45 protein-coding genes and 1 pseudogene (2 of these 46 running past the window's edge) are annotated in these 57,671 nt (G+C 56.4%); 16 read left to right on the forward strand and 30 right to left on the reverse strand.

All coding sequences use genetic code 11. The features are described from left to right. On the reverse strand, nucleotides 1–1,187 hold the 5' portion of the coding sequence (rlmKL, locus tag CSK29544_RS18200) for a bifunctional 23S rRNA (guanine(2069)-N(7))-methyltransferase RlmK/23S rRNA (guanine(2445)-N(2))-methyltransferase RlmL (RefSeq protein WP_007898082.1). It extends 931 nt beyond the left edge of the window; only the first 1,187 of its 2,118 coding nucleotides appear in the window; its start codon is at nucleotides 1,185–1,187; the stop codon falls past the left edge of the window. A gap of 102 nt (nucleotides 1,188–1,289) precedes the next feature. Here rlmKL and CSK29544_RS18205 point away from each other — a divergent pair, with 102 nt between their 5' ends. Further along, nucleotides 1,290–2,396 (forward strand): YcbX family protein, encoded by a 1,107-nt coding sequence (locus CSK29544_RS18205; RefSeq protein WP_007898085.1) that lies wholly within the window; start codon nucleotides 1,290–1,292, stop codon nucleotides 2,394–2,396. On the opposite strand, the gene CSK29544_RS18210 is transcribed toward CSK29544_RS18205, so the two are convergent. After that, complete coding sequence (locus tag CSK29544_RS18210) at nucleotides 2,393–2,938, reverse strand: cell division protein ZapC (protein WP_029038928.1); 546 nt, start codon at nucleotides 2,936–2,938, stop codon at nucleotides 2,393–2,395. The two genes, CSK29544_RS18205 and CSK29544_RS18210, sit on opposite strands and share 4 nt — an antisense overlap. Before the next feature lie 164 nt (nucleotides 2,939–3,102). Next, the gene (gene pyrD / locus CSK29544_RS18215) at nucleotides 3,103–4,113 is read right to left on the reverse strand and encodes a quinone-dependent dihydroorotate dehydrogenase (RefSeq protein ID WP_007898091.1); all 1,011 of its coding nucleotides are present in this window, start codon (nucleotides 4,111–4,113) and stop codon (nucleotides 3,103–3,105) included. Nucleotides 4,114–4,361: 248 nt separating this feature from the next. Here pyrD and ssuE point away from each other — a divergent pair, with 248 nt between their 5' ends. The 5 genes from ssuE to ssuB are packed head-to-tail and all read left to right on the forward strand — an operon-like array spanning nucleotide 4,362 to nucleotide 8,608. Continuing rightward, on the forward strand, nucleotides 4,362–4,937 hold the full coding sequence (ssuE, locus tag CSK29544_RS18220) for an NADPH-dependent FMN reductase (RefSeq protein WP_004388168.1): 576 nt from the start codon (nucleotides 4,362–4,364) through the stop codon (nucleotides 4,935–4,937). Further along, nucleotides 4,930–5,901 (forward strand): sulfonate ABC transporter substrate-binding protein, encoded by a 972-nt coding sequence (locus CSK29544_RS18225; protein WP_007898095.1) that lies wholly within the window; start codon nucleotides 4,930–4,932, stop codon nucleotides 5,899–5,901. The genes ssuE and CSK29544_RS18225 overlap by 8 nt, the downstream gene beginning before the upstream one ends. Further along, on the forward strand, nucleotides 5,898–7,043 hold the full coding sequence (gene ssuD, locus CSK29544_RS18230) for an FMNH2-dependent alkanesulfonate monooxygenase (protein WP_007898099.1): 1,146 nt from the start codon (nucleotides 5,898–5,900) through the stop codon (nucleotides 7,041–7,043). Before CSK29544_RS18225 ends, ssuD begins: the two co-directional genes overlap by 4 nt. Nucleotides 7,044–7,052: 9 nt before the next feature. After that, complete coding sequence (gene ssuC / locus CSK29544_RS18235) at nucleotides 7,053–7,844, forward strand: aliphatic sulfonate ABC transporter permease SsuC (protein ID WP_007898102.1); 792 nt, start codon at nucleotides 7,053–7,055, stop codon at nucleotides 7,842–7,844. Then, complete coding sequence (gene ssuB / locus CSK29544_RS18240; RefSeq protein ID WP_007898105.1) at nucleotides 7,841–8,608, forward strand: aliphatic sulfonates ABC transporter ATP-binding protein; 768 nt, start codon at nucleotides 7,841–7,843, stop codon at nucleotides 8,606–8,608. Before ssuC ends, ssuB begins: the two co-directional genes overlap by 4 nt. 195 nt (nucleotides 8,609–8,803) lie before the next feature. Here the strand turns inward: ssuB and pepN are convergent, their stop codons facing one another. Continuing rightward, nucleotides 8,804–11,416: an aminopeptidase N gene (gene pepN, locus CSK29544_RS18245; RefSeq protein ID WP_007898107.1), complete on the reverse strand. Its 2,613-nt coding sequence runs from the start codon at nucleotides 11,414–11,416 to the stop codon at nucleotides 8,804–8,806. A 266-nt stretch (nucleotides 11,417–11,682) separates the two neighbouring features. Here pepN and pncB point away from each other — a divergent pair, with 266 nt between their 5' ends. From pncB to CSK29544_RS18265, 4 genes are all read left to right on the forward strand, one after another. Further along, nucleotides 11,683–12,885 carry a nicotinate phosphoribosyltransferase gene (gene pncB, locus CSK29544_RS18250; RefSeq protein ID WP_029038927.1) on the forward strand — a complete coding sequence of 401 codons (1,203 nt, stop codon included), beginning with the start codon at nucleotides 11,683–11,685 and terminating at the stop codon, nucleotides 12,883–12,885. 166 nt (nucleotides 12,886–13,051) lie between these two features. Beyond that, on the forward strand, nucleotides 13,052–14,452 hold the full coding sequence (asnS, locus tag CSK29544_RS18255; protein ID WP_007898112.1) for an asparagine--tRNA ligase: 1,401 nt from the start codon (nucleotides 13,052–13,054) through the stop codon (nucleotides 14,450–14,452). A 534-nt stretch (nucleotides 14,453–14,986) separates the two neighbouring features. Next, nucleotides 14,987–16,081 carry a porin OmpF gene (ompF, locus tag CSK29544_RS18260; protein ID WP_007849025.1) on the forward strand — a complete coding sequence of 365 codons (1,095 nt, stop codon included), beginning with the start codon at nucleotides 14,987–14,989 and terminating at the stop codon, nucleotides 16,079–16,081. Nucleotides 16,082–16,266: 185 nt separating this feature from the next. Continuing rightward, nucleotides 16,267–17,457, forward strand: coding sequence for an amino acid aminotransferase (locus CSK29544_RS18265; RefSeq protein WP_007898114.1), 1,191 nt, complete (start codon nucleotides 16,267–16,269; stop codon nucleotides 17,455–17,457). A gap of 58 nt (nucleotides 17,458–17,515) precedes the next feature. Here CSK29544_RS18265 and CSK29544_RS18270 read toward each other — a convergent pair whose 3' ends face one another. From CSK29544_RS18270 to cmoM, 7 genes are all read right to left on the reverse strand, one after another. After that, complete coding sequence (locus CSK29544_RS18270) at nucleotides 17,516–18,163, reverse strand: MBL fold metallo-hydrolase (RefSeq protein WP_007898117.1); 648 nt, start codon at nucleotides 18,161–18,163, stop codon at nucleotides 17,516–17,518. Between the two features lie 38 nt (nucleotides 18,164–18,201). Beyond that, nucleotides 18,202–18,750, reverse strand: a complete 549-nt coding sequence (gene mepK / locus CSK29544_RS18275) for a peptidoglycan L,D-endopeptidase MepK (protein ID WP_004385484.1) — start codon at nucleotides 18,748–18,750, stop codon at nucleotides 18,202–18,204. Between the two features lie 179 nt (nucleotides 18,751–18,929). After that, nucleotides 18,930–20,738: a L,D-transpeptidase gene (ldtD, locus tag CSK29544_RS18280; protein WP_007898120.1), complete on the reverse strand. Its 1,809-nt coding sequence runs from the start codon at nucleotides 20,736–20,738 to the stop codon at nucleotides 18,930–18,932. 154 nt (nucleotides 20,739–20,892) lie between these two features. After that, entirely contained in the window at nucleotides 20,893–25,341 is a 4,449-nt protein-coding gene (gene mukB, locus CSK29544_RS18285; RefSeq protein WP_007898121.1) for a chromosome partition protein MukB, read from the reverse strand. Next, on the reverse strand, nucleotides 25,334–26,044 hold the full coding sequence (mukE, locus tag CSK29544_RS18290) for a chromosome partition protein MukE (RefSeq protein ID WP_004385487.1): 711 nt from the start codon (nucleotides 26,042–26,044) through the stop codon (nucleotides 25,334–25,336). Before mukE ends, mukB begins: the two co-directional genes overlap by 8 nt. After that, entirely contained in the window at nucleotides 26,025–27,347 is a 1,323-nt protein-coding gene (gene mukF, locus CSK29544_RS18295) for a chromosome partition protein MukF (protein ID WP_007898125.1), read from the reverse strand. Before mukF ends, mukE begins: the two co-directional genes overlap by 20 nt. A gap of 3 nt (nucleotides 27,348–27,350) precedes the next feature. Next, entirely contained in the window at nucleotides 27,351–28,130 is a 780-nt protein-coding gene (gene cmoM / locus CSK29544_RS18300; RefSeq protein ID WP_007898129.1) for a tRNA uridine 5-oxyacetic acid(34) methyltransferase CmoM, read from the reverse strand. A gap of 132 nt (nucleotides 28,131–28,262) precedes the next feature. On the opposite strand from cmoM, the gene elyC reads away from it, so the two are divergent. Further along, nucleotides 28,263–29,042 carry an envelope biogenesis factor ElyC gene (elyC, locus tag CSK29544_RS18305; RefSeq protein ID WP_007898132.1) on the forward strand — a complete coding sequence of 260 codons (780 nt, stop codon included), beginning with the start codon at nucleotides 28,263–28,265 and terminating at the stop codon, nucleotides 29,040–29,042. Here elyC and CSK29544_RS18310 read toward each other — a convergent pair. Next, nucleotides 29,019–29,912, reverse strand: coding sequence for a YcbJ family phosphotransferase (locus CSK29544_RS18310; RefSeq protein ID WP_007898135.1), 894 nt, complete (start codon nucleotides 29,910–29,912; stop codon nucleotides 29,019–29,021). The two genes, elyC and CSK29544_RS18310, sit on opposite strands and share 24 nt — an antisense overlap. 90 nt (nucleotides 29,913–30,002) lie before the next feature. After that, nucleotides 30,003–30,424, reverse strand: a pseudogene (locus CSK29544_RS18315) (DUF2000 domain-containing protein). A gap of 126 nt (nucleotides 30,425–30,550) precedes the next feature. On the opposite strand from CSK29544_RS18315, the gene CSK29544_RS18320 reads away from it, so the two are divergent. Next, nucleotides 30,551–31,030, forward strand: coding sequence for an Lrp/AsnC family transcriptional regulator (locus CSK29544_RS18320; protein ID WP_004385496.1), 480 nt, complete (start codon nucleotides 30,551–30,553; stop codon nucleotides 31,028–31,030). A gap of 34 nt (nucleotides 31,031–31,064) precedes the next feature. Here the strand turns inward: CSK29544_RS18320 and kdsB are convergent, their stop codons facing one another. The 12 genes from kdsB to CSK29544_RS18380 all read right to left on the reverse strand — a co-directional run bounded on the left by kdsB (nucleotide 31,065) and on the right by CSK29544_RS18380 (nucleotide 44,874). Beyond that, on the reverse strand, nucleotides 31,065–31,811 hold the full coding sequence (kdsB, locus tag CSK29544_RS18325) for a 3-deoxy-manno-octulosonate cytidylyltransferase (protein ID WP_007898148.1): 747 nt from the start codon (nucleotides 31,809–31,811) through the stop codon (nucleotides 31,065–31,067). Further along, complete coding sequence (gene ycaR, locus CSK29544_RS18330) at nucleotides 31,808–31,990, reverse strand: protein YcaR (protein WP_007898151.1); 183 nt, start codon at nucleotides 31,988–31,990, stop codon at nucleotides 31,808–31,810. The genes kdsB and ycaR overlap by 4 nt, the downstream gene beginning before the upstream one ends. Before the next feature lie 25 nt (nucleotides 31,991–32,015). Continuing rightward, nucleotides 32,016–33,275, reverse strand: coding sequence for a winged helix-turn-helix domain-containing protein (locus tag CSK29544_RS18335; protein WP_007898153.1), 1,260 nt, complete (start codon nucleotides 33,273–33,275; stop codon nucleotides 32,016–32,018). Nucleotides 33,276–33,309: 34 nt separating this feature from the next. Continuing rightward, entirely contained in the window at nucleotides 33,310–34,287 is a 978-nt protein-coding gene (lpxK, locus tag CSK29544_RS18340) for a tetraacyldisaccharide 4'-kinase (protein ID WP_007898156.1), read from the reverse strand. Next, nucleotides 34,284–36,032 (reverse strand): lipid A ABC transporter ATP-binding protein/permease MsbA, encoded by a 1,749-nt coding sequence (gene msbA / locus CSK29544_RS18345; protein ID WP_004387352.1) that lies wholly within the window; start codon nucleotides 36,030–36,032, stop codon nucleotides 34,284–34,286. The genes lpxK and msbA overlap by 4 nt, the downstream gene beginning before the upstream one ends. Nucleotides 36,033–36,068: 36 nt before the next feature. Continuing rightward, entirely contained in the window at nucleotides 36,069–38,327 is a 2,259-nt protein-coding gene (locus tag CSK29544_RS18350) for a ComEC family protein (protein ID WP_007898159.1), read from the reverse strand. 204 nt (nucleotides 38,328–38,531) lie between these two features. Beyond that, nucleotides 38,532–38,816, reverse strand: coding sequence for an integration host factor subunit beta (gene ihfB / locus CSK29544_RS18355; RefSeq protein WP_004387353.1), 285 nt, complete (start codon nucleotides 38,814–38,816; stop codon nucleotides 38,532–38,534). 114 nt (nucleotides 38,817–38,930) lie between these two features. Further along, nucleotides 38,931–40,604, reverse strand: a complete 1,674-nt coding sequence (gene rpsA / locus CSK29544_RS18360; protein ID WP_004387354.1) for a 30S ribosomal protein S1 — start codon at nucleotides 40,602–40,604, stop codon at nucleotides 38,931–38,933. Between the two features lie 111 nt (nucleotides 40,605–40,715). Further along, complete coding sequence (gene cmk, locus CSK29544_RS18365; protein WP_007866476.1) at nucleotides 40,716–41,402, reverse strand: (d)CMP kinase; 687 nt, start codon at nucleotides 41,400–41,402, stop codon at nucleotides 40,716–40,718. Nucleotides 41,403–41,578: 176 nt separating this feature from the next. Further along, nucleotides 41,579–42,865, reverse strand: coding sequence for a 3-phosphoshikimate 1-carboxyvinyltransferase (aroA, locus tag CSK29544_RS18370; RefSeq protein ID WP_007898166.1), 1,287 nt, complete (start codon nucleotides 42,863–42,865; stop codon nucleotides 41,579–41,581). A 68-nt stretch (nucleotides 42,866–42,933) separates the two neighbouring features. After that, nucleotides 42,934–44,019, reverse strand: coding sequence for a 3-phosphoserine/phosphohydroxythreonine transaminase (serC, locus tag CSK29544_RS18375; protein WP_004387356.1), 1,086 nt, complete (start codon nucleotides 44,017–44,019; stop codon nucleotides 42,934–42,936). 162 nt (nucleotides 44,020–44,181) lie between these two features. Next, complete coding sequence (locus CSK29544_RS18380) at nucleotides 44,182–44,874, reverse strand: DUF421 domain-containing protein (RefSeq protein ID WP_004387357.1); 693 nt, start codon at nucleotides 44,872–44,874, stop codon at nucleotides 44,182–44,184. A 141-nt stretch (nucleotides 44,875–45,015) separates the two neighbouring features. Between CSK29544_RS18380 and ycaO the strand changes: the two genes are divergently transcribed. From ycaO to pflA, 4 genes are all read left to right on the forward strand, one after another. Continuing rightward, the gene (gene ycaO / locus CSK29544_RS18385; protein ID WP_042389992.1) at nucleotides 45,016–46,779 is read left to right on the forward strand and encodes a 30S ribosomal protein S12 methylthiotransferase accessory factor YcaO; all 1,764 of its coding nucleotides are present in this window, start codon (nucleotides 45,016–45,018) and stop codon (nucleotides 46,777–46,779) included. Between the two features lie 403 nt (nucleotides 46,780–47,182). Further along, nucleotides 47,183–48,040, forward strand: coding sequence for a formate transporter FocA (gene focA, locus CSK29544_RS18390; RefSeq protein WP_004387359.1), 858 nt, complete (start codon nucleotides 47,183–47,185; stop codon nucleotides 48,038–48,040). A 51-nt stretch (nucleotides 48,041–48,091) separates the two neighbouring features. Continuing rightward, nucleotides 48,092–50,374 (forward strand): formate C-acetyltransferase, encoded by a 2,283-nt coding sequence (pflB, locus tag CSK29544_RS18395; protein WP_004387360.1) that lies wholly within the window; start codon nucleotides 48,092–48,094, stop codon nucleotides 50,372–50,374. A gap of 195 nt (nucleotides 50,375–50,569) precedes the next feature. Further along, complete coding sequence (gene pflA, locus CSK29544_RS18400) at nucleotides 50,570–51,310, forward strand: pyruvate formate lyase 1-activating protein (RefSeq protein WP_007782507.1); 741 nt, start codon at nucleotides 50,570–50,572, stop codon at nucleotides 51,308–51,310. Nucleotides 51,311–51,343: 33 nt separating this feature from the next. Here pflA and CSK29544_RS18405 read toward each other — a convergent pair whose 3' ends face one another. The 5 genes from CSK29544_RS18405 to ftsK all read right to left on the reverse strand — a co-directional run. Further along, nucleotides 51,344–52,492: an MFS transporter gene (locus CSK29544_RS18405; RefSeq protein ID WP_007898175.1), complete on the reverse strand. Its 1,149-nt coding sequence runs from the start codon at nucleotides 52,490–52,492 to the stop codon at nucleotides 51,344–51,346. Nucleotides 52,493–52,786: 294 nt separating this feature from the next. Next, the gene (gene serS, locus CSK29544_RS18410; RefSeq protein WP_007866459.1) at nucleotides 52,787–54,079 is read right to left on the reverse strand and encodes a serine--tRNA ligase; all 1,293 of its coding nucleotides are present in this window, start codon (nucleotides 54,077–54,079) and stop codon (nucleotides 52,787–52,789) included. Nucleotides 54,080–54,175: 96 nt separating this feature from the next. Continuing rightward, nucleotides 54,176–55,519, reverse strand: coding sequence for a replication-associated recombination protein RarA (gene rarA, locus CSK29544_RS18415; RefSeq protein WP_004387364.1), 1,344 nt, complete (start codon nucleotides 55,517–55,519; stop codon nucleotides 54,176–54,178). A 12-nt stretch (nucleotides 55,520–55,531) separates the two neighbouring features. Next, the gene (gene lolA / locus CSK29544_RS18420) at nucleotides 55,532–56,146 is read right to left on the reverse strand and encodes an outer membrane lipoprotein periplasmic chaperone LolA (protein ID WP_007898179.1); all 615 of its coding nucleotides are present in this window, start codon (nucleotides 56,144–56,146) and stop codon (nucleotides 55,532–55,534) included. Nucleotides 56,147–56,335: 189 nt separating this feature from the next. Next, nucleotides 56,336–57,671, reverse strand: partial view of a DNA translocase FtsK gene (gene ftsK / locus CSK29544_RS18425; RefSeq protein WP_029038925.1) — the end only. It continues 2,837 nt past the right edge of the window; 1,336 of the gene's 4,173 nt are visible here — the last part of the coding sequence; the start codon falls outside the window, past its right edge — the gene reads right to left on this strand; the stop codon is at nucleotides 56,336–56,338.

Below are 57,671 nucleotides of genomic sequence, written 5' to 3' on the forward strand. Positions count from 1 at the left end.
GCGTAATCCTCTGCCACCTGGGCCATTGCTGCGCCCGGCTGCGTCGGGGCCAGACGATAGTTTTTCTGTACGCAATCAAGTGGGCCGTTTTTCGCTTTGAACTGGCGGTCAGCACGCAGTTGCAGGCAGCTTAACAGCTCTGGCGAGGCGCTAAACAGCGACAGATTCCAGCCGCCGAACTGGTTTTTCATAATGCGGCCGAGCAGGCTGTGCAGCGCGATCAGCGCCGGTTCACTCTCCAGACGCTCGCCGTAAGGCGGGTTGCTGATAACGGTGCCGGTCGGGCCTTCCGGCAGCGGATTGGTCAGATTCGTCACATCCTGCGCGGCGAAGGTAATGATGTCGGCAAGACCGGCGCGACGGGCGTTGGTGCGGGCGCGCTCAATGACGCGCGCATCGTTATCGGAGCCGTAAAAACGCGAGGCATATTCGCTAAGACCGCGACGGGCGCGCACCTGCGCTTCAGTTTTCACCTCTTTCCAGAGGCTTTCGTCATGCTGCGCCCAGCCGTTAAAGCCCCAGTGGGTACGATGCAGGCCCGGTGCGCGATCGGTGGCGATCATCGCCGCCTCAATCAGCAGCGTGCCGGAGCCGCACATCGGGTCAAGCAGCGGCGTGCCCGGCTGCCAGCCGGAGCGCATGACAATCGCTGCCGCCAGGTTCTCTTTGATGGGGGCCTGGCCGGTACGATCGCGGTAGCCACGCTGGTGCAGGCCTTCGCCACTAAGATCGATGGCGATGCTGGCGGTATCTTTATTGAGCCAGACGTTAATGCGCAGATCCGGCAGCTCGCGATCCACGCTCGGACGCGGCAGATTTTTGCGGGTGAAAGCGTCGACAATCGCGTCTTTCACCTTCATGGCGCCATACTGGCTGTTGCGGATGGTGTCGTTAAGACCGCTGAAATGAACGGCAAACGTGGCGTCGGGCGCGAAAATGCTCGTCCAGTCGATGGCCTGAACGCCCAGATAGAGGTCCAGATCGCTGTACACCGCACACTCGCCAAGCGGCAGCAGAATACGCGACGCAAGACGGCTCCACATCAGGCTTTGATAAACCAGAGCCGCATCGCCCTGAAAATGCACGCCTCCCTGAACCACCTGGCACTCCTGCGCGCCCAGGTTTTCCAGTTCAGTTTTTAACAGCTCTTCGAGCCCACGCGCCGTACTGGCAAACAAAGCTTTCATATCGTCACTTCAGTAAAAAGAAAATTGTGGCGCATTATAGCCAATCCCGCACGCATGTCATAAAGTTGCCCTTCTATTTCTTATGCCGGGAGGGCGTACGCCATGGTTTTATCGCAGCTTTTTATTCATCCGGTGAAATCGATGCGTGGGTTGCAGGTCTCTCACGCGCTGGCGGACGTCAGCGGCCTGACATTTGACCGCGCGTTTATGGTGACGGAAACCGATGGCACCTTTATTACCGCGCGCCAGTTTCCGCAAATGGTGCTCTTCACGCCCGCGCTGCTGCCAGACGGACTGCACCTCACCGCACCGGACGGCAGCAGCGCCGCGATTCGCTTCGCTGATTTCGCAGCAGCCCCCGCGCCGACGGAAGTCTGGGGCAATCACTTCACCGCGCTTATCGCGCCCGAAAGCGTTAACCAGTGGCTGAGCGGCTTTTTTGGACGCGATGTGCAGCTGCGCTGGGTCGGCCCGTCGCTCACGCGCCGGGTAAAACTTCACCCCGGTGTGCCGCTCGGTTTCGCCGATGGATTCCCGTATCTGCTTGCTAATGAAGCCTCGCTGCGCGATTTACAAAAACGCTGCCCGGCGGGTGTGGCGATGAATCAGTTCCGCCCGAATCTGGTTGTGACGGGCGTTGAGGCCTGGGCAGAGGACACCTGGAAAGTGATCCGCATTGGCGACGTGGTGTTTGATGTTGCTAAACCGTGCAGCCGCTGCGTATTTACCACCGTCAGCCCCGAGCGTGGACGCAAACACCCGAGCGGCGAGCCGCTGGCGACGCTGCAAAAATTCCGCACGGCGCTGGATAACGGCGATGTCGATTTCGGCCAGAACCTGATTGCCCGCAACAGCGGCGTGATCCGCGCAGGCGATCGCGTTGAAGTGCTTTCGACCGGGCCGGCGCGGCTCTATGGCGCAGGCGATGTGGAAGAGAGCGTGACGCCTGCGGCAAACGCAGCGGCGCAGGTGTCTGTCGAATGGGAAGGCAAAAGCTTTAACGGGAATAATCAGCAGGTGGTACTGGAGCAGCTTGAACAGCAGGGCATTCGGGTACCCTACTCCTGTCGCGCCGGGATTTGCGGCAGCTGTCGCGTGACGCTGCTGGAAGGAGAAGTTACGCCATTGAAGAAAAGCGCGCTCAGCGACGACGGCACGTTTTTAAGCTGTAGCTGCGTGCCGGCAGGCCCGATACGGCTCGCGCGTTAAACCGCCTGATCGAGGCTCAGATGCGGGGCGCTCGCCAGCGGTTTGAGCCTGTCGTTCATCACTTTAATCGCATCACCCAGTTGCATCGCGCGGCCAGCGAGCGTCAACGCAGGCTGCGCCAGCAGGCAGAGCGTCGCGTTATCACCAGGCTCGACCACCAGCAGGCAGACCGCTTCGCCGCTGTCGCTCAGCCATACGCAGGCGGCATCGCCACAGCACGGCGACCATTCGGTGTCGTCATGGGTTAAGAAATGCCAGCTTTTCGGCATCTGAGGTTTGAGAAAACGGATAGCGACAAGGGCGTTCAGCACCAGTTCGGCGCGCTGTTCAGCGGAGAGAGGAAGCTCACGGCATTTTTCATCGAAGGAGAACCAGAGTGCGGCGTCATCAACGCAGAATCCGGAAAGATCAAACGCGTCGGGCGTCAACATTTTGCGGGCAAAACGCGAGCGAAACAGCATGCCGTTGGCCAGATCGAGCATCATCCGGTCGTGCTCGTCATCATAATACCAGCGCCAGTTATCGTCCGGCTTTATACGCATCATTACCCCCCACTGCGATGAAACTTAAAATTATTTCCCTTTTTTGCCGCTTCGTTTATTCCCTCATTAATCTAAGACTATGACGTTTAAATTAGCAACAATCGCGGAATATAAAACAACCAGGGCTGAAAATAAAGCCCTGGCGGTCTTAAAGGGGGAAATGCTTAAAGGTGGGTCACAATTTCTTTAACGAGCGGCGGCCCTTTAAAAATAAAGCCGGAATAGATCTGAATAAGCGAAGCGCCAGCGGCTATTTTTTCCCGCGCGGCAATAACAGAATCAATACCACCGACGCCGATAATCGGCAGGCGTCCTTGCAGCTCCTGGCTTAACAGGCGAATGATTTCCGTATTTTTTAATTGCAGAGGACGGCCGCTTAATCCGCCCGTTTCGTCGCAATATTTCATGCCCTGAACCAGGCTGCGATCGAGTGTCGTATTGGTCGCAATGACCCCATCAATATTATGGCGCACCAGGCTATCGGCCACCTGGATCAATTCTTCCAGCGAAAGATCCGGTGCGATCTTAACCGCCACGGGTACATATTTATGGTGCTTTTGCGACAGCCGTTGCTGCTGATTTTTAATAGCGGCAAGGAGATCGTCGAGCGCGTCGCCATATTGCAGCGAGCGCAGGCCAGGCGTATTCGGTGACGAGATATTAATCGCGATATACCCGGCGTAGGGAAATACTTTTTCCATACAAATCAGGTAGTCATCTTTACCCTGTTCTACCGGCGTGTCTTTATTTTTACCAATATTAATGCCGAGCACGCCGTCAAAATGCGCTTTTTTGACGTTCTCTATCAGGTTATCCACACCGAGATTATTAAAGCCCATGCGGTTGATCAGCCCTTCCGCTTCGACCAGGCGGAACAGACGCGGCTTGTCGTTGCCCGGCTGCGGGCGCGGCGTCACGGTGCCGATTTCCACCGATCCAAAACCCAGCGCGCCGAGCGCGTCGATGCACTCGCCGTTTTTATCAAGGCCTGCGGCAAGCCCCAGCGGGTTTTTAAACGTCAGCCCCATGCAGGTCACCGGTTTAGACGGCACTTTCTGGCGCAGCAGCGCTTCAAGGGGCGTGCCGGTAATGCGGCGCATTTGCTGGAAGGTAAATTCGTGAGCGCGCTCGGGGTCGAGCTGGAAAAGGGCTTTTCGAACGAAGGGGTAGTACATGAACTCTCCTGGATTCCCGGTGTGCAAACCGGGGCGCTATTATCTGCGATCCGCTTCACAAAGGGAATTGACCTGCGGCAAAAAAGCCCCTGCGAAAGCAAACGTTTTCTTTTTAATCCTGTTTTATGCGTTTTTTGGCAAAGCATCACCACAATTTTTAGTTTCTCGGGGCCAGCCCCTCTGCCACTATCCTCTCATATTGTTATTAATGTTAATCAAAAACTTTATTTTGGTTATAAGGAGGTGGTATGCGGGTTATTACTCTGGCGGGAAGCCCACGCTTTCCTTCGCGCTCCAGCGCCCTGCTTTCTTATCTCGCGGGTGAACTCACCCGGCTCGATGTTGAGATTTGTCACTGGCATATCCAGAATTTTGCGCCAGAAGATTTACTCTACGCCCGCTTCGACAGCCCGGCGCTCCTGACGCTTATCGAGCAGCTTCAGCAGGCCGACGGCGTCATCATCGCTACGCCTATCTATAAGGCCTCGTTTTCCGGCGCGCTGAAAACGCTGCTTGATCTCCTGCCTGAACGGGCTCTTGAGAAAAAAGTGGTGTTGCCGGTCGCGACCGGGGGTTCGGCCGGCCATCTGCTGGCGCTGGATTACGCGCTTAAACCTGTGCTCAACGCCCTGAAAGCGCAGGAGATCCTGCATGGTGTCTTTGCCGATGACAGTCAGGTGCTGGATTACCACCATCAGCCGCGCTTTTCCGAACCGCTACAAACGCGTCTTGACGATGCCCTCGACACTTTCTGGCAGGCGCTGACTCGTCGCCATCTGGCAACCCCTGCGCCGCAGTTCACAAGGAGAACGTTACATGCTTAATCTTTTTCGCCGTCACGCCGCACCGCTACTGGTAGCCGGCCTCACGCTTTTTACCGCAGGCGTCAGCGCGGCTGAACCACAGCCAGAGGCGCTGCGTATCGGCTATCAGAAAGGCTCTGTGAGCATGGTGCTGGCGAAAAGCCATCATTTGCTTGAGCAGCGTTATCCGAACACCAAAATCACCTGGGTCGAATTCCCGGCGGGCCCGCAACTGCTTGAGGCGCTGAATGTCGGCAGTATCGATCTCGGTAGTACCGGCGACATTCCGCCCATTTTCGCCCAGGCGGCGGGAGCCGATCTGGTTTACATCGGCAGCGAGCCACCGAAACCGAAAGCCGAAGTGCTGCTGGTGGCGGAAAACAGCCCCATTAAGAGTGTCACCGACCTGAAAGGCCATAAGGTCGCGTTCCAGAAGGGCTCCAGCTCGCACAATCTGCTGCTGCGCGCGCTGCAAAAAGCCGGGCTGAAATTTACCGATATTCAGCCGGTATACCTCACACCCGCCGATGCTCGCGCTGCCTTTACGCAGGGTAACGTCGATGCCTGGGCCATCTGGGATCCTTACTACTCCGCCGCACTTATTCAGGGCGGCGTGCGTGTGCTGACCGACGGCACCGATCTTGATCTGACAGGATCGTTCTACCTCGCCTCGCGCCCTTATGCTGAAAAATATGGTCAGTTCCTGACGAACGTGCTGGAGAGCTTTAGCGAAGCGGATGCCCTGACGCGCAGCCAGCGCAAAGAGAGCGTGAAACTGTTCGCGCAAAGCATCGGGCTGCCGGAGCCGGTCATTGAGCTCTATTTCGATCACCGCCCGCCGACACGCATCACGCCCGTGAATGAAGAGACGGCCGTGCGCCAGCAGCACACCGCCGATCTGTTTTACGACAACCATCTGGTTCCAAAGAAAGTCGATATCCGCAGCCGCATCTGGTCCGGCGCTACTGAAGGAGCGAAATCATGAATCTGAATCTGTTCTGGTTTTTACCCACCCACGGCGATGGTCACTACCTCGGTAGCGACGCGGGCGCCCGCCCGGTTGATCACGGCTATCTGCAACAGATTGCGCAGGCCGCTGACCGACTCGGATTTACCGGCGTGCTGATCCCGACCGGGCGCTCCTGCGAAGACGCCTGGCTGGTTGCAGCGTCGATGATCCCGGTCACCCAGCGGCTGAAATTTCTGGTCGCGCTGCGCCCGTCGGTGGTGTCGCCGACCGTAGCGGCGCGTCAGGCGGCGACGCTGGACAGGCTGTCCAACGGGCGCGCGCTCTTTAACCTGGTAACCGGCAGCGATCCGCAGGAGCTGGCCGGTGACGGCGTGTTCCTCGATCACACCGCGCGTTATGAGGCGTCGGCCGAGTTTACCCGCGTCTGGCGTCGCCTGCTGGAAGGCGAAAAGGTCGATTTTGAAGGCAAGCATATTAAGGTGCGCGGCGCGCAGCTGTTATTCCCGCCGGTACAACAGCCCCGCCCGCCGCTTTACTTCGGCGGCTCGTCTGATGTGGCGCAGGATCTGGCTGCCGAGCAGGTCGATCTCTACCTCACCTGGGGCGAGCCGCCGGAGCAGGTAAAAGAGAAGATAGCCCAGGTACGCGCCAAAGCGGCGGCTCACGGGCGCACGGTACGCTTCGGCATCCGCCTGCATGTCATTGTGCGTGAAACCACGGAAGAAGCCTGGCAAGCCGCTGACCGGCTGATCGCTCATCTCGACGATGAAATGATTGCCAAAGCCCAGGCAGCGTTCGCGCGCCAGGATTCGGTCGGCCAGCAGCGCATGGCGGCGCTGCACGGCGGACGTCGGGACCAGCTTGAGATTAGCCCGAACCTCTGGGCGGGCGTGGGGCTGGTACGCGGCGGCGCAGGCACGGCGCTGGTGGGCGATGGCCCAACGGTGGCGGCGCGTATTAATGAATACGCAGCGCTTGGCATCGACAGCTTTATCCTCTCCGGTTATCCGCATCTGGAAGAGGCGTACCGGGTGGGCGAGCTTTTGTTCCCGCATCTCGATGTCGCCATCCCGGACGTGCCGCAGCCTCGCCCGCTCACGGCGCAGGGTGAAGCGGTGGCCAATGAATTTATTCCGCGCCGGGTCGCGCAAAGTTAAGGAGGCCACATGACAAGCGCTTCGCAAAAATGGCTCCAGCGCGCCGCCCCGTGGGTGTTGCCGGTGGGAATTATTGCCGTCTGGCAGCTTGCCTCCCAGACGGGCTGGCTGTCGACGCGTATTCTGCCGTCGCCCGAAAGCGTGGTGGAGACGTTCTGGCGGCTGACGGCGAGCGGCGAGCTCTGGCAGCACATGGCTATCAGTAGCTGGCGCGCGCTGGTGGGTTTTTCCATCGGCGGACTGATTGGGCTGGTGCTCGGGCTTATCAGCGGGCTGTCGCGCTGGGGCGAACGCCTGCTCGACAGCTCCATCCAGATGCTGCGCAACGTGCCGCATCTGGCGCTGATCCCGCTGGTGATTTTGTGGTTCGGCATTGATGAGAGCGCCAAAATTTTTCTGGTGGCGCTCGGCACGCTGTTCCCGATCTATATCAACACCTGGCATGGCATTCGCAATATTGACAGCGGTCTGCTGGAGATGGCGCGCAGCTACGGGCTTTCCGGTTTTAGCCTGTTCCGGCAGGTGATTTTACCGGGCGCCCTGCCCTCGATTATGGTCGGCGTGCGTTTCGCGCTCGGGCTGATGTGGCTGACGCTTATCGTGGCGGAGACGATTTCGGCGAATTCCGGTATTGGCTACCTCGCAATGAACGCGCGTGAATTTTTGCAAACCGACGTGGTGGTGGTGGCGATTATTCTCTATGCCCTGCTTGGCAAACTCGCCGATCTCAGCGCCCGCCTGCTTGAGCGTGTCTGGCTGCGCTGGCACCCGGCTTATCAGTTAAAGGAGGCGAACGCATGACAACAGCACGACTCAACCAGGGAACGCCGCTGTTGCTGGAAGGCGTGACCAAACGCTACGGCGTGAAAACCATTCTTAACGCGCTGGATCTGCATATTCCCGCCGGGCAGTTTGTGGCGGTGGTCGGGCGCAGCGGCGGCGGCAAGAGCACGCTGCTGCGCCTGCTCGCCGGGCTTGAAACGCCGGACGGCGGCGAACTGCGTGCCGGGAATGCGCCGCTCGCTAATGCCCGCGACGATACGCGCATGATGTTTCAGGATGCGCGCCTGCTACCGTGGAAGAAGGTGCTGGATAATGTCGGGCTGGGGCTTACGGGCGACTGGCAGCCGGCGGCGCGCCGGGCGCTGGAGGAAGTGGGTCTGGCCGACCGCGCGAACGACTGGCCCGCCGCGCTTTCCGGTGGGCAGAAGCAGCGCGTGGCGCTGGCGCGCGCATTGATTCATCGCCCTGGCCTGCTGCTACTGGATGAGCCGCTCGGTGCGCTGGATGCGCTGACGCGCCTTGAGATGCAGGAGTTGATTGTATCGCTGTGGCGCGAGCACGGTTTTACGGTGCTGCTGGTGACGCATGACGTGAGCGAATCGGTGGCGATGGCGGAGCGGGTGTTGTTAATCGAAGACGGAAAAATCGGGCTCGATATGGCCGTGGAGTTACCGCATCCGCGTCACCACGGCACGCCGCGTCTGGCGGAGCTTGAAGCGCGGGTGTTGAACCGGGTGATGCGTAAAACACCTGTGCCGGTGCGGGAAGTGAAGGTGGGGTGATGTGTTATCTATAAATGAAAGGCGGGTGCGCTTACGCTTACCCGCCCTACAAACGCTGACAGGGTATTATCCAGGGTGGGTAAGCGTAAGCGCACCGACCACAAAACCCCGTAGGGTGGGTAAGTGTAAGCGCACCCACCACAGAACCCTGTAGGGTGGGTAAGCGCAGCGCACCCACCACCCCATATCAGCCCATTACGCCAGCGCTTTGCTCACTTTCTCATACAGATCGCCGGACAGCTTCGGCAGCGCCTTCAGCTCTTCCAGCGCCGCGCGCATCAGCGCCTGACGTTTTTCATCATAACGCTTCAGGCGGATCAGCGGCTCAATCAGACGCGACGCCACCTGCGGGTTGCGGGTGTTGAGCTCAATCAGCATATCGACCAGAAAACGGTAGCCGCTGCCATCTTCGGCATGGAACGCCGCCGGGTTGTTAGTGGCGAACGCGCCCACCAGCGCACGCACGCGGTTCGGGTTGCCGAGGCTGAAGGAGCGGTGTTCCAGCAACGCACGAACTTTGCTCACCACGGCTTTCTCCGGGCTCATCGCCTGCAACATAAACCACTTGTCCATCACGAGACCGTCGTGGTGCCACTTGTCGTCATACTCGCCAAGCAGCGTATCGCGGCACGGTAACTGCGCCACTACGGCAGCCGCGAGCGCTGCCAGCGCGTCGGTCATGTTATCCGCGTCGTGATACTGGGCGGAGACCAGCTTGTCGGCCAGCTGCGCGTCGCCAAACGCCAGATAATGCAGGCAGGTATTACGCAGCGCGCGCTTGCCGATATCCGCGTGATCGATACGGTAGCCGGTGAGTTTATGCGCGTTGTAGACGGCCAGCAGTTCATCAGCAAGCTCGGTCGCCAGCGTGCGGGTCAGCGCGTCGTGCACCGCCGCGATGGCCTGCGGATCGATGGTCTGGAACAGCTCGGCGATCTCGTTTTGCGACGGCAGCGTCAGGATCTCCGCCGCCAGCGCCGGATCGATGGTCTCATCAAACAGGATCGCGCGGAAGGCGTCCGCCACGTGCAGCGGCAGCGACAGCGGCTGCTGCTGCTGATAACGCGCGACGTTGAGTTTGATATGGGTGGCCAGCAGGCTCTGCGCCGCATCCCAGCGCGAGAAATCGTTGCGCGCATGGCGCATCAGGAACGTTAACTGCTGATCGCTCCATTTGTATTCCAGCTTCACCGGGGCGGAAAATTCGCGCAGCAGCGACGGCACTGGCTGGAAGTACACGTTATCAAAAACAAACGTCTGCTCCGCCTGCGTCAGATTCAGCACATGGTGCACCGGATGCCCGTCTTTTTGCAGCGGGATGACCTTACCTTCGTTGTCATACAGCTCGATATCGAATGGAATATGCAGCGGCAGTTTTTCCGGCTGGTCCGCCGTTGGCGGCGTGCGCTGGCTTAGCGTCAGCGTGTACTGCTCGGTCTGCGGATTGTAATCATCCTGCACCGTGACAATTGGCGTGCCGGACTGGCTATACCAGCGGCGGAAATGCGAGAGATCGACATTCGACGCGTCTTCCATCGCCTGCACGAAATCGTCGCAGGTGGCCGCGCTGCCGTCGTGACGCTCGAAATAGAGCTGCATCCCTTTCTGGAAATTCGCTTCGCCAAGGAGCGTATGCAGCATGCGGATGACTTCGGAACCCTTTTCATACACGGTCAGCGTATAGAAGTTATTCATCTCAATGACCATGTCCGGGCGAATCGGGTGCGCCATCGGGCTTGCGTCTTCGGCGAACTGCATTGCGCGCATGGTACGCACGTTGCTGATGCGGTTAACCGCGCGGGAGCCGAGATCGGAGCTGAATTCCTGATCGCGAAAGACGGTCAGCCCCTCTTTCAGACTCAGCTGGAACCAGTCACGGCAGGTGACGCGGTTACCGGTCCAGTTGTGGAAATATTCGTGGCCGATAACGCGCTCAATGTTGAGATAGTCTTTATCGGTCGCGGTTTCAGCGCGCGCCAGCACGAATTTGGAGTTAAAGACGTTAAGCCCTTTGTTCTCCATCGCGCCCATGTTGAAGAAATCGACCGCGACTATCATATAAATGTCGAGATCGTACTCCAGACCAAAGCGCTCTTCGTCCCACTTCATGGAGTTTTTCAGCGAGGTCATCGCCCAGCCGGCGCGGTCCAGGTTGCCGCGATCTACATAAAGCTCCAGCGCCACGTCGCGCCCAGAGCGGGTGGTGAAGGTATCGCGCAGCACGTCGAAATCACCTGCTACCAGCGCAAACAGATAGCACGGTTTCGGGAACGGATCTTCCCACTGCATCCAGTGACGGCCATCGTCCAGTTCGCCCTGCGCCACGCGGTTACCGTTGGAGAGTAAATACGGGTATTTCGTTTTATCGGCGATGATTTTAGTGGTAAAGCGCGCCAGCACGTCCGGGCGATCCAGATACCAGGTAATGTGACGGAAGCCTTCAGCTTCGCACTGGGTGCAGAGCGCCTCGCCTGACTGATACAGGCCTTCCAGCGCCGTGTTCGCCGCCGGGTTGATGTCGTTGACGATTTTGAGCGTGAAGCGCTCCGGCAGGTTTTCCAGCACCAGCGCGCCCTCTTCCAGGCGGTGATGCGTCCAGGGCTGTCCATCCACCTCGACCGAAATCAGGGTAAGGTCTTCGCCATCCAGACGCAGCGGCGCGTTCTCCGCCACGCGGCGGTTGATCTGACTGACCGCAGTGACCCGCGTTCTGGCGGCGTCGAGGTCGAAGGTCAGATCAATATCGGTAATCAGGTAATCCGGCGCACGGTAGTCGTGGCGGTATTTTGCTTGTGGCTGTTGAGTCATAAAAAACCTTATCCAGGGTCCGTATGGTTACGACTCCAGTCTATTCCTGTTGCGTTAATGTTGCCACGCAGAATCTTTCACTTTTCAGCAGCTACGACGCAGATTGCTACATTTAAGTAACATGCGGCACGAATTGCCCTCGACCCGCTTCGCCGGTTGTGTTGTGATCCTGCTTCAATAAACCGATAATCAGGGTATACTCCTGCGTCTTTATCTGCTTATGCCACTGATAAACACGCGCCTGTGAGAGGATGCCAGTTCGCACCATGACACAATACGCTTCCCCCCTATTGCAAACGCTGCTGGATACGGACGCCTATAAGCTGCATATGCAGCAGGCGGTTTTTCACCACTATTATGACGTGCATGTCGCAGCGGAATTTCGCTGCCGGGGTGACGATCTGCTGGGCATTTATGCTGACGCCATTCGCGAACAGGTCGATGCCATGCAGCATCTGGCGCTTTCCGACGCCGAGTATCAGTGGCTCTCCGGGCTGCCGTTTTTCAAATCCGATTACCTCCAGTGGCTGAAAACGTTCCGTTATGACCCAACGCAGGTGCAGATCCGCAACGATGGCGGCAAGCTGGATATCCGCTTAAGCGGCCCGTGGCGCGAAGTCATTATGTGGGAAGTGCCGCTGCTGGCCGTGATTAGCGAACTGGTGCACCGCTATCGTTCCCCGGAAGCGAGCGTCGATCAGGCGCTGGCACATCTTGAAGTTAAACTCGATGATTTTCGCGCCATGACGGACGGGCTCGATTTAAGCGCTTTCCGTCTGATGGATTTCGGCACCCGCCGCCGTTTCTCGCGCGATGTTCAGCAGGCGATTGTCGAGCGTCTCAAGCTGGAGCCGTGGTTTATCGGCACCAGTAACTATGACCTCGCCCGCCGTCTTTCACTGACGCCGATGGGCACCCAGGCGCATGAATGGTTCCAGGCGCATCAGCAAATCAGCCCCGATCTCGCGAACAGCCAGATTGCGGCGTTGCAGGCGTGGCTTGATGAATACCCGGATATGCTCGGCATTGCGCTGACCGACTGTATTACGATGGACGCCTTCCTGCGCGATTTCGGTCCGGAGTTCGCGGGGCGCTACCAGGGGTTGCGCCACGACTCCGGCGATCCGGTGCAGTGGGGCGAGAAAGCTATCGCGCACTATCAGCAGCTCGGCATCGATCCGCTCAGCAAAACGCTGATTTTTTCCGATAACCTCGATTTCCCGAAAGCCATTGAGCTGTATCGCCACTTCGCCGACCGCGTGAAGCTTGGCTTTGGCATCGGCACCCGTCTCACCTGCGATATCCCGCACGTGAAGCCGCTGAATATCGTGATTAAGCTGGTTGAGTGTAATGGTCGTCCGGTAGCCAAACTCTCCGACAGCCCCGGCAAAACGATTTGTCACGATAAGGCGTTTGTTCGCGCGCTGCGCAAAGCCTTCGATCTTCCTCAGGTGCGTAAAGCAAGCTGATGTTTTCCCAAAGGGAGCCGCGCGCTCCCTGCTTTTCCTTCCCCTTTGCGATTTCTTTTTCCCGCACCGCGAATTCTGCTTGTCTGATGGCGTATGCCAGGTAACATAGATAACCCCCCGTCCGGGTGGAAAATGTTATTTTTGACCATTAACCAGAGAGAAAATTATGAGCGTTGTGCCTGTAGCCGACGTACTCCAGGGCCGCGTTGCCGTTGACAGTGAAGTCACCGTGCGCGGGTGGGTGCGTACCCGAAGAGATTCAAAAGCTGGCATCTCCTTCCTCGCCGTTTATGACGGTTCCTGCTTTGATCCGATACAGGCTGTCATTAATAATTCTCTGCCCAATTACAATGAAGAGGTTTTACACCTCACGACGGGCTGCTCGGTTATCGTCACCGGCAAGGTGGTGGAATCCCCGGGCGAAGGCCAGAGCTTTGAGCTGCAGGCAACCCAGGTGGAAGTGACCGGCTGGGTGGACGATCCGGACACCTACCCGATGGCGGCCAAGCGCCACAGTATTGAGTATCTGCGTGAAGTCGCGCACCTGCGCCCGCGTACTAACCTGATAGGCGCCGTGGCTCGCGTACGCCACACGCTGGCGCAGGCGCTGCACCGTTTCTTCCACGAACAGGGCTTCTTCTGGGTTTCCACGCCGCTTATCACCGCGTCGGATACCGAAGGCGCGGGTGAAATGTTCCGCGTCTCGACGCTGGATCTGGAAAACCTGCCGCGCGACGCGCAGGGCAAAATCGATTTCGATAAAGACTTTTTCGGTAAAGAAGCGTTCCTGACCGTGTCCGGCCAGTTGAACGGCGAAACCTACGCCTGCGCGCTGTCGAAAATCTATACTTTCGGCCCAACCTTCCGCGCTGAAAACTCCAACACCAGCCGCCACCTGGCGGAGTTCTGGATGCTGGAGCCGGAAGTGGCGTTCGCCAACCTGAACGATGTCGCAGGCCTCGCGGAAGCGATGCTGAAATATGTCTTCAAAGCGGTGCTCGATGAACGCATGGACGACATGAAGTTCTTCGCCGAACGCGTGGATAAAGAAGCCATCGAGCGTCTGGAGCGTTTCATCTCCGCAGACTTCGCGCAGGTGGATTACACCGACGCGGTCGCTATTCTTGAGAAATGCGGCGAGAAATTCGAGAACCCGGTTTACTGGGGCGTGGATCTGGCGTCCGAGCATGAGCGTTATCTCGCCGAGAAACACTTTAAAGCGCCGGTCGTTGTTAAAAATTACCCGAAAGACATCAAGGCGTTTTATATGCGCCTTAACGAAGATGGTAAAACCGTGGCAGCGATGGACGTACTCGCGCCGGGCATCGGTGAAATCATCGGCGGCTCCCAGCGTGAAGAACGCCTCGACGTGCTGGATGCGCGTATGGAAGAGATGGGTCTTAATAAAGAAGACTACTGGTGGTATCGCGACCTGCGCCGTTACGGCACCGTGCCGCATTCCGGCTTTGGTCTCGGCTTTGAACGTCTGATCGCCTATGTTACCGGCGTGCAGAACGTGCGCGATGTGATCCCCTTCCCGCGTACCCCGCGCAACGCGAACTTCTAATCCCGAAAAGGCCAGCGACTTGCTGGCCTTTTTTCTTCCCGCCTTGTGTTGTTCATTTTCTATTACGGTTTCACGGAAATTTCAGGTTGTATAAAAATTCATCAATTGTCTGATGGCGATTTTTTGCACCGCTTCGCTATAGCATATTTGTACACAACTTCCACAGACATCTGGCCTTCCATCCATCTCATCCAGTAGAAAACTCTTGTTGCTTACAATTGTATAAAAATGCGCCTTATCCAAATTAATAATAAGTTTTTCATATATATAAGAAAGGAATGGCCGAAATTTATTCACTTAAGTAATAAATTTGAGGTCTCTCACAAAGTTCCCTTTCATTAATAAATCCTTACACAATATTTCTTTTTGTTACCTGATTAAGACATTTGTAGCACTTTCCGGGTAGCGAAACGATTATATGAATGGAAAGATGCCAGACAGACACAGAAAGACACCAAACTCTCATCAATAGTTCCGTAATGAATTATTGACGGCAGTGGCAGGTGTTCAAAAAACCAATGAGGGTAATAAATAATGATGAAGCGCAATATCCTGGCAGTGGTTATCCCTGCCCTGCTGGTAGCCGGTGCAGCAAACGCTGCAGAAATCTATAATAAAGACGGCAACAAAGTAGACATCTACGGTAAAGCGGTAGGTCTGCACTATTTCACTAAAGACAATGGCGACAATGGTTATGCTGGTAATGGCGATAAAACCTATGCCCGTCTTGGTTTTAAAGGCGAAACTCAGATCAACGACCAACTGACCGGTTACGGCCAGTGGGAATATAACTTTAGCGGTAACAACTCTGAAGGCGGCACTGATGCTCAGAAAGGGAATAAAACCCGTCTGGCATTTGCAGGCCTGAAATTTGGTGACTTCGGCACCTTTGACTACGGTCGTAACTATGGCCTGGTATACGACGCCATCGGCGTAACCGATATGCTGCCGGAATTCGGTGGTGATACAGGCAACAGCGATAACTTCTTTGCTGGTCGTCAGGGCGGTCTGGCTACTTACCGTAACAGCAACTTCTTCGGTCTCGTGGATGGTCTGAGCTTCGGTCTTCAGTACCTGGGTAAAAACGAGCGCGCAAAAATTGGCGGCTCAAATGACGATATTCAGCGTTCCAACGGTGACGGCTGGGCAACCTCTCTGGGTTACGAATTTGACGGCTTCAGCGTAATCGGTGGTTATGGTGCAGCAGATCGTACCAATGCTCAGGAGTCTCTGGCTCGCGGTAAAGGCGCTAAAGCTGAACAGTGGGCGACTGGCGTGAAATATGACGCTAACAACATTTACCTGGCTGCTCTGTATGGTGAAACCCGTAACGCAACTCCGATCAATGGTGGTTTCGCTAACAAAACTCAGGACTTCTCTGTTGTAGCACAGTACCAGTTCGATTTCGGTCTGCGTCCGTCCGTCGCTTACTACAAATCTAAAGCGAAAGATGTTGAAGGCATCGGTAGCGAAGATTACATCAACTACGTAGAAGTAGGTGCCACTTACTACTTCAACAAAAACATGTCTACCTATGTTGATTACATCATCAACCAGATCGACAGCGATAACAAACTGGGCGTTGGTTCTGACAACACCGCTGCGGTGGGTATCGTTTACCAGTTCTAATCAGCACAACCTTGTTGTCTGATAGCGAAAAAACAGGGCTTCGGCCCTGTTTTTTTATGCGTAAAAGAAAATTCTGCCAACTTTTGCGATCCACGTAACTTTTCCGGGCAAACGGTTGGCATTTTGTAAATCTCCCGTTAACCTGATAGCGAATTTCCCTTCTGAAATCACAATGGAACCTCGTCATGTTTGAGAACATTACCGCCGCCCCAGCCGACCCGATCCTTGGCCTGGCCGATCTGTTTCGTGCCGACGATCGCCCAACCAAAATTAACTTAGGCATTGGTGTTTACAAGGATGAAACCGGTAAGACCCCGGTTCTGACCAGCGTAAAAAAAGCAGAACAATATCTGCTGGAAAATGAAACCACCAAAAACTACCTCGGCATTGACGGTATTCCCGAATTTGGCCGCTGCACGCAGGAACTGCTGTTTGGCAAAGGCAGCCATATCATCAGCGATAAACGCGCCCGCACGGCACAGACCCCGGGCGGCACTGGCGCGCTGCGCGTCGCGGCGGATTTCCTTGCGAAAAACACCGACGTCAAACGCGTCTGGGTCTCTAACCCGAGCTGGCCGAACCACAAAGGCGTGTTTAACTCCGCCGGGCTGGAAGTGCGCGAATATGCCTACTACGACGCCGCCAATCATTCTCTGGATTTCGACGGCCTGTTAAGCAGCCTGCAGGAAGCCCAGGCAGGCGACGTAGTGCTGTTCCACGGCTGCTGTCACAACCCGACCGGCATCGACCCGACGCTGGATCAGTGGGAACAGCTCGCGAAACTCTCTGTCGAGAAAGGCTGGCTGCCGCTGTTCGATTTCGCCTACCAGGGCTTTGCTCGTGGTCTGGAAGAAGATGCTGAAGGCCTGCGCGCGTTTGCCGCGCTGCATAAAGAGCTTATCGTCGCGAGCTCGTTCTCCAAAAACTTTGGCCTGTACAACGAGCGCGTGGGTGCCTGTACGCTGGTTGCGGCGGATGCCGACGCCGCCGACCGTGCCTTCAGCCAGATGAAATCCTGCATTCGCGCCAACTACTCCAACCCGCCGGCACACGGCGCGTCAGTGGTCGCGACCATTCTCAGCAACGACGCGCTGCGCGCCATCTGGGAGCAGGAGCTGACCGATATGCGCCAGCGTATCCAGCGTATGCGTCAGCTGTTTGTGAACACGCTGGCGGAGAAAGGCGCAAACCGCGATTTCAGCTTTATCACCAAACAGAACGGCATGTTCTCATTCAGCGGCCTGACGAAAGAGCAGGTGCTGCGTCTGCGTGAAGAGTTTGGCGTGTACGCGGTGGCCTCCGGGCGCGTGAACGTGGCGGGCATGACGCCAGATAACATGGCGCCGCTGTGCGAAGCCATCGTCGCGGTGCTGTAATCGCTGCGTAAAGATACAAAAAGGGCCGCACTGTGCGGCCCTTTTTATTGGGAAAGATTTACCAGACCGGCATTTCATCCTGCAGGAAAGGGTTATGCAGACGCTCGTGGCCGAGCGTTGACATCGGGCCGTGGCCGGGAATAAACGTCACGTCATCGCCAAGCGGCAGCAGCTTACGCTTGATGGCATCGATAAGCTGGCTGTGATCGCCGCGCGGGAAGTCGCTGCGCCCCACTCCGCCTTTAAAGATGACATCGCCTGAAACCAGCAGACGGGACTGCGCATCGAAAAAGACGATGTGCCCCGGTGTGTGGCCCGGGCAGTGCAGCACGGCAAGCGTTATATTGCCGACGCTCACCGTGTCGCCTTCATTAAGCCAGCGGTCTGGCGTCAGCGGCTGGCACTCATCAAGACCAAACATGCGGCTCTGCGCAGGCAGCCCCTGTAACCAGAACTCATCTTCTTTTTCCGGGCCGATAATGGGGATGCCGTAATGCGCCGCAAGCTCCGCCGCCGCGCCTACGTGGTCGAGATGACCATGCGTCAACAGGATCTGCTGCAGCGTGACGCCCAGGCGGGCGACGTCTTCCTTGATACGCTGCGCATCGCCGCCTGGGTCCACCAGCGCCGCCTGTCGCGTCTCCTCACACCAGATTAACGAGCAGTTCTGCGCGAACGCCGTTACCGGAATAATATGATAGTTCATACCGCTCCTTTTACCCGGCGCGCTGCCGGGGTCGTTAATTACCAGTGCCTTAGCGGCCCGGTATCAATATGCACAAAGTTACTGCTGGGGTAGTATCCTACACCACCGGCGCGCAGAGATAACGCCGCTTTGCGAATATTGCTTAACGAAATACCTTCGATATGAAAATCCATGGCCTGGCCTTTGGTGTGGTAGCTGTGCTTAGCCACGCCGCGGCTTTTGGATCGCAGTTCGTTGTTGGTATCAACGGAACGATAGCCGGAGATCAGCTGTACCGGTTTACGGGTGCCGAGCAGCCCCTGCAAACGGAAAAGCTGGTCAAATAAACGGGGATCAATCGCTTTTACCTTATTCGCCCGGTAATCACGAAAGAAATGATTAAGCTTTGCTAATTCATCCTGAATATAGCCCCGGCCATCGAAAAACTCGGCCTTAATGGATTCGCCAGTATGTAAATTATTGAGCGTAAGAATACGCGGTCGTGGCGTCGACAGGGTAGCAAATGCAGGCGTGGGCAGTATCGCAGCGCCTAAAGCGGCGCCGCCAATCGTCAGCAGTTTGCGGCGATGAGCGTCAATTTTATCCATGATATTCAGGTCTACAATCAAATGAACAATAACTATGCACTTCTGGCGCACGAGTGGCACCTTAACCGCCAGCCGGAGGGGAGTCAATACGGGTCAAAGGCGCGAATAACGGGCCTTTTTTTACGTTTGGCCCGTTTTCGCTTCACATAGAGCAGGTTAAGTCCGCGGAATTAAACCTGTTAGCGGATCAGTTGTTCCACTTTTGGGAGGATTTGTGCGCCCGATCGCGCGGTGTGATCGTAATTGTAAATATCTGTACGATATTGCGGACGCCCGTCCTCGCCGATAAACGCGGTCAGATAATAGAGGTTCACCGGAATGGTCTGTGGAATATTCACGTAGCGCGTATTCCCCTCTTTCAGCGTCTGCGAAATGCGCGAATCATTCCAGCCCGCATCCTGCAGCAGCATATTGGCCAGTTCAGAAGCTTTATTCACACGCACGCAGCCGGAGCTGAGCGCCCGTGCATCGCGCTGGAAGAGATTATGGTTCGGCGTATCGTGCAGATAGATAGCGTCTGAGCTCGGCATGTTGAACTTATACCGCCCGAGCGAGTTATGAGCACCCGGCGCCTGCTGGAAACGGAATGGCAGATTAGACGGCGTAATTGTCGCCCAGTCCACCATCCATGGATCCACGACATCCGCGTTACTTCCCCAGCCGTTCAGCACCGTATAGCCGTGGCTCTCCAGATACCCTGGGTCATTCCAGACTTTCGGCAGAATATCTTTGCGGGCGAGCGTTGGCGGCACGTTCCACGGCGGATTGACCACCACGTTATTGAGCGCGCTGCTCATCAGCGGCGTTTTGCGATCCGGTCTGCCGACGATAACGCGCGACGCCAGCACCTGATTGCCATTCTGGTAATAAACCAGCGAATACTCGGGAATATTTACCATGATGCCGGTGCTGAGTTTGCCGGGCAGCAGGCGCAGACGCTGGATATTGAGCGCCAGCAGCGCCGCGCGCTGCGCGGGCGTCACGTTCAGCCAGTCGCGGGTGGACTGACCGATAACGCCATCTGCGCCCAGCCCCTGCCATTTCTGAAAACGTTTGACCGCCGCGACCAGATCTTTATCGTAAACCGCGCGCGCCGGTTTCGGCGTACTACGGGTCTGGCTTGCGGTTTGCGGGGCCGCCGACGGGCTGACCACGCCGTTGTTATCGCCCGGCAGCGCAATATCCGGGCCGCCATCCAGCATGCCGGTACGCTGTAAAATCTCCTTCAGCGCCGGAATATCGCTGCTCCACTGGCCGGGGCGCAGTTTCTCTTTGCCGGTCATTTGCGGCCACGGACGGGTATCCGCCACCAGTTGCAACAGCGAGGCGTGCATCGCCGCATACTGCGGATGCGCGGGGGCGAGAGAGCGCACAAACGCAGGCACAGAGCCGTTATCCAGCGCGACCTGCCACTGGTTCAGCACGTTCAGCGCGGGCATCTCCAGCTTGTACGGTTTTTCGCTGTAGAGCCAGCGGTTGCCCTGGCTTGGGATGCCAGAAATAAAATGCAGATACCCCACCATCGCGTCGCTCAGCACGATATCGCGCGCGAGCCCCGTCACGGCAGGATTGGCCAGTTGCTCCACCCAGGCGGTAAATTGCGGCTGGAAGCCAGCAAGCGCCACTTCAGCCAGTTGCTGCTGGAATGCCTGAACCGCGTCGCGGTTCTCCCACAGCGGTTTAAGATCGCGGGCGGCGTATAGCCCCACCAGCGCATTCATGTAGACCGGCGTGAAGCCCGCTGGAAGCGCCGCCTGTAACTGCGTGCGTGCGCTCGCAAGACGGCTTGCGGCATCAGGTGCCGTATTCGCCGCCAGAAAAGCCATGCCCGGAGACAGCGCCAGTGGCTGCGCGCTGAGCATGGTAATACTGTCGTTGGCGATCAGTTCCGGTTCATCGGCATACGCGTTAAACAGTGGAGCGATACTGAGAGCCAGGCACACATACAGTGCTGACCGTCGAAAACCATGCATATTCTTAAGCACCATCCCTTGCCCCCTGTTTTTCAGAATAATTCGGCACTCAGGCTTATTGTGAGTATATAAACAGAAAAAATCATTTGCCTGATCGAATGTAAAGAAGTTTAAAGATTTGCCGGACAAAAAGAAAGCGGGCCGAAGCCCGCTCTGTGAGTTGATGACGTTACGAGACTTCAGCCGGTCCCGGCAGCGCATCGGCTGGCGGGGCGGCAAAGCCGCGCAGGCCAACCACATGCACATGCTCGTGGTTCTGGAAGACTTTACGCACCAGCTTGTAGGTCGTGCCTTTTTCCGGGCTGATGTTCTCCGGTGCCGCGATGATGAGCTGCATCTGCAGGCGTTCGCACAGTTCAAACAGCGTGGCGATGGAGCGAGCATCCAGACGTGCCGCTTCGTCGAGGAACAGCAGACGGCATGGCGAAATGTCTTTGCCGCGCAGGCGACTGGATTCATCTTCCCAGCTCTGCACGACCATCACCAGGATAGACATCCCCGTACCGATCGCCTCACCGGTAGAAAGCGCGCCGCTTTCTGCGCGCAGCCAGCCGTCGGAGCCACGGTTAACCTCAACTTCCATCTCCAGATAGTTACGGTAGTCGAGCAGCTCTTCGCCGATGGTCTGCGCGGTACGCTGGCCCATGTCGATTTGCGGATTCAGGCGCTGCCAAAGTTTCGCCAGCGCTTCTGAGAACGTCAGGCGGTTGCTGTTAAACAGATCCTGATGCTGCTCGTGCTGCTCGGCAAGCACTTCCAGCAGTGTGGCATGGCTTTCACGCACGTTAACGTTCAGACGCACGCTGTTGACCTGGCCGAACGACACGCTCTGCAGGCCCTGGTTGAGCATACGAATGCGGTTCTGCTCGCGCTGGATCGTCTTGCGAATAATATTCGCCACGCTGCGGGAGCTGATGGCGAGCTTCTGTTCGCGTGAGGTAAGCTCTTCCGTCAGGCGGCCCAGCTCAATTTCCATCTGTTCAATCGCCTCGACCGGATCGTCGGTGCGGATAATATCCTGGCGGATACGCTCGCGCAGATGCTGATACACGGCCACGAAGAACTGGATTTTGCGCTCAGGGCGTTTGGGGTCTTCAGACAGGCGCAGCACGTCGCGCAGATGTTCGTTATCCGCCACCGCCAGACGCAGCGCGCCGAGGGCTTTATCCGACATCGAGCGAAGATCGTCACCGGAGTGGTACGCCAGCTCGCGGCGGTGCAGACGGCGTTCAACGCCATTGTCTTTCACCATACGCATCACCGCGCACCAGCCCGCTTTGGCACTGACCACCTGCTCACGCATCTCGTGGTAGTTACGCTCCAGACGCTTCAGGCTGCGGGTCAGGTTGTCCATCTCCGCTTCGCACAGCGTCAGCTGTTTCTCCAGCTGATTACGGCGCGAACGGTTGTTACTGAGGCGCGTATGCAGTTCGTCGCGACGCTGGCGGGCGCGCTCTTCGGCTCCGGCATCGGCGCGCACGCCGATATCCTGCAGTTCACGTTGCAGATCGCCCAGCAGCTCTTTTTTAGTATCGAAGGAGCTTTTCAGCGAGGCCAGCACCTGATGATACTGGCTGAGCTTCGCGGCGTGGGTACGCAGCGCTTCGCGGGCGCGGGTACGCTCGGCTTCCGCCTGCTCCAGACGCTGGCGCAGTTTCTCGTTGAGATCGGTGTTGCCATTGAGCATTTGCGCCGAATCGCTGTAGCTAAAGTGCGCGCGACGCTGCACCACTTCGCTTAACGCAAAGGCCTGCTGACGGGCGTCGCGCTGCGTCTGGCGCGCCTGCTCATAATCCTGTTTGAGCTGGTCGAACTGCTCTGGGTCGCTCTGCAGTACCGACGCCACCGGCTCCAGTTTCGCCAGCGCATTGCCGTGCTGAGACAGGAAACGCGCGGCGTCCTGGGCTTCTGCCAGGCGCTCCTGAATTTCCTCCACGCGGTCGGCCAGGCTGTCATCGGCCAGCAGGCTCAGGCGCGGCAGCAGGCGGTTAAGCTGAGCCACGCCCTCTTTCGCCTGTTCAAACTGCACGCGCTGCTGCTGGTTATCGTTTTCGTGCTGGCTGATGGCGCGCTCGATTTCGCTGCGGCGCGTGTTGAGCTTACGGATTTCCGCTTCCGGATCCGCCTCAAACGCCACGGCGAGATGCTGGCCGACAAAACGGCTGAACGCCTGATGCAGGCGCTGCGTTTTCTGTACGTCGAAAGAGAGCGTCGCGTAGCGTTCAGAGAGCGCCTCGCGCTCGGCATGCAGGCTCTCGATGCGGCTTTCGCGCGCGGCGCGGCCAAACAGCGGCACCGACGGGAAGCGGGAATAGCGCCACTGGCGCTCGGCCACTTTCACCACTACCGCTTTTTCCAGCTCTTCAACGCTGAAGACGCTGTCATCGAAGGACTGCGGATCGCCTTCGATCAGGTAGAGATCTTCCGGGCAATCTTCAAGGCCGTCGAGCAGATCGCGCACGCGCGACAAATCCGGCACTACAATCGCATGGCGCGACGGGCCGTAGAGCGCAGAGAAGTACGGCGCGTCGTCAAACGATACGTCGTCGTAAATTTCAGAGAGCAGTACGCCGCCGAAGCGCTCCGCCAGCGCATTCAGGCGTGCGTCTTCGGCACCGCCCGGCTGGCTTAAGCGTTCAATTTCTTCGTCCACCGCCCGCTTACGCGCGCCCACTTCGTCACGTTCAACGATGGCTTCGCGCTCGCGCTCCAGCAGTTGCTGGAGGTATTCGGTGACCTGCTGGCCGGACTCAAACGTCTCGCCGCTCTGTTCGCTAATCTGATTGAGGCTGTTTTGCGCCGCAAGCCAGGCCGGTGCATGGCTGGTGAGCGTCTTAACGCGGCTCTGGATCTGCTCCAGCTCCTGGCGCAGCGACATGCGCTGTTCACCCGCCTGCGAAACGCTGTCGGAGAGCGCCGCGATGCGGGCTTCCAGCTCATCGTTCAGCGCTTCGAGATCTTCCGGGTCATACTCTTTGCCCTGGCGTTTGCAGAACTCGGCCAGCAGGCGCTCGGCGTCCTGCTGTTCACGCAGGCGCTGTTCCAGCTCGGAAAGACGCATACGCAGCGGCTGCACCTGTTCGGCCAGATGGCGCTGCTGACTGGCGTCGCGCAGCAGTTCGCGTGCCACGTCCCAGGCTTCCGCGCGGCTCACCGGGCCGTTAATGCTGGCGACCAGCTGATAAGCCTGTTCAAACTGGCTATGCGCGGTCTGCGCGACGCTCATTTTCTGCTCAAGCGACAGCAGGCGTTCGGTGGCCTCCTGCTCTTTGGCCTGGAAGGTATCCAGCCATTCAGCGGCGCTGTCGGCGCTCAGATCCGGCAGATGGCACAGCTCACGGGCGCGCTCCAGCGCGGTGAGCGCCTGCTGGTACTGAATGGCGCGGGTCTGCTGCACGTCAAGCGCCTGCTGATAGTCGGCAAGCTGGCTTTTGAGTTCGTCGACTTCAAGCTCGGCGGCTTCCGCGCGGGCTTCGTTCTCTTCTTGCTGCTCGGCCGCTTCCGCCACCACTTCGCTCTGCTCTTCCAGGCGAATCTGCAGCTCTTCGAGGTCAGCCTCGTAGCGCTCGATTTTCTCCTGCTGGCGCAGCGCGGTTTGCACCAGATTCAGGTGATCGCTCGCCGCCTGATAATCGGTTTCGAGATCGCCTTCAGCCCCCGCGTGCTCGGAGAGCTCGCGCGCCATATCGACATGCTTATACTGCTCGGCGGCAAGCTGCTTGCGGCTGCTGAACAGCTCGCGGCGCAGCTCCAGCGCCTGATCGAGATGAATACGCCGCTCGTTGGCGTGGCGCATGTAATCCGCCGCCACATAGTTAGTGGCTTCGGAAATCAGGTGTTTGAAGAGATCGCGGTCCGACTGGGTGACACGGATAGCTTCCAGCGTCATGCGGTTTTCGCGCAGCGCCGCTTCCATATCCTGGAACGCTTTACGCACGCCGCCGTTTTCCGGCAGCAGGTAGTCGCGAAGCGAGCGGGTGATGGCGCTGGAGATCCCGCCGTACAGCGAGGCCTCAATCAGACGGTAATATTTGCTGCGATCGGACGCTGAACGCAGACGGCGCGCCACCACGCCCAGATCGAACATTAATGAGTGGTAATCGGTGATGGAATTGAACTGCTTAAGCTGCACGCCTTCCATCGTGTCGATTTTATCTTTCAGCTCGTTGAGGCTCAGCACGCGCGCCTGACGCTCGTTCAGCGTTTCCGTCAGCAGTTGTGTGGGCAGAATCGCGCTCGGCAGGCCCTGAATGGCGAACGGTTTGATGTCTACTTTACGGTCGCGTCCGGCGACCTGTTGCAGACGCACGCCCACCAGCACGCGCTGATGGCGGGAGTTGACGACATCCAGCACCGAATAACAGACGCCCGCTTTCAGTTTGCCGTGTAGCCCCTTATCGCGCGAGCCGCTGGTCGCGCCCGCCTCGGTGGTGTTACGGAAGTGCAGCAGTGTGAGATCCGGAATCAGCGCTGTGACGAACGCCGCCATCGTGGTCGATTTACCCGCCCCGTTACCGCCGGAAAGCGTGGTGACCAGCTCGTCGAGATCAAACGTGCGGGCAAAAAAGCCGTTCCAGTTGATAAGCGTTAGCGAGCGAAACTTACCGCGTTCAATCATTGTCATCCTCCGCGTTATCCTGCTGGGTATCGTCGTTCTCATCATTGAGCTGCAGATGGCTTTCCACCGGCATCGCTTCGCCGTCGCGGATCATGCGCAGTTGCGCCTCGCGCGGATCGTCGCCAGCGCGCACGTCCGCGCCGAAGCGAAACACCGACTCGGTGATGCGGAATTTGCTGCTGTCATGGCCCATAAACCAGACCATGCCCAAGCGGCGCAGGCGGCTTAACGATGAGCGCACTTTTTCCTGCAGTTTCTGGCGGTCGAGATCGGAGCCGGTTGAGCGGTTGTTTACAAGCTTCAGCAGCTTGGTTTCATCCGCCAGCGCCATCAGCTCGTCATAGAGTTCCTGCTGGGTGAAGATACCCTCGTTCGCCAGACGCTCCGGGCTGAGATAGAGATAACAGAGGATTTTGCCCACCATCATATCCAGCTCGGAGAGCACCGAGCGCGGGATAAGCGTCGTGGAGCGTGGACGCAGATAGAAAAAGCCTTCCGGCGCGCGGATAAGCTCGACGTTATAGCGGCTGTAGAACTCTTCCAGCTCGCCCTGGTAATCCATCAGAAAAGCGTGATTATCCAGCTCGTCCAGGCCAATGTGACGCCCGGCGCGCAACTGGCTGTCGAGCGCCGGAAACAGCGGATTCGCGAGCGCGAGCGCCAGCTTCACTGGCATCACGTGTTCAATATTTGTCGATGACATTCGCCTGTACCTTGGCTCCATAATCATTAATGGGCTGCCACTTAGCTGGCAGGCCGGTAAAGTCCGCTTCAGCGACGCCCAGGCGCACCGCCTGGTCTACCACGATGCGCGCCACGTCAAAGTGGCGGGCTCGCGGGAACTGGGTCAGGTAATCGCGCATCACGACGCTCAGGTCGAGCGGCTGCTGACGCTCCCGGTAGACGTTGAGCTGGGCCTCAATCATCGCCGCCAGTTGTTCGCGGATCTCGTTAAACTCTTCGAACTCCAGATCCGGCGGCAGTTCGCCGGTCACTTCTTCATCGCGCAGCGTCATCTCTTCATCGCGCATATCGAGCAGGCGATCGGCGCTGGCGTAAGTGAGCGCCCAGGGCGCATCAAAGTAGTTCTGCACCGACTGGCGCAGACGCTGGGCGAAGACGCGGTTTTTATCCATATCGATAGCGGTACGGATAAATTTATGGACGTGGCGGTCATAGCCAATCCACAGGTCAATCGCCTGCTGACCCCAGCTGATAATACGGTCAAGCTTGCTTTGCAGGTCATACGTCAGACGGTCGACGAAATGAAGATCGTCGCGGCCAAGCGTCGCTTCCTGAATTTGCAGAAGGTTGGCCTGCAGCTTATCGCCCGCCGCCTCCAGCGTATCCTGCAGTTCGCGCAGCGTGCCGGAGGTCTCTGAAAGCAGCAGTTCGCAGCTGGAGATCGCCGCGCGCCAGTCTTTATTCAGCAACTGGGCGATATCGTCTTTCACCAGCTGTTGCTGCTCATCCATGATGCGCTGGGTGAGATCGATACTGTCGAAAATTTCCGCAACGGAGTATTTCAGCGGCGCGTAAACGTTGCGGTGCCAGTGGAACTCGTCGCCGCCTTCCTGCGCGGCGTCCGCGGCGCGCTTGAGCTCGCTTGCCACGATGGAGAGCTGCATCGAGAGACGCAGCGTGGAGAATTCGCGCTGGCGGATGTAGTAATCAGTGATGCCGATGCCAAGGGGCGTCAGGCGGTAAATCGCGTTGCCCTCCGCCTGCTCGCTGGTAAAGCGGTTGAGCAGGCGCTGGCGCACCATATCGTTGATGGCGTTGTTGGCGCGCTGGGTGACCGTTTCCGTGGATTGCTCGAAGGCGTCGCTGACGTGGCGAAACGCGTCCACCAGCTCCCCTTCGCTCATTTCGCCATCCAGCCTTTCGCCGTTCAGCGTGGCGATAGCCAGCAAAAAAGCCAGCCTGTCTACCGGAAGCTGGATCGAAAAATCGTTTTTTCTGGCCCAGGCAACCAGTTCAGGGACTGTCTGGGAAAAAGTACTCATAATTTATCCTTGGATCTCCGGCTTAAACGCAGTGACATGGATGTATCGGCCCAGGCTCACCCAGGGCTCCTGTCGGCAGTAACGCGTTTCAAGCTCAAGCAGCGTCTCATACTCGTCGCGCTGCTGATGTTTTTCACGCAGATAGTCATGAAACACCCGCACGCCGGTTTTGCTGTGGATCTGCCAGCCCATCTCTTCAAGCCAGCGATAAACCTGCTGCGGCTCGCGCGGATAATCCGGCGAAAGAGTGCGTTTTTTCTTTTTGGGCATGCCCTGCTGCACATACGCGAAGTTGCCCGCCACCATGTTATGCATCAGAAGGCCGTTGGCGTTGTAGAACATCAGCGAGAGCGCGCCGCCCGGCGCCAGACATTCCCATAAATGACGCAGCGCCGCCTGCGGATCGGCCACCCATTCCAGCACAGCGTGAAACAATATCAGATCAACCGGGCTTTCCAAATGCTGACCCGCTTCCTGCGCGGCGCATTGTACAAAATGCATGTTGCCGCTCACACCTTTCTCCTGCGCCGCCTTTTGAGCACGAGCTATCATTTCCGCGGAGAGATCGCACAACACCACCTGATGACCCCGCTGCGCAATGCGACACGCGGTTTGCCCTTCGCCACCGCCTGCATCCAGTACGCGCAGTGGACGGTCAGGCAACAGGCCTAACAACGCGTCGAGATCCTGCCAGAGGATAGCCTGACGCAACTGGCCTTTTGTTGTACCGTAAATGTTGCGCGCAAACTTTTCGGCGATGTCATCAAAATTGCGATCCCGCATGGGCACACTCTCCAGGTGATAAGCGCATCCGGCAAAACCGCTATTTTGTCACAGCCGGAGGGAGAATGAACCCATCTCGCGTAAGATAGGCCACGTTTACCTGCCGTATGGTTAAAAAAGGACCCATAACCGATGCTTTTTATTCTGAAAAAACTCACCGGCACGCTGCTGCTGCCGCTGCCATTTCTGCTGCTGATGATGGGCATCGCGCTTGCGCTGCTGTGGTTCACGCGCTTTAAACAAAGCGGCAAGGTTTTAATGACGGCAAGCTGGGTTATTTTGCTGCTGTTAAGCCTGCAGCCGGTAGCGGATGGGCTGCTGAAACCGGTGGAAGATGACTACCCGACCTGGAACGGTCAGAAAGCGAATTACATTGTGGTGCTGGGCGGCGGCTATACCTGGAATGACAAATGGGCACCGAGCTCTAATCTCGTCAATAACAGCCTGCCGCGCGTGACTGAAGGCGTGCGTCTGTGGCTTGCAAACCCCGGCGCGAAAATGGTCTTTACCGGCGCGCGCGCCACCACGAATCCGGTCAGCACCGCTGAAGCAGGTGCCCGCGTGGCAGAAAGCTTAGGCGTACCGCGCACCGATATCATTACGCTTGATTCCCCAAAAGATACCGAAGAAGAAGCCGCAGCGGTCGCCGGTGCGCTCGGCAAGCAGCCGTTTTTACTGGTGACGTCGGCGTCGCATCTGCCGCGGGCGATGATTTTCTTTAAACGCCAGGGACTGAACCCGATACCAGCCCCCGCCAACCAGATGGCAATCGACTCGCCGCTCAATCCGTGGGAGCGCGTCTATCCGTCTTCACTGTGGCTGATGCACAGCGAACGCGCCGGTTATGAAATTCTCGGGCGCGTCTGGCAATGGGTAAAAGGCGTGGGCTCAGGCGACCCAGGGCAGAAGTGATTCCGACGCCTTACTGAACGCGGCGCGGTTCATTTTTCCGGTTTGCAGTAACTGCGCCACTTCATCCCACAGGACATAAAGCCAGCGGCGCCAGAGGAACGATTCCGCCACTGGCGCGCGCTGGAGATAGCGCCAGAAAAGGCTTTCAGCCATCGGCGTGTCGAACAGGCGAAAAAGCTCATATTCGCGCGGCGCCCAGAGCACCACGCCCGGATTCACCATTGCCAGAAGCTGATCGCTACGCGCATCTTTGAGCATACTGCGCAGGTTAAAATTGCCGTGGATCAGCACGCAATTGTCGTTGAACCCGGCGAACATCGCGTCCAGACATTCACGGGTGCGAAACAGCATCCGCTTATCCTGCATCGTCAGCCCGGTATTCTGATATTGATTGAGCGTACTCCAGAGCACTTCAACGCGCTGGCGATACCAGTGCGGCCAGAGATTCTCCTGGGTACTGTCGACGCTGCCCACGCAGCCGTGGCTGTCAACGCGGTGCCAGCTCAGCAGTGCCTCAATAATCTGATCCTGAAGCTGCTCCCAGCGCTGCGGCGTGCGCGCCGGTGCTTCCACCGGTACGCCGCGCAGGCGCTCCATCAGCAGCACGTCCGGCCCCGGATGCTCCTCATGCGTCATTACGCCATACACCACGGGCATGCGCACCGTGCCGTAACGCGCGAGAATCGACATTTTCCCGGCCTGCTGCTGCGCCAGCCCCGGCGAGGTAAAACTCCGCGCCAGCAACGGCAGCGGGTTGCCGTGGCTGTCGTAAAGCGACCAGAGCGCGGTGTCTGCTTTCTCGCTAATGCATTCAAGCCGGCTGAGTTTTTCACCTAACAGGTGACTGAGTTCTGCACGCAGTTGCTCCATTTGCCGTTACCCTTATAAACGCTACTGTTTTTATAATGGGCGTCCTTACGGCGGATGTCATCTGTTGAGATCAATTCCATGCCAGTTAGCTTAACGGTAAAGCGGCAGGTTGCCTGTCAGTCGGGCTATCTGTTTTTTCGGGCCGACCAGCCCCAGCGCCGCCATCTCGGTTTGCGCGCTGCTGGCACCCGCCAGACGGAGCTCATACTCCTCCCAGGTTTTGCACGACTGCGCCAGCGCGCTAAAGGGCAGCACCAGGATTTGCGGATCGCTCTGCGCGGCGCTAAACAGGCTTAACAGCGTGTTGCCCTCGCCGAGCAGCACCGGCAGCGGCGCGCGGATCACGCCCGGATAAGTCACCCCATCCAGGCTTAACAGATCGGGCCGACTAATCCCTCGACCTGTCTGCCAAGACACACGCCCAGAACGCTTGCGGCGTTCATGGCAAGCCCTGGCGTGAGCGCGCGGTCGACGACGATAGTGCATTTATGCAGGCGGGTATCGAATTGCATGTTTTTCTCCCTGTCAGTTGATGTAATAAGTCTGCCCGACAACCGCGGAGAAAAATGACCTTTATTGCACCGCAATGCGCTCCAAAAGGGTAAAATCACCCTTTAAAAAGAGAAACGGGAAAAATTATGTCTGACGATACCCTGACGCCCACCGATATCACCCTGCTGACACTCTTGCAGCAGGATGCACGCACCACCAATCAGGCGCTGGCGGAATCCGTCAACCTTTCGCCCTCGCCCTGCTGGCGTAAGGTGAAAAAACTGGAAGAAGATAAGGTGATTCTCGGCTATCACGCCGCGCTGGACCGCCGCAAAATCGGGCTTGGCGTGATGGTGTTCGTGCGGGTCAGCATCGACAGCCACAGCGAGGCGCAGGCGCGGCGCTTTGAACAGGAAGTCATGGAGCTGGAAAACGTGGTGGCCTGTTACAGCATTGGTGGAGATGCCGACTTTTTGTTGCAGGTAGTGTCGCGCGATCTCGACGCCTACGCGGAATTCGCCATGTCGGTGCTGCGCCGTCTGCCGGGCATAAAAGAGATGCAGAGTATGTTCGTGCTAAAAGAGATCAAACCGTTCCAGACGCTGCCGGTCGGCGCGACTGTGTGACGCCGTAAAAAAACCGGCCGGGGCCGGTTTTCTCTTAACGCATTTCGGCGCGCACGCGCTCAAGATCTTCAGGCGTATCTACGCCGGTGCCGGGCACCACGACGGCAACCGCCACATGGATTTTCTCGCCGTGCCACAGGACGCGCAGTTGCTCCAGCATTTCAATCTGCTCAAGCGGGCTGGCAGGCCAGGTGACATAGCGGCGGATAAACCCGGCGCGATAGCCGTAAATACCGATATGACGCAGAAAGCTGTCGCCGATGGTATCGCGCGACTGCGCGAAACGGTCGCGATCCCACGGAATGGTGGCGCGTGAGAAATAGAGCGCGTAACCCTGCGCATCCATCACCACTTTGACCGCGTTGGGGTTGAACGCTTCCTGGGCATCATGGACCGGCACCGCGAGCGTCGCCATGCCTGCCTGCGCACTCGCCAGATTTTCCGCGACCTGGCGAATAATCGCTGGCGGGATCATCGGCTCGTCGCCCTGAACGTTGACAATAACCGTATCGTCAGCGAAACCGCATTTCTCCACGACTTCCGCCAGACGTTCCGTGCCGGACTGATGATCGGCGCGGGTCATACAGACTTCGCCGCCTGCCGCTTCAATCGCACGTGCCACATCCGGGTGATCGGTCGCCACAATAATGCGCGCCGCGCCTGACTCACGCGCGCGCTCAAGCACATGTATGATCATCGGCTTGCCGTTGATATCGACCAGCGGTTTGCCCGGCAGACGCGTCGACGCGTAGCGGGCAGGAATAATCACCACAAAACTCATGGGTTGGTCTCTTCGGCTGTAAGCGCGCGCGCTTCATTTTCCAGCAGGACCGGAATACCGTCGCGCAGCGGGAAAGCCAGACGGTCAACCTTGCAGATAAGTTCCTGCTTTTCCTGATTGAAGTAGAGTTTGCCGTTGCAAACCGGACAGGCGATGATTTCGAGTAAACGATGATCCATGGTTCCTCCTGATGGACCGGTGGTATTAATCTTTTGAGGATATCACATGCGTTTCAGGCGCGGGGTCAATTTCCCAGCCCTCGCCCCACGCGTGCGCAAGCGGGCCGGGCAACTGGCGGAAAACGACCCTGGTTGCGCCCTGCCAGGCGGCGAAATCGCCAATAGCCTGCCGCAATCCGGCGATAACGCCTGCCGTGAACGATACGCCCTCTTCGCCATAAAGCGCGATGACTTCTAGCGAGCCTTGCTGGCGGTGCATTTTGGCATCCATCCGCCCTACCAGCGCGCCTTTATGCAGCAATGGTAAAACGAAATAGCCATATTTGCGCTTTGGCGCAGGCGTATAACATTCGAGGCGGTAAGAGAAGTTAAAGAATTCCTCCGCGCGGCGGCGGTCCCAGACAACCGGATCGAATGGTGAGAGCACTGCGCTGTGGGTGGCGGTGAGTTTGCCCGCCACAGCTCGCTCAAGCAGCGGCAGAAGCTCATGATGCAACCACATCGGCCCGAGCGTCTCGACGTCAACCGGCACCACGAATCCCTCATCCTGCCACGCCTGCAATAGCGGGCCGGTAGCGACATGGCGCAAGCGGTAGTAATCAGCAAGCCAGGCGCTACGGAAAATGCCGAGGCTGCGGGCGCTGTTAGCGAGCATCTGCGCCTCGGCCTGCGCTTTATCAATCAGATGCAGGCTGTCGTCCCAGTCGGGCAAGACTCTGGTGGTGAGATCGTAGACGCGCTGAAAATTGCGCCGCTCTACCACCATCACCTGCCCTGCGGTAAACAGCCCTTCGAGATGTTTTTTGTGCGGTTTCCACTCCCACCAGCCACTGGCACCTTTACGCGGATGCTCAAAATCTGCCGAACGCACCGGGCCGTTACGCTCGATAAACGCCATTAATTCGCCGATTTCCTGCGCGTGTTCTTCCATCCATGCGGCGCGATATTTCCAGCCCATCTTTTCGGGGCTCAGCATACGGTGGCGAAAAAGCGGGAAATCGCTGCGCGGCAGAAAACAGGCTTCATGCGCCCAGTACTCCATCAACTCACCGCGCGCCAGCGCCTCATCCAGCCAGCGGCCCGGGTAGTTACCAAGACGGCTAAAAAGCACCAGATACGGGCTGCGCGCCACGATATTGATAGTATCGATTTGCAGGAGAGACATGCGGGTGATGGCAGCAAGAATATCGGCAGGGCGCGCGCGGCGAACCGGCTTTTTCAGCAGCCCCTGCGCGGCAAGGTGAAGGTGGCGCGCCGCGCGCAAAGAAAGATGCACTCCAGACATATCCGCTCCCGTACGCTATGGCTGGCGCCCCTGCTTAACGCACCAGCGTGAGAATGTCCTTCAGTAATTGATCGGCTTGCGGCTGCGCAAGCGTCGCGTCGACTGGCAGATACCACCAGTTATCATGGGCGAAGGCGCGACATTTCACCGCGTCTTTTTCCGTCATCAGCAGGCTCTGACCTTCGCTGAGCAACGCCAGCACGTCGGTTTCACGCAGCGCCTGATGGTCAGCGAGGCTCAGGGTTTTAACGGGTGTCAGACCGCATTTTTCAAGCGTTGCGAAAAAGCGCGGTGGATGACCGATGCCTGCCATCGCCACCACATTTTCCAGCGTATTGACCGGACGCCTTTCACCGCTGCGTAAATTAACCGCGAGCCCTGGTTCAAGCTGCATGGCGATTTCGCCGGGACGCGCTTCTCCACCATTGGTAATGACCGCATCAACCTGCTTAAGCCTTAATGCGCGCTCACGCATTGGGCCTGCCGGAAGCCACCAACCGTTGCCGAAACGGCGCACGCCATCAACCACCACGATTTCTTTATCGCGCGCCAGCGCGTAGTGTTGAAGACCATCATCGGTAATGATGATTTGCGGCCCGGCGTTATCGATAAGCGCCTGCACCGCCTGCGCGCGATTGGCGGATACCGCCACGGGCGCGCCAGTGCGCTGGTAGATAAGCACCGGCTCGTCGCCTGCTTGCGCAGGCGTGGTAGCTGCGCTAAGCACTAACGGATAATGCGCAGCCTTCCCGCCGTAACCACGCGACACTACGCCTGCGCGTATACCTCGCTGCTGCAGTTGCTCAACCAGCCAGACCACGACCGGCGTTTTACCGTTGCCGCCTGCGGTAAGATTCCCCACCACGACCACCGGCACCGGCGCGCGCCAGGCCTTACGTAAGCCCAGCTGATAGCTCAGGCGGATAGCGCTGCTAATGAGGCCATACAGCCAGGAGAGCGGCAGCAGGAGCACCCATAACGGCGAACGGCCAGACCAGATGCGCTCAATCATTGCCCGAACTGCATTTTATGAAGCTGCGCATAAACGCCATGCTGTTCCAGAAGCTCGGTATGATTGCCTCGCTCGACAATGCGTCCGTCTTCGATAACCACGATTTCATCCGCCTGCTCGATAGTCGAAAGACGATGCGCGATAACCAGCGAGGTGCGGTTCTTTTGCAGTTCATCCAGCGCGGCCTGAATAGCACGTTCTGATTCTGTATCCAGCGCAGACGTCGCTTCATCGAGGATAAGGATCGGGCTGTCTCGCAGCAGCGCGCGGGCAATCGCGATACGCTGACGCTGACCACCGGAAAGCAGAACGCCGTTTTCGCCGATGACCGTATCCAGACCGTTATCCATCTTATTGATGAAATCCATCGCATAAGCCATACGGGCGGCATTCTCAATGGCTTCACGGCTGTAAACATCGGTGCGCGCGTAAGCAATGTTATTCGCGATGGTGTCATTAAAGAGATGCACGTTCTGCGATACCAGCGCAACCTGATTACGCAACGACGATAGCGTGTAGTCGCGCAGGTCGTGGCCATCCATCAGGATTTCGCCGCTGTCGATGTCATAAAAACGCGTGATGAGGCTTGCGAGTGTCGATTTACCAGAGCCTGAACGCCCCACCAGCGCGACCGTCTTCCCGGCAGGGATAGACAGGTTGATATCACGCAGTGCCGGAATTTCACGTCCCGGGTAGGTAAAGGTGACATTGCGGAATTCGAGATTCCCCTGCGCACGTTCGATGACACGCGTGCCTTCGTCTTTTTCCTGTTCGCTGTCGAGAATAGCGAACAGCGTCTGACAGGCTGCCATCCCGCGCTGGAACTGAGCGTTCACGTTAGTCAGCGATTTCAGCGGGCGCATCAGGGCAATCATGGACGAGAACACAACGGTGATGGTACCTGCCGTCAGGGTTTCCATGACGCTCGGGAAGCTTGCCGCATAGAGCACAAACGCCAGCGCCAGGGACGCTATCAGCTGAATAATCGGATCAGAAATTGACGAGGCCGAGACCATTTTCATGCCCTGCAGACGCATCTTGTTGCTGACCTTAGCAAAACGCTCGCCTTCAACCTGCTGGCCACCGAAAATCAGCACTTCTTTATGGCCTTTAAGCATCTGCTCCGCGCTGGTCGTCACCTGCCCCATGGTGTTCTGCATGTTTTTACTGATGCTGCGAAAGCGTTTCGACACGACACGAATCGCCAGTGACACAATTGGTGCCAGTACGATAAGGATCAGCGAAAGCTGCCAGCTGTAGTAGAACATCATGATGAACAGACCAATGATTGACGCCCCTTCACGCACGACGGTAATCAGCGCGCTGGATGAAGAAGACGCCACCTGCTCAGAATCGTAGGTGATACGGGAGAGCAAGGTACCGGTAGATTGTTTATCAAAGAAAGAGACAGGCATGCCCATCATATGATTAAACAAACGTCGGCGCATCGTCATGACGACTTTCCCGGAAACCCAGGAGATGCAATAACTGGAAACATAGCTGGTGATACCGCGCAGGATCATCAGCCCAATGACCACCAGTGGCATCCATAGCAGCACTGAGCGATCGGTTTTACCGAAACCATCATCCAGTAATGGTTTAAGTAGCGATAGCATATAGGTATCGCTGGCTGCGTTGAGTATTAACGCTACCCCAGCCACAATCAGACCCGTTTTAAAGGGCGCTATCACCGGCCAGAGTCGGCGGAAGGTCTGCCACGTGGAGAGATCTTTATCGTTATGCATTCAAAAAACCAGCTTTCGTTGAAATAGCCGCATATTCTACCTGTATTCAGCAGGTGAGCCAAACCACTCATGATACCAGCGGGGTGAAATCTGTTCTCTTAACCCCTCGATTTTCCATTGCCCTGATGAAAAAGAGACTGAAAGCTGCCCGGCATGTGCCGTATCAAACCACTGATAACGGTGCTGCTGATAGCATTTCACCACTTTTGCAGAAGGCAACCGCCAGGCGTTATATCGTGATGCCGACGCCAGCGCCGCTTTGCCATTAACTACCGATAACAGCGTAGGCGTCGATGAAGTACGGCTGCCGTGGTGAGGCACCTGAAGAATATCCGCCTGCAACGGTTGCCACTGGTTTTTGAGCATAGTCAACTCTGCGGAAGCTTCAATATCGCCGGTAAGCAGGATGCTGTGCTCGCCGTCATCCACTTTAACGACACAGGAGCGGTTATTGCCTCGCTCCTGATAACCTTCAGGGGGCCAGTGAACCGTAAACACCAGCCCCTGCCAGCGCCAGTGCGAGCCTTTGACACAGGGGATATGGCCAGCCCAGTGGAGCGAACTGCGTATCCACATTGTCGGCCACGTACTGGTAAGGCTCTCCAGACCGCCCCGGTGATCCAGATGTTCATGGCTGATGATGACGCCCTCAGGCTTGAGATGATGCCACCGCAGCCAGGGAATAATGGTTTGCTGCGCGCTGTCGCCGCCCGGCCAGGCGTTGCCGCTGTCATAGAGTATCGCTCTGCCGTGGCGCTCAATGACGATGGCAAGCCCATGTCCGATATCCAGCATGTGCAGCCGCCAGACATCATCTGCCGTTTTTTGCCAGAAGGGCCATGTCAACAGGCCCAGTGAGATACCACACGTGGCGGGCGAAATGCGGTGCCAGCCCACTCTCAACGCAATGATAATCAGCCACGGGGCGAGTATTATCCACTGATAGCGCTGGTCAAGGCTTAGCCATCCGGGGGGAAGCTCTCGTAATAGCCAGAAAAGCAACGCGAGCGATCTATCAGCCAGCAAACCCGCGTAATGTTCCAGCCATGCCAGATGCGCCAGATCCAGCACCATGCTCAACAGCACCAGTGGAACAACGACGAAAGTAATGACTGGCACCGCAATCAGATTCGCCAGTAGCGATGTCAGGCTGAGCCCGTGGAACAACAGCAACTGAAGCGGCAGCAGAAGGAGCGTCATACCACATTGCAGATGCAGCAAGCTTTTTAACGGTCGCCATTTCCCTTCCGCGCGCAGCGGCACCCACTGATACCAGAAAATCAGCGCTGCCACGGCAAAGGCCGAGAGCCAGAGGCTTTCCGATAATATCGCCACAGGATCAAAAAACAGGATGGCCGCGACGCAGCACATCCATACCTGCCAGGGCGTCCATTGCCTGCCGCAAAGCCGCAGCGCGCACCACGCGGACAGAGCGATAAGCGTTCTGATGGCAGGCGGATTACTCCCGCTAAGCCAGGTATAGAGCGCCGCAGCAGTAAGCATCGCTAGTAAAGGAAACCGGTAGCCTAAACGACGCGCAGGCAGTAATAGTTGCAGTAAGCGCGCCAGCGCCCATCCAAGCGTCCCCGCAAAGCCGATGTGCAACCCTGAGATAGCCATCAAATGCGCGGTGCCGGTTTCACGAAGCAAGCGTTTGACATCGTCCGTCAATGCCATGCGTTCGCCGAAACCGAGCGCCAGTATCACTGGCTGCCAGTTAAAAGCCGCCATATGGTGACTGAAAGAAGCCAGATAACGAGCCCGAAAGCGGCAGCTATCTTCAAGGAGTTGCGTAGATACAACACGCCCTGTCAGCGGTAAATGTTGCGACAAGGCATAACGCTGGCTGTCAAAACCGCCCTCGTTGAGCTGCCCGTGAACTGGCCGCAGGCGCAACGTCATCAACCAGCGCTGACCGGCGCAGGCCTTTTTTGGTAAATAGCTGTCTCGCAGTACCACGCCAGGCGCAGGAAACCACCGCTTGCCGTCTGCCCGGTAAATTTTAATATGGTGTTCCGTCGCGCCATCAGTCCCGGTAATAACGGCTTCAACCTGGTGCGTTTTTGTCGTTAACAATGCATATGGCAGCGTAACCTGTCGGGCAGCGAGCAGCCCCCAGCAAAAGAAAAGCAGCGTCAGCGCCAGAAACCGCACAGCGAAATGTCGCAAAAACAGCATTAACGTCGATGCAATTGTGATGACGGCTATTTGCGCGACAGTCGGTAGCGAAGGTAAGAACAGCAGTGGCGACAGACCAGCCATAACGCACAGGCTCAACGCGGGCAGTGAGATCACAGACACCTCCTTGTTGCCACGAAGTGTGCGGTCGAAAAGGAACGTTGTCAGGCTGTAACTGGTGGATTTACGAGATGTGCAGAGAAGAATTTATGGTATTGCAGATGTTGCAGGCAATGCGTCGAGAAAGCTCGCAAAGTCATGTGACGGGCACAAAAAACGGCACCCATAAGTACCGTTTTCTGCAAGGTTAAGCGATAAACCTTAACCGTAAATATTGGCGCGGTCGCGTAGTTCTTTGCCCGGTTTAAAGTGCGGAACGTATTTACCTTCCAGCTCGACTTTATCACCTGTTTTGGGGTTACGCCCGGTGCGTGGTGCGCGATAGTGTAAGGAGAAACTGCCGAAACCCCGGATTTCAATACGCTCGCCCTGGGCAAGGGTAGAGGCCATATGTTCCAGCATCTCTTTAACCGCATCTTCCACCGCTTTCGCCGGGATATGGGAGTGCTGGCTTGCAAGTCTTTCGATTAATTCTGACTTGGTCATGTTTCCTCCGGTTTCCATTCAGGAAAATTGTCTTACAGCTATCATCGAACAAGGGCGGCCAAAGCCGCCCTTAGTGTCTGATTACAGGCCGGAACCTGTAATCTGTCAAGGCAATTACTCGCCTTTAGCTGCTTTGAACGCTTCAGCCATTGCGTTAGAGAAGTTGCCTTCTTCCTGTTTGTTGTTAACAGAAGCGATTGCATCTTTCTCGTCAGCTTCGTCTTTCGCACGAACAGACAGGCTCACAACGCGGTTCTTACGATCAACGCCGGTGAATTTAGCTTCAACGTCGTCACCAACGCTCAGAACCAGAGTCGCGTCTTCTACGCGGTCACGGGAAGCTTCAGAAGCGCGCAGGTAACCTTCAACGCCGTCTGCTAATTCAACTGTGGCACCTTTCGCGTCAACTGCGGTTACTTTACCAGTAACGATTGCACCTTTCTTGTTCAGTGCAACGTAGTTGTTGAACGGATCTTCTGCGAGCTGTTTAACGCCCAGTGAGATACGCTCACGCTCTGCGTCAACCTGCAGTACAACGGCAGCGATTTCGTCGCCTTTTTTGTACTCGCGAACGGCTTCTTCGCCAGCCACGTTCCAGGAGATGTCAGACAGGTGAACCAGACCGTCGATGCCGCCGTCCAGGCCGATGAAGATACCGAAGTCAGTGATAGACTTGATTTTACCTTCAACGCGATCGCCTTTGTTGTGGGTCTCAGCGAACTGCTGCCACGGGTTGGCTTTGCACTGTTTCAGGCCCAGGGAGATACGACGACGTTCTTCGTCGATATCCAGAACCATCACTTCTACCACGTCACCAACGTTAACGACTTTGGACGGGTGGATGTTTTTGTTGGTCCAGTCCATTTCGGAAACGTGTACCAGGCCTTCAACGCCTTCTTCGATTTCAACGAAGCAGCCGTAGTCGGTCAGGTTGGTTACGCGACCAGTCAGGCGGGTGCCTTCCGGGTAACGTTTAGCGATAGCAACCCACGGATCTTCGCCCAGCTGTTTCAGGCCCAAAGAGACACGGGTACGCTCGCGGTCGAACTTCAGCACTTTAACAGTGATTTCGTCGCCCACGTTCACGATTTCGCTCGGATGCTTAACGCGTTTCCAGGCCATATCAGTGATGTGCAGCAGGCCGTCTACGCCGCCCAGATCAACGAATGCACCGTAGTCAGTGAGGTTCTTAACGATACCTTTAACTTCCATGCCTTCCTGCAGGTTTTCCAGCAGCTGATCGCGCTCTGCGCTGTTTTCAGATTCGATAACGGCACGACGAGAAACAACAACGTTGTTGCGCTTCTGATCCAGCTTGATTACTTTGAATTCAAGCTCTTTGCCTTCGAGGTGCAGGGTGTCACGAACCGGACGCACGTCTACCAAGGAACCCGGCAGGAACGCACGAATACCGTTCAGCTCAACAGTGAAGCCGCCCTTGACTTTGCCATTGATAACACCAGTAACGGTTGCAGCTTCTTCGTAAGCTTTTTCCAGCATCAGCCACGCTTCGTGACGTTTAGCTTTCTCACGAGACAGCAGGGTTTCACCGAAACCGTCTTCTACTGCATCCAGAGCAACGTCAACTTCGTCACCAACCTGGATTTCAATTTCGCCCTGGGCGTTTTTGAACTGCTCTGCCGGAATGGCGGACTCAGATTTCAGACCGGCGTCAACCAGTACTACGTCTTTGTCGATAGCAACAACAACGCCACGAACGATAGAACCCGGGCGGGTTTCGATTTCTTTCAGGGATTCTTCAAAGAGTTGAGCAAAAGATTCAGTCATGTTTAATCTTCAGGTTTTAAATTAACGTCCACCTGGCATCATGCTGGGTGGGGTTGTTTCACATACCCGCTGTCACTCCATTGCAACGGGGGTACTGCAAATTCGGTCGCGTTACTTCGCGAGCGCCAGTTTTTCACGGGCGTATTCAAGCGCCTTTTCGATAACTTCTTCAATGCTAAGGCTGGTGGAATCCAGCACCAGAGCATCGTGCGCGGGCACTAACGGCGCTACTGGCCGGTTACGATCGCGGTCATCGCGCTCTTTTATCTCGGCCAAAAGGCGTTCAAAGTTAACACTAAAGCCCTTTTCCTGCAACTGTAGCATACGGCGATGAGCACGTTCCTCGGAGGAAGCATCAAGGAAAATTTTCACTGGCGCATCAGGGAAAACCACCGTTCCCATGTCGCGCCCGTCGGCAATCAGGCCGGGTGCTTCACGAAATGCGCGCTGACGGCGCAGCAGTGCTTCGCGCACACGCGGGAACGCGGCAATCTGCGAGGCGGCGTTGGCCACCTCCTGCGTGCGGATCTCGGCACTGACGTCTTCACCTTCCAGAATGACTTCCAGTTCGCCCTGCTGCGCGACGAAGCGCACATCCAGGTGCGCAGCCAGCGGAACGAGCGCTTCTTCGGAAGCGACATCAACATGATGATGCAGGGCGGCCAGCGCGAGAACCCGATAGATGGCGCCGGAATCCAGCAAATGCCATTGCAGGGTTTCAGCCATCGCTTTACAGAGCGTGCCTTTCCCTGCGCCGCTTGGGCCATCGATTGTGATTACCGGGACGGATGCCGTCATCTTTTTCTCCTTCAATAACAAATGGCAGGCCTGCAACGTGAACGCGGCGCATTATACGCTTCATCACCGCAGACTGTTATCTTTCCGGCAAAATATCGCCGCCATTGTGGCTGAGTGTAGAAGAAGTGGGCGCAGATGCCCGGAACGGCGCGCTGCCGTTCCGGAAAAATACGTATTTAAGCAGAGTGGCTGATACGCGCGAGCTGCGCGAAATAATTCGGGAAGGTTTTCGCGGTGCATTTCGGGTCGAGAATAGTAACCGGCGTGTCGGAAAGCGCCACCAGCGAGAAACACATCGCCATGCGATGATCGTTATAGGTGCCGATATCCGCAAACTGTAACTGCGCAGGCGGCGTGACGGTAATGAAGTCATGCCCCTCTTCAACCGTGGCGCCGACTTTACGCAGTTCGGTGGCCATCGCCGCCAGGCGGTCTGTTTCCTTCACACGCCAGTTATAGATATTACGAAGCGTGGTGGTGCCGGTGGCGAACAACGCGGTGGTCGCGATGGTCATCGCCGCGTCGGGAATATGGTTCATATCCATATCAATCGCGTTCAGCTCACCGCGGGTGCAACTGATGAAATCGTCGCCCCAGGTGATGTGTGCGCCCATTTTTTCCAGCACGTCAGCAAAGCGAATATCGCCCTGCACACTATTGCGCCCAATACCGGTGACTTTGACAGTGCCGCCTTTAATGGCTGCCGCCGCGAGGAAATAAGACGCGGAAGACGCATCGCCTTCTACCAGATAATGTCCTGGCGACTGGTACTGCTGGCCGCCCTGAATGACAAAACGCTGGTAGTTTTGGTTTTCCACCTCAACCCCAAAGGTTTTCATCAGGTGCAACGTGATATCAATGTAGGGCTTTGATACCAGCTCGCCTTTAATGTCGATAGCGGTGTTGCCCGGTGCCAGCGGAGCGGCCATTAACAGCGCGGTCAGGAACTGGCTTGAAACGCTGCCATCAACGGTCACGTTGCCACCGGTGAATCCGCCTTTCAGATGCAGCGGCGGATAGTTTTCCTGCTCCAGATACGTGACATCTGCGCCGCCCTGACGCAGCGCGTCGACCTGATGTCCAATCGGGCGCTCTTTCATGCGCGGCTCGCCAGTCAGCACCACATTATTAGTGCCAAGGCACAGCGCCGCTGCCAGCGGACGCATTGCGGTTCCGGCGTTACCTAAAAACAGTTCCAGCTCCACTAGCGTATTGAACGGCCCGCCCTGCCCCTGAATTTCACAGCGGGTGCGATCGTCTGAAAGCGAATAATGAACGCCAAGCGCGTTGAGCGCGTTCAGCATATGGCGCACGTCGTCGCTGTCCAGGAGGTTGGTGAGCGTCGTGGTGCCTTTTGCCAGTGCGGCGAGCAGCAGCGCCCGGTTGGAAACGCTCTTGGAGCCAGGAAGATTAATGGTGCCATCCACGCGCGCGATGGGTTGTAAGGTCAGGGATTCCTGCATGGAAAAAGTCTCAATAAAACAGAATAAAAACCCCGCGGCCAGCCGCGGGGCGAATCATAACGGAAGGATTAACCGTGACGGCGTTCGAAATCCACCATGAAGTCGGTCAGGGCTTTCACCCCTTCGAGCGGCATCGCGTTATAAATAGAGGCACGCATGCCGCCGACCACGCGGTGGCCTTTCAGCGCGTGCAGGCCCGCTGCAAAAGATTCTTCAAGGAACAGCTTATCCAGACTGCTGTCGGCGAGCTGGAACGGTACGTTCATGCGTGAACGGTTAGCCGTTGCAACATCGTTGCGATAGAAATCACTATTATCAATCACGCCGTAGAGCAGATCGGCTTTTTGCTGGTTGATCTTGTCCATCGCCGCCACGCCGCCGTTGGTTTTGAGCCATTTAAACACCAGGCCCGCGAGATACCAGGCAAACGTTGGCGGCGTGTTGAACATGGAGTCGTTTTCGCTCAGCACGCTGTAATCCAGCACCGACGGGCAAGAGACATGCGCCTTGCCAAGCAGATCCTCACGCACGATAACCAGCGTCAGGCCCGCCGGGCCAATGTTTTTCTGCGCGCCCGCGTAGATGACGCCGTAACGGCTGACATCAATCGGATGAGAAAGAATGGTGGAGGAGAAATCGGCGGTAACGATAGCGTCGCCAAAATCAGGCGTATCGTTAATCGCGATGCCGTCGATGGTTTCATTCGGGCAGTAGTGCACATAAGCGGCATCCGCCGAGAGCTGCCACTCGCTCATCGGCTTAATGGCGCGTTTGCCATCAACGGTGATTTTCGCGTCGATCACGTTCGGCGTCAGGTATTTTTTGGCTTCTTTAACCGCGCTTGCCGCCCAGTAGCCGCCATCAACATAATCGGCAGTCGTTTTGTCGCCCAGCAGATTCAGCGGAAGCGCGGAGAACTGCCCGCGTCCGCCGCCGTGGCAGAATAACACTTTATAATTTGAGGGGATTTCCAGCAGATCGCGAAAATCCTGTTCCGCCTGTTCCGCCACCTGAATAAACTCTTTGCTACGGTGGCTGATTTCCATCACAGAGGTGCCTAACCCCTGCCAGTCACGCAACTCTTCCTGAGCCACTCGTAACACATCCGCCGGCAGCATCGCCGGGCCAGAACTAAAATTGTAGACCTGAGCCATTTCCCCTCACCACGCTAAAAGCAATAAGTTTTTCCTGTGGCTATCGGTTTTATCATTCCGTTGACAGGGCTGCAACGGCTAATCCTGGCACCAGAGGGAATGTGCGCCAAATCACACAACACAATCCGCCAGCGCAGCGCCCGCTGACGGTGGAATTTGCTGTCAGGTGACGCGGGTCGCGGTGCTTGCCTTCACCCATATATGGTTTTTGCAGCGCGGACAGGACGGTTTCACACCGGCATCAAACGTCACCACTTCGCTACACCGGATACAGGCGTAATCGCCGGTTTCAGGGATGTGTTCAAAACGCTCGCTGCAATACTCCGGCAGAATCGACAGTCCCGGGCGCACCAGTTTATCCGGATAGTAATAAACGCTGATTTGGCCGTTAGCCTCAAGGATAGCGAGTCGCACCTGCCCCAGATGCTCCACGCCTTTGGTACGCAGCTCCATAAAAAACTCAAATTCGGTCATGTTCTCCCGGTTGAGCTTTTCCCAGGCCAGTTCGCCGTCTTCAATAATGATGCGCGGTTTGCCCTCCAGTAGATCCTCAAGCTTTTCGCTACAGGACATCAGCCACATCACCAGACGATAGAGCACGCCGAGCGTAACAAACACTACCAGCACGGGCAGCAGCGGCACGTCGTCATAAAACGCCACGTCCCCCGCCGCTGATCCGAGCGTCAGAATGATTAGTACTTCAAAGAGCGACATCTGACGTACGCCACGTCGCCCGGTAATTTTGAGAAACAGAAACACCAGGATAAAGGTGTAAAGGCTGCGCAGCGCGACTTCACCCAGAAATTCTAATGGAAACTTGTCAAGCGCCATCCGTTGCAAATCGAAAGCTTTCATATTTTTCTTACGCCATAACAGGGAGTTATCTTGATTAATGATAGTCGTAAGATTTATTTTTGCCGCATCGGGCGGGACGATGGCGCAGAAGGGCTAAAATCCGTATCATTGCGCGCTTTGCGTACGATAAAAGTGGATCCCATGACTCAAACCTTCATCCCCGGCAAAGATGCCGCACTGGAAGACTCCATCGCTCGCTTCCAGCAGAAACTCACCGATCTGGGCTTTAACATCGAAGAAGCCTCCTGGCTAAACCCGGTGCCGAACGTCTGGTCTGTGCATATTCGCGACAAAGAGTGCGCGCTGTGCTTTACCAACGGTAAAGGTGCCACCAAAAAAGCCGCGCTGGCTTCCGCGCTGGGCGAATACTTTGAGCGTCTGTCCACCAACTATTTCTTCGCCGATTTCTGGCTGGGCGATACGATCGCAAACGGCCCGTTCGTGCACTATCCGAACGAAAAATGGTTTCCGATCCCGCAAAGCGATGAACTGCCGGAAGGCATTCTTGATGCCCGCCTGCGCGCGTTTTACGATCCGGAGAACGAACTGACCGCCAGCATGCTGGTTGACCTGCAGTCTGGTAATGAAGAGCGCGGCATCTGCGCCCTGCCGTTCACCCGCCAGTCAGATGAACAGACCGTTTACATTCCGATGAACATCGTCGGCAACCTGTATGTATCCAATGGCATGTCCGCGGGCAATACCCGCAACGAAGCCCGTGTTCAGGGGCTGTCTGAAGTGTTTGAGCGTCATATCAAGAACCGCATTATTGCCGAAAGCATCAGCCTGCCGGAGATCCCGCAGGAGGTGCTGGCGCGCTATCCTGGCGTGGTCGAGGCTATCAATACACTTGAAGCGGAAGGCTTTCCGATTTTCGCTTACGACGGCTCTCTCGGCGGAAAATATCCGGTTATCTGCGTTGTACTGTTTAACAGGGCCAACGGCACCTGCTTTGCCTCCTTCGGCGCGCATCCCGATTTCGGTGTGGCGCTGGAGCGTACCGTCACCGAGCTGCTGCAGGGTCGCGGCCTGAAAGATCTCGACGTGTTTACGCCACCGACGTTCGATGATGAAGAAGTTGCCGAACATGCGAACCTTGAGACGCACTTCATCGACTCCAGCGGTCTTATCTCCTGGGATATGTTCAAGCAGGACGCGGATTATCCGTTTGTAGACTGGAGCTTCGCCGGTACGACGGAAGAAGAGTTCGCTACCCTGATGGCGATTTTTAAGGCTGAAGATAAAGAAGTCTACATCGCCGATTACGAGCATCTGGGCGTTTACGCCTGTCGTATCATTGTGCCGGGCATGTCTGACATCTATCCGGCAGAGGATCTGCTGCTCGCGAATAATAATATGGGTAGCCATCTGCGCGAAACGCTGCTGGCGCTGCCGGGCAGCGAGTGGGAGAAAGAAGATTATCTGAACCTGATCGCTCAACTGGACGAAGAAGGCCATGACGACTTCACTCGCGTGCGCGAACTGCTGGGCCTGGCAACGGGTAAAGACAACGGCTGGTATACCCTGCGCATCGGCGAGCTAAAAGCGATGCTGGCGCTGGCTGGCGGCGATCTGGATCAGGCGCTGATCTGGACTGAATGGACCATGGAATTTAACGCATCGGTGTTTAGCGCCGGGCGCGCCAACTACTATCGTTGCCTGCAGACGCTTCTGCTACTGGCGCAGGAAGAGGAACGCGAGCCGCTACAGTACCTTAATGCCTTTGTTCGTATGTATGGCGCAGACGCGGTGGAAGCCGCGAGCGCGGCTATTAGCGGCGAAGCGCCCTTCTATGGCCTACAGCCCGTCGACGGCGATCTGAAAGCTTTCCCGGCGCATCAGTCGCTGCTGGCTGCCTATGAAAAACTTCAACGGGCTAAAGCCAGGTTTTGGCAAGGAAATTGATATAACGCATATCAATTGACCTGCTTCACACTTATGTTTAGCAAATATGACGGGGCGCGTTTACGGCCCCGTTTTTATTTGTCTGGTTAAAAGTTTGAATGTAAATATCAAGTTAATTACTGGTGAATATTAAATATATCCACCCGGCTTGATTGTTACCTTTTTTAGCCAATAATTCATAATGATTAACACTTTATGAGGAGAGGCAAACCGCTTTTTTTCAACACTTTTAATAATATTTAAAATTTATTTTTTATTTGATAATCATAAAGTTAAGCTGAAATTGCGTAAAAACCAGACGCATTTCAGTCCTGCAAACCTGGCGAGATATGATCCATATCAAATTTTACTGCATCATGCTTTGTTAGTATCAACTCGCCGAATAAATAAAGAGAGAGTTAGTGTGAAAGCTGACAACCCTTTTGACTCCTTACTCCCTGCTGCGATGGCGAAAGTTGCCGAGGAAGCGGGCGTTTATAAAGCCACGAAACATCCGTTAAAGACGTTTTATCTGGCAATTACGGCTGGCGTATTTATTTCCATTGCGTTTGTTTTCTATATCACCGCCACCACCGGCGCTGCCGCGATGCCTTTTGGCATTACCAAACTGATTGGCGGTATCTGTTTCTCACTCGGTCTGATTCTTTGCGTCATTTGCGGCGCCGATCTTTTTACTTCAACGGTGCTGATTGTGGTCGCCAAAGCCAGCGGGCGTATCACCTGGGGTCAGCTGACGCGCAACTGGGTAAATGTTTATATCGGCAACCTGATTGGCGCCCTGCTCTTTGTCTTACTGATGTGGCTTTCCGGCGAGTATATGACCGCCAACGGCGGCTGGGGGCTTAATGTCCTGCAAACGGCGTCGCATAAAGTTGAACATACATTTATTGAGGCAGTTTGCCTTGGCATCCTGGCTAACCTGATGGTCTGCCTGGCCGTCTGGATGAGTTATTCAGGACGCAGCCTGATTGATAAGGCCTTTATTATGATTCTGCCGGTCGGCATGTTTGTGGCCAGCGGATTCGAACATAGCATCGCCAACATGTTTATGATCCCGATGGGGATAGTGATTCGTCACTTTGGCAGCCCGGAGTTCTGGAGCGCGATCCACGCTTCGCCAGACCAATTTTCTCATCTGACCGTGATGAATTTCATCGTCGATAACCTGATACCGGTAACGATTGGTAATATTATCGGTGGAGGGTTGCTTGTCGGATTGACGTACTGGGTCATTTACCTGCGTGGCGATGACCATCGCTGATAGTTGTTCCAGGCAGTAAATAAAAAATCCACTTAAGAAGGTAGGTGTTACATGTCCGAGCTTAATGAAAAGTTAGCCACAGCCTGGGAAGGTTTTGCGAAAGGCGACTGGCAGAATGAAGTCAACGTCCGCGACTTTATCCAGAAAAACTACACGCCATACGAGGGTGACGAGTCCTTCCTGGCTGGCGCAACTGAAGCCACCACTACCCTGTGGGACAAAGTTATGGAAGGCGTCAAACTGGAGAACCGCACTCATGCGCCAGTCGACTTCGACACTTCCGTAGCGTCCACCATCACCTCGCATGACGCAGGCTATATCAACAAGTCTCTTGAGAAAATTGTTGGCCTGCAGACTGAAGCTCCGCTGAAACGCGCCATTATCCCGTTTGGCGGCATCAAAATGGTTGAAGGTTCCTGCAAAGCGTACAACCGCGAGCTGGATCCGCAACTGAAAAAAATCTTCACCGAATACCGTAAAACCCACAACCAGGGCGTATTCGACGTTTACACCAAAGACATCCTGAACTGCCGTAAATCCGGCGTGCTGACCGGTCTGCCGGATGCTTACGGCCGTGGCCGTATTATCGGTGACTACCGCCGCGTTGCGCTGTACGGTATCGACTTCCTGATGAAAGACAAATATGCACAGTTTGTCTCTCTACAGCAGGATCTGGAAAATGGCGTAAACCTGGAAGCGACTATCCGTCTGCGTGAAGAAATTGCTGAACAGCACCGCGCTCTGGGCCAGATCAAAGAGATGGCAGCGAAATATGGCTGCGATATCTCCGGTCCGGCGACTAATGCGCAGGAAGCTGTACAGTGGACTTACTTCGGCTACCTGGCTGCGGTGAAATCCCAGAACGGTGCCGCGATGTCCTTTGGCCGCGTCTCCACCTTCCTTGACGTGTACATCGAACGCGACCTGAAAGCAGGCAAACTCACCGAGCAGGAAGCCCAGGAACTGATCGACCACCTGGTCATGAAACTGCGTATGGTGCGCTTCCTGCGTACGCCGGAATATGATGAGCTGTTCTCCGGCGACCCGATCTGGGCAACCGAATCCGTTGGCGGTATGGGCGTTGACGGCCGTACGCTGGTAACCAAAAACAGCTTCCGCTTCCTGAACACCCTCTACACCATGGGGCCGTCTCCGGAGCCGAACATCACGATTCTGTGGTCCGAAAAACTGCCGCTGAACTTCAAAAAATTCGCGGCGAAAGTTTCCATCGACACCTCTTCTCTGCAGTACGAGAACGATGACCTGATGCGTCCGGACTTCAACAACGACGACTACGCTATCGCGTGCTGCGTAAGCCCGATGGTGGTTGGTAAGCAAATGCAGTTCTTCGGTGCTCGCGCTAACCTCGCGAAAACCATGCTGTACGCTATCAACGGCGGCGTTGATGAAAAACTGAAAATGCAGGTAGGCCCGAAATCTGAACCGATCAAAGGCGATCTGCTGAACTTCGACGAAGTCATGGAACGTATGGATCACTTCATGGACTGGCTGGCGAAACAGTACGTCACCGCCCTGAACATCATCCACTACATGCATGACAAATACAGCTACGAAGCTTCGCTGATGGCGCTGCATGATCGCGACGTTATCCGCACCATGGCGTGTGGTATCGCAGGTCTGTCTGTTGCGGCTGACTCCCTGTCTGCCATCAAATACGCGAAAGTTAAACCGATTCGCGATGAAGACGGTCTGGCTATCGACTTCGAAATCGAAGGCGAATACCCGCAGTTCGGTAACAACGACGCTCGCGTGGATGACCTGGCGGTTGACCTGGTAGAACGTTTCATGAAGAAAATTCAGAAACTGAAAACCTACCGCAACGCTATCCCGACCCAGTCCGTGCTGACCATTACCTCTAACGTGGTTTATGGTAAGAAAACCGGTAACACCCCGGATGGCCGCCGCGCTGGCGCACCGTTCGGCCCGGGTGCTAACCCGATGCACGGCCGTGACCAGAAAGGCGCTGTCGCTTCTCTGACCTCGGTTGCTAAACTGCCGTTCGCCTACGCAAAAGATGGTATCTCTTACACCTTCTCTATCGTGCCGAACGCGCTGGGTAAAGACGACGAAGTGCGTAAAACCAACCTGGCGGGCCTGATGGACGGTTACTTCCATCATGAAGCGTCTATCGAAGGCGGTCAGCACCTGAACGTGAACGTCATGAACCGCGAAATGCTGCTGGATGCGATGGAACATCCTGAGAAATACCCGCAGCTGACCATTCGTGTGTCTGGTTACGCGGTGCGTTTCAACTCGCTGACGAAAGAACAGCAGCAGGACGTCATCACCCGTACTTTCACTCAGACAATGTAATACCCGCTCTGGCTGAAAATGCGTAAAATGAAGGCTCCACGTTTGTGGGGCCTTTCTTATAACCCACCCCGGTATGAGCCTTTTCTGCAAGGCGACTGACTATACTTCAGTTATCTCGCAAAAAAGACTCGACGCGGCACAGACCGCGCTCACCCGGCCCTGTTGCATCGGGCCTGAACTGGAGATAACACCGCAATGTCAGTTACTGGTCGCATTCACTCCTACGAATCCTGTGGCACCGTTGACGGACCAGGGATCCGCTTTATCACCTTCTTTCAGGGCTGCCTGATGCGCTGTCTCTATTGCCACAACCGCGACACCTGGGACACACACGGCGGCAAAGAGATTACGGTTGAAGAACTGATGAAAGAGGTGGTGACCTACCGGCATTTTATGAACGCGTCCGGCGGCGGCGTCACGGCATCCGGCGGCGAGGCGATACTCCAGGCGGAATTCGTCCGCGACTGGTTCCGCGCCTGTAAGAAAGAAGGCATTCATACCTGTCTCGATACCAACGGTTTCGTACGTCGCTACGATCCGGTTATCGATGAACTGCTGGAAGTAACCGATCTGGTGATGCTCGATCTCAAGCAGATGAACGATGAAATCCACCAGAATCTGGTCGGCGTCTCTAATCACCGCACGCTGGAGTTCGCCAAATATATTTCAGCCAAAGGCATCAAAACCTGGATCCGCTATGTCGTCGTTCCTGGCTGGTCTGATGATGATGATTCCGCACATCGCTTGGGCGAATTTACCCGCGATATGGGAAACGTCGAGAAAATCGAACTGCTGCCCTACCACGAGCTGGGTAAGCATAAATGGGTGGCGATGGGCGAAGAGTATAAGCTTGACGGCGTGAAACCACCGAAAAAGGAAACGATGGAGCGCGTCAAAGGGATCCTTGAGCAGTACGGCCACAAAGTGATGTACTAAAAACAACGCCCGCATCATGCGGGCGTTTTGTTATCAGGCGTGTGCCACCGGCGTAGGATGATGCCCGGCTTTGCGCATCAGCATCATCAGATAGACAAACGATACGCTGGCAATCATCACAAACAGTAAGTTGTCTGAATAGCTCTGCATCAGCATGGCGGTAAAAGTCGGCCCTAACAGACTGCCGATGGTATAGCTCAGCAGCAGCGCCTGATTCATCGCCACCAGTTGGTGATGCTCAACCTTTTCACACGCCCAGGCCATCGCAACCGGGTAAAGCGTAAAACCGGCGGCACCAAGAACAAACAGCGCTGGTGCCATCGCAGCCTGCGCCAGCATCGCCATGCAGCCCACTATCACGACAAATACCTGCACACGCAACACCAGCAGACGCCCGAAACGGTCAGCCAGTTTACCGATAGGCCACTGGCCAATAATCCCGGCGCTCACCATCACCGCCATCCAGAAGCCGATCCCGGAGTCGCTCACGCCCTGATGGTTAAGGTACAGCGGCATCAGACCATACAGCGAACCCAGCACAATACCGGAGATAATGCAGCCGTTAACGCCAAGACGCGCCTGACGCAGCTTAAACATCGGCCAGACGTGCGTTTTTTCCTGATGTTCGCTGCTGCTATTCACGATACGGGTAAAGAGCAGTGGCAGAATGGCCGCCATCACCATGCCAGTGACCCACGGCAGGACGCTCATCAGGTCGGTCGGCAGCTTGCTGACCATCAGTTGTCCGGCGACCGTGCCCAGATAGTAGACCATCATATACGCCGCCAGCAGACGCCCGCGGTTACGTGCCGTGCCGCTGCACATCAGCGCGCTTTCCACGACCACCCAAATCATCGCGCAGCCGACACCCGCGATAAAACGCCACGCAAGCCAGCTCCAGAAACCGAGCGTCATGCCGAGCCCGGCACAACCAGCAGCAAAAATCAGCGAAGCGAGATAGTAGCTGCGGTTAAATCCATAGCGCTTGATAAGCGCGCCGGTAATCAGCGTGCCCAGCAGGTTGCCGGTAAAATAAGACGAGCCGACCATACCAACCTGCCAGGTCGGCAAATTTTCATGGGCCAGCCACAGCGGTACGAGCGTATTCAGCACCGCTATCGCAAGGGTCAACAGCAGCAGGCCACAGAGCAAAAGCAGCACTGGCCGGGTATAGATAGACATGGATAAAACCGTGAGGAAGGTAAGAATTCGTGCGCATCATGCCACCAGCAACGGCAAAGTCAATCTGCCAGAAATCGCCTTTTATGGTCGAAACAGGTTGTCGATGAACAGTGTTCATTTATCCGTTACGGTACTGATGATTTTCGCCTGGCATAATTCATTAAAAATAATAAGTTAGCTGAATAATGCCGGGTAGATATCGATGAAAAAATTTATCAATAATTCTTATAAAAGAGGCGGGTCTAAAATGAAAAAAGCGCCCGCAGGCGCTTTTAAAAGAATGGGCGATTCACCTTAGCCGATGAATTCAAGACCTTTCATATACGGACGCAGCACTTCAGGAATTTCGATGCGGCCATCCGCCTGCTGATAGTTCTCCAGCACAGCGACCAGCGTACGTCCAACCGCCAGACCAGAACCGTTCAGGGTGTGAACCAGGCGGGTCTTTTTATCAGACTTGCTGCGGCAGCGTGCCTGCATGCGACGCGCCTGGAAATCCCACATATTGGAGCAGGAAGAGATTTCGCGGTACGTATCCTGCGCCGGAAGCCAGACTTCCAGGTCATAGGTTTTACGCGCGCCGAAGCCCATATCGCCAGAGCACAGCAGCACTTTACGGTACGGAAGACCGAGCAGTTGCAGCACTTTCTCCGCGTGGCCGGTCATTTCTTCCAGCGCCTGCATGGAATCTTCCGGACGTACAACCTGCACCATTTCCACTTTATCGAACTGGTGCATACGAATAAGACCACGGGTGTCGCGGCCGTAAGAACCCGCTTCAGAGCGGAAGCACGGCGTATGCGCGGTCATTTTGATCGGCAGCGACTCTTCGTCGATGATCTCATCGCGCACGAGGTTCGTCAGCGGCACTTCTGCGGTCGGGATCAGCGCATAGTTGCTGCTGTCGGCTTCTTCTTCCAGCGGACGCGTGTGGAACAGATCGCCTGCGAATTTCGGCAACTGACCCGTACCGTAGAGCGTGTCGTGGTTCACCAGATACGGCACATAGTTTTCGCTATAGCCATGCTCTTCGGTATGCAGATCCAGCATAAACTGCGACAGCGCGCGGTGCAGGCGGGCAATCTGCCCTTTCATAACCACAAAACGTGAGCCGGTCAGCTTCACGGCGCTCGCAAAATCCAGGCCGCCCAGCGTCTCACCCAGCGTCACGTGGTCGCGGATTTCGAAATCGAATTTACGCGGCGTGCCCCAACGGCTCACTTCTACGTTTTCGCTGTCATCTTTACCCAGCGGCACTTCATCATCCGGCAGGTTAGGCAGGGTCAGCGCGATATCACGGATTTCCGCAAGCAGCGCATCCAGCTCATTTTTCGCCGCATCAAGCTCTTCGCCGAGTTTGTTCACTTCCAGACGAAGCGGCTCAATATCCTCCCCACGCGCTTTCGCCTGGCCGATGGATTTCGATCGCGAGTTACGTTCAGCCTGCAGATTTTCAGTTTTTACCTGCAGAACTTTACGACGCTCTTCAAGAGCGACCAGCTTATCTACATCCAGCTTAAAGCCCCGGCGTGCCAGTTTTTCTGCGACTGCGTCTGGCTCGGTACGCAGCAGATTGGGATCGAGCATGCTTATCCTGTGCTTATCGAAAAAAGAAAAGGGAAAGGCGACCGCAGCCTGCGGTCGCACTGATATTCAACGATTAACCTTACCGCAACGATCGCGTTAGCGGTAGCGTTTTGTGGGGCTTTTCTGATCCTGCTCAGCAAGCCAGGCTAGCTTTTCGCCAATCTTGCCTTCAAGACCTCTGTTGGTGGGATGATAGTAGCGCGTTTGTGCCATTTCGGCGGGGAAATAGTCTTCGCCAGCGGCATAGGCGTTAGGCTCATCATGCGCATAACGATACTCCTGCCCGTAGCCCATCTCTTTCATTAGCTTCGTCGGGGCGTTGCGCAGATGTTCCGGCACATCGTAATCCGGGCGCTCGCGGGCATCTTTCAGCGCCGCCTTGAAAGCGGTATAAACCGCGTTGCTCTTCGGCGCGCAGGCAAGATAGACAATCGCCTGCGCAATCGCCCTTTCGCCTTCCGCCGGGCCGACGCGCGTAAAGCAGTCCCACGCAGAAATGGCCACCTGCATGGCGCGCGGATCGGCGTTACCGACATCTTCCGAGGCGATGGCCAGACAGCGCCGCGCAACATACAGCGGATCGCCGCCTGCGCTGATAATACGCGCATACCAGTAGAGCGCCGCATCCGGCGCTGAACCGCGCACCGACTTATGCAGTGCAGAGATCAAATCGTAAAAACGGTCGCCTTTATTATCGAAGCGAGCGCTGCGCTCACCAGCGATTTCCGTCAGCAGTTCGGGCCTGAGCACCCGTTTGCCGCTGTCGTCGGTGGGTGCCATATCGGCCATCATTTCCAGCGTATTCAGCGCGCGGCGCGCGTCACCGTTGACCAGCTCGGCAATCGCGAGGCGGGTTTCATCCGGTAAGACGATATCCTGTCCGCCGTAGCCGCGCTCACGGTCGGTCATCGCCTGGGTCAATACCTGTTCGATGTCCTCCACCGTCAGCGATTTCAGCAGATAGACACGCGCGCGTGAAAGCAGCGCGGAATTCAACTCAAACGACGGGTTTTCCGTTGTCGCGCCAATAAACGTAATGGTGCCGTCTTCGATATGCGGCAGGAAAGCGTCCTGCTGGCTTTTGTTAAACCGATGCACCTCGTCAACGAACAAAATCGTGCGGCGGCCCGCGTTGCGGTTCTGGCGGGCGCGCTCGATAGCCTCACGGATCTCTTTCACGCCGGATGTCACCGCCGAAATACGCTCCACATCAGCGTTCGCGTAGCGACCAATCACTTCGGCCAGTGTCGTTTTACCAGTGCCAGGCGGCCCCCAAAGGATCATCGAGTGGAGATGCCCGGCTTCGATCGCGCGGGGGAGTGGCTTACCGGGCGCCAGCAGATGCTGCTGCCCGATGTACTGCGCCAGATTTTCTGGCCGCATACGCGCGGCCAGTGGCTGAAAGGTGTTATCGGAAAAATCGAGCGAAAGATTGCCCACCCGGACCTCGGCTTACTTATTACGCTGGTCATCCACCGTTACGCCCTGCGGCGGCGTAAAGGTAAATTTGCTCATATCCACAGCGCCATTCTGCTGAGATTTCAGCTGATAGCTGCTGCGCTGGTCGTCCTGTTCGACGGCGCTGAATTGATTGATGGTGCCGTCGCGGCTCACGTTAATGGTGAACTGCTTCAGGTTGCCGCTGGCTGATTTTGGCGTCAGCACAAAATCATCGCCGTTTTGCTTAATGTTGTACTGCTGCCAGTCACTGCTCTGGTTACGCGCAATCAGCATAAACGGCGTATTGCTGGTCGCGTCTTTCAGCCAGGTCGCGCTCGCCTGTTCAACAAACGGGTTATAGAACCACAGCGTCTTGCCATCGGAAATCAGCACGCTTTCATCCGGCTGCGTCATATGCCAGTTGAAAAGATTCGGACGTTTGACCCACAGATCGCCCTGACCTTCCTGAACGGCAGCGCCGCTGCCATCGGTCACTTTCTGGGTGAAGCTGGCGTGGAAGCTGCTGACTTTATCAAGGCGGCTTTTCAAATCGTCTGCGGCATCCGCCCACACGGACGATACGGCAAACGCAGAAAGCAAAGCACAGGTAACGGCGATTTTTTTCATTGTTATCCCTCAGAATACGACCGACCCCAGTACGGGATCGCTTACTGTCCCTAACTGTAGCCATAAGGCTGACATTTTCGACAGAAGAAAAACCTGATTTTTTGGTAATTTACCCATCTTTTCAGAATCGTGATGAGCGTGAAGCCCTGCGCGCACGGTCACATGCCGCACGCGCAGGGAAAAGAACGGTTACTCAAACGGCGGCGGCGCCAGCACTTCGCGGTTGCCGTTATGGCCCTGCTCGCTGACGATGCCCTGCATTTCCATCTGTTCGATAATGCGTGCCGCGCGGTTGTAGCCGATGCGGAACTGACGCTGTACGCCGGAAATCGACGCTTTACGTTTTTCCACCACAAACGACACGGCCTGATCGAACAGCGGATCCAGCTCTTCGCCGCCGTCGAAGCCGCCGCCACCGCCCTCGCTTTCGCTATCGGAAGTGATGCCGTCGACATACTGCGGACGCCCGCGCGCTTTCCAGTCCTGCACGACGGCATGGACTTCTTCATCACGCACAAAGGCTCCGTGAACGCGAACCGGCATGGAGGAGTTCGGGCCGGAGTAGAGCATATCCCCCATCCCCAACAGCGATTCCGCGCCACCCTGATCGAGAATGGTGCGGGAGTCGATTTTGCTGGACACGGTAAATGCGATACGCGTCGGAATGTTGGCTTTAATCAGACCGGTGATGACATCCACGGAAGGACGCTGCGTCGCCAGCACCAGGTGGATACCCGCCGCACGCGCCTTCTGCGCGAGACGCGCAATCAGCTCTTCGACTTTTTTACCGACCGTCATCATCAGATCGGCAAACTCATCCACCAGCACCACGATATACGGCAGTTTTTCCAGCACCGGATGGGTTGCATCCATGCTGTCACCTGGTTTCCAGTACGGATCCGGGATCGGGCGGCCCATGCGTTTCGCTTCGGCGATCTTCTCGTTATAACCGGCAAGGTTACGCACGCCGAGCGCCGACATGAGCTTGTAACGGCGCTCCATTTCATTCACGCTCCAGCGCAGCGCGTTGGCGGCGTCTTTCATGTCGGTGACCACTTCGGTCAGAAGATGTGGAATGCCTTCATAGACAGAAAGTTCCAGCATTTTCGGGTCGATCATAATAAAGCGCACATCTTCCGGCGTCGCTTTATAGAGCATGCTCAGGATCATGGCGTTAACGCCCACCGACTTACCGGAACCGGTAGTACCCGCCACCAGCAGGTGCGGCATTTTCGCAAGATCGGCCACGACCGGTTCACCAGCGATATCTTTCCCCAGCACCACGCTCAGCGGTGAAGGGTTCTCGCGGAATTTCGCGCAGTCCAGCACTTCGCGCAGGTAGACGGTCTGACGTTTTTTGTTTGGCAGCTCAAGGCCGACATACGGCTTACCGGGGATCACTTCCACCACGCGCACCGCAACGGTGGAGAGCGAACGCGCCAGGTCGCGCGACAGGTTAGAAATACGCGCAGCCTTAACGCCCGGTGCCAGATTCAGCTCGAAGCGGGTAATAACCGGGCCTGGC

This window comes from Cronobacter sakazakii (genome assembly GCF_000982825.1).
Lineage (GTDB): Bacteria > Pseudomonadota > Gammaproteobacteria > Enterobacterales > Enterobacteriaceae > Cronobacter > Cronobacter sakazakii.

Excerpts from the sequence above, each read along its gene's own strand:
- CSK29544_RS18205 (WP_007898085.1), top strand. The coding sequence starts at position 1,290 with ATGGTTTTATCGCAGCTTTTTATTCATCCGGTGAAATCGATGCGTGGG.
- CSK29544_RS18210 (WP_029038928.1), bottom strand. The coding sequence starts at position 2,938 with ATGCGTATAAAGCCGGACGATAACTGGCGCTGGTATTATGATGACGAG.
- pyrD (WP_007898091.1), bottom strand. The coding sequence starts at position 4,113 with ATGTACTACCCCTTCGTTCGAAAAGCCCTTTTCCAGCTCGACCCCGAG.
- ssuE (WP_004388168.1), top strand. The coding sequence starts at position 4,362 with ATGCGGGTTATTACTCTGGCGGGAAGCCCACGCTTTCCTTCGCGCTCC.
- CSK29544_RS18225 (WP_007898095.1), top strand. The coding sequence starts at position 4,930 with ATGCTTAATCTTTTTCGCCGTCACGCCGCACCGCTACTGGTAGCCGGC.
- ssuD (WP_007898099.1), top strand. The coding sequence starts at position 5,898 with ATGAATCTGAATCTGTTCTGGTTTTTACCCACCCACGGCGATGGTCAC.
- ssuC (WP_007898102.1), top strand. The coding sequence starts at position 7,053 with ATGACAAGCGCTTCGCAAAAATGGCTCCAGCGCGCCGCCCCGTGGGTG.
- ssuB (WP_007898105.1), top strand. The coding sequence starts at position 7,841 with ATGACAACAGCACGACTCAACCAGGGAACGCCGCTGTTGCTGGAAGGC.
- pepN (WP_007898107.1), bottom strand. The coding sequence starts at position 11,416 with ATGACTCAACAGCCACAAGCAAAATACCGCCACGACTACCGTGCGCCG.
- pncB (WP_029038927.1), top strand. The coding sequence starts at position 11,683 with ATGACACAATACGCTTCCCCCCTATTGCAAACGCTGCTGGATACGGAC.
- asnS (WP_007898112.1), top strand. The coding sequence starts at position 13,052 with ATGAGCGTTGTGCCTGTAGCCGACGTACTCCAGGGCCGCGTTGCCGTT.
- ompF (WP_007849025.1), top strand. The coding sequence starts at position 14,987 with ATGATGAAGCGCAATATCCTGGCAGTGGTTATCCCTGCCCTGCTGGTA.
- CSK29544_RS18265 (WP_007898114.1), top strand. The coding sequence starts at position 16,267 with ATGTTTGAGAACATTACCGCCGCCCCAGCCGACCCGATCCTTGGCCTG.
- CSK29544_RS18270 (WP_007898117.1), bottom strand. The coding sequence starts at position 18,163 with ATGAACTATCATATTATTCCGGTAACGGCGTTCGCGCAGAACTGCTCG.
- mepK (WP_004385484.1), bottom strand. The coding sequence starts at position 18,750 with ATGGATAAAATTGACGCTCATCGCCGCAAACTGCTGACGATTGGCGGC.
- ldtD (WP_007898120.1), bottom strand. The coding sequence starts at position 20,738 with ATGGTGCTTAAGAATATGCATGGTTTTCGACGGTCAGCACTGTATGTG.
- mukB (WP_007898121.1), bottom strand. The coding sequence starts at position 25,341 with ATGATTGAACGCGGTAAGTTTCGCTCGCTAACGCTTATCAACTGGAAC.
- mukE (WP_004385487.1), bottom strand. The coding sequence starts at position 26,044 with ATGTCATCGACAAATATTGAACACGTGATGCCAGTGAAGCTGGCGCTC.
- mukF (WP_007898125.1), bottom strand. The coding sequence starts at position 27,347 with ATGAGTACTTTTTCCCAGACAGTCCCTGAACTGGTTGCCTGGGCCAGA.
- cmoM (WP_007898129.1), bottom strand. The coding sequence starts at position 28,130 with ATGCGGGATCGCAATTTTGATGACATCGCCGAAAAGTTTGCGCGCAAC.
- elyC (WP_007898132.1), top strand. The coding sequence starts at position 28,263 with ATGCTTTTTATTCTGAAAAAACTCACCGGCACGCTGCTGCTGCCGCTG.
- CSK29544_RS18310 (WP_007898135.1), bottom strand. The coding sequence starts at position 29,912 with ATGGAGCAACTGCGTGCAGAACTCAGTCACCTGTTAGGTGAAAAACTC.
- CSK29544_RS18320 (WP_004385496.1), top strand. The coding sequence starts at position 30,551 with ATGTCTGACGATACCCTGACGCCCACCGATATCACCCTGCTGACACTC.
- kdsB (WP_007898148.1), bottom strand. The coding sequence starts at position 31,811 with ATGAGTTTTGTGGTGATTATTCCTGCCCGCTACGCGTCGACGCGTCTG.
- ycaR (WP_007898151.1), bottom strand. The coding sequence starts at position 31,990 with ATGGATCATCGTTTACTCGAAATCATCGCCTGTCCGGTTTGCAACGGC.
- CSK29544_RS18335 (WP_007898153.1), bottom strand. The coding sequence starts at position 33,275 with ATGTCTGGAGTGCATCTTTCTTTGCGCGCGGCGCGCCACCTTCACCTT.
- lpxK (WP_007898156.1), bottom strand. The coding sequence starts at position 34,287 with ATGATTGAGCGCATCTGGTCTGGCCGTTCGCCGTTATGGGTGCTCCTG.
- msbA (WP_004387352.1), bottom strand. The coding sequence starts at position 36,032 with ATGCATAACGATAAAGATCTCTCCACGTGGCAGACCTTCCGCCGACTC.
- ihfB (WP_004387353.1), bottom strand. The coding sequence starts at position 38,816 with ATGACCAAGTCAGAATTAATCGAAAGACTTGCAAGCCAGCACTCCCAT.
- rpsA (WP_004387354.1), bottom strand. The coding sequence starts at position 40,604 with ATGACTGAATCTTTTGCTCAACTCTTTGAAGAATCCCTGAAAGAAATC.
- cmk (WP_007866476.1), bottom strand. The coding sequence starts at position 41,402 with ATGACGGCATCCGTCCCGGTAATCACAATCGATGGCCCAAGCGGCGCA.
- aroA (WP_007898166.1), bottom strand. The coding sequence starts at position 42,865 with ATGCAGGAATCCCTGACCTTACAACCCATCGCGCGCGTGGATGGCACC.
- serC (WP_004387356.1), bottom strand. The coding sequence starts at position 44,019 with ATGGCTCAGGTCTACAATTTTAGTTCTGGCCCGGCGATGCTGCCGGCG.
- CSK29544_RS18380 (WP_004387357.1), bottom strand. The coding sequence starts at position 44,874 with ATGAAAGCTTTCGATTTGCAACGGATGGCGCTTGACAAGTTTCCATTA.
- ycaO (WP_042389992.1), top strand. The coding sequence starts at position 45,016 with ATGACTCAAACCTTCATCCCCGGCAAAGATGCCGCACTGGAAGACTCC.
- pflB (WP_004387360.1), top strand. The coding sequence starts at position 48,092 with ATGTCCGAGCTTAATGAAAAGTTAGCCACAGCCTGGGAAGGTTTTGCG.
- pflA (WP_007782507.1), top strand. The coding sequence starts at position 50,570 with ATGTCAGTTACTGGTCGCATTCACTCCTACGAATCCTGTGGCACCGTT.
- CSK29544_RS18405 (WP_007898175.1), bottom strand. The coding sequence starts at position 52,492 with ATGTCTATCTATACCCGGCCAGTGCTGCTTTTGCTCTGTGGCCTGCTG.
- serS (WP_007866459.1), bottom strand. The coding sequence starts at position 54,079 with ATGCTCGATCCCAATCTGCTGCGTACCGAGCCAGACGCAGTCGCAGAA.
- lolA (WP_007898179.1), bottom strand. The coding sequence starts at position 56,146 with ATGAAAAAAATCGCCGTTACCTGTGCTTTGCTTTCTGCGTTTGCCGTA.